This is a genomic window from Rhizobium etli CFN 42 (genome assembly GCF_000092045.1).
GTDB classification, from domain to species: Bacteria; Pseudomonadota; Alphaproteobacteria; order Rhizobiales; family Rhizobiaceae; genus Rhizobium; species Rhizobium etli.
This window is the reverse complement of the sequence record NC_007761.1, coordinates 3,343,587-3,401,257: the sequence shown is the minus strand read 5'-3', so window position 1 is coordinate 3,401,257 and position 57,671 is coordinate 3,343,587. Positions and strand designations below refer to the sequence as shown.

The window sequence follows — 57,671 nt, the reverse complement described above, 5'->3', positions numbered from 1 at the left end:
GAAATTCCGCTCGGTTATGGCGATGTCGTCGAGGTTGCGATTTTCGAAGCTCAGTCCGGCGGTCTCTTCATTCCCTCCGACGCCGGTAGCCGGCCCGGCAATTATATCTCTCTGCCGGCGCAGACCATCGATAGAAACGGAACGATCACGATCCCCTATGCGGGTCGCGTTCCGGCTGCCGGTCGTCTGAAGGAGACCGTTGAGCAGGATGTCGAGGATCGTCTGGCCAGTCGCGCAATCGAGCCGCAGGTGGTTATCACCACGACGACCAACCGCTCCAGTCAGGTGGCAGTGCTGGGTGACGTCAACAATCCTCAGCGCGTTCAGATCAGTCCGGCCGGTGAGCGCATTCTCGACGTTATTTCTGCCGCGGGCGGTTTGACGACCAATAACATCGAAACGAATGTGACGCTGCAGCGCCGCGGCAGAACGGCGACCGTCGCCTACAATACGCTGTTGAAAAATCCGGCGGAGAACATCTATGTCGCGCCGGATGATACGATCTCGGTCGATCATGAGCGCCGCACCTTCCTGGCGCTCGGCGCCGCCGGCGTCAGCGGCCGGTTCGATTTCGAAGAGTCGGATCTGACTCTCGGAGAGGCCATCGCGAAGGCGGGCGGCTTGCGCGACGACCGTGCGGATCCAGCCCAGGTCCTGCTCTATCGCCTTGTCCCGAGGAAGACTCTTGCGGCGATGCATGTAGATACGACGCGGTTTGCGGGCGATACGGTTCCGGTGATTATCCGCGCCAATCTCCGTGATCCGGCAACCCTGTTTGCCGCTCAGCAATTCAAGATGGAAGACAAGGATATTATCTATATTTCCAATTCGGACTCTATCGAATTGGTCAAGTTCCTTGACATCGTAAACTCGGTATCGTCCACTGTTGCCGGCGTGACGGACGACGCACGCGATACCCGTAGTGCGGTGCGAGAGCTCGGGCGCTGATTGGGGAAATAGCCGGCGCCGATCGCAAACGATCGGTGCCGGTGGCCTGTTTCCGATAGAGGATTTGATGAAGGAAGCCACCTTTATGGCACGGTTTAGTGTGCATCGTAAACTTGCATATAGCGGAATTCTCGCGGCAATTTTTGTCGGCATGACTTCGAACGCCTTTGCGGCTGCTTGCCTGGGTCCCGCAAGCCTGACTTCCGTTGATGTCAGCGGGTTTACGGCCAATCCCGCCCTTCTGCTCGATATGTCCGATCCCTTGGTTCTGTCGTCGCGTGTTCGTGCGCTGGTCGGAAGCAGCAATGACGCGCTGTCGCCGGTGATCGAGCAGGCCAAGAAGGCGAATGCCGCACAGATGGCGGCTATCGGCTCCGGTCTCGCGCGGGCGGCAAACAGCTGCCAGGTGTCAGATCCGCAATTCAAGCTGATTATCGAAAAGGCTGTCGCCGAGGCGGCGAGCGCCGATCCGAACCTCGGGCCGCTGCTCGCTGCCTTTGCAAAGGTCCTGGCCGAAGGCGGTACCGCGGCGCTCGGCCCCGGCGCAAGTGCTGCCGCCGCAGCACCCGGCATCGGCAATGATGGGCAGGTTGGACAAACCGGCCCGGGATCAGACGATGGCACGCCTTTCGACGGCGCTGCGACGACTGCCGGTACGCTGACAGTCTCGAACGCAGATTCCGACTCGTCTTCGAGCACCACTAGTACCACCACTACGTTTGTCAGCACGAATGGGGGAGGACAGTCGTCCACTGACACGACGGAGTCGACAAGTCAGAGTGTCCCGGTCACACAATAGCTGGAATTGCCTGTAGATCTTGGCGCTTGACGCCTTTGTTGGAGATCGAAATTGCTGTCGCCAGATAAACTTACGCCGCGTATCGACGCTTCCCGCGATACAGGAAACGAAGCTGATTTCATCGATTTCGACAAGCTGATCGCAATCGTTCGCCGGCAATGGCGGATCGTCGCGGTGTGCGCTTTCGCCTTCGCCATTCTTGGTGTCGTCTATGTCCTGACTGCGGTGCCGGTCTACACGGCCGAGACCAAAGTGCTGATCGACCGCAGCGACAATCAGATGATTAATCAACTGGCGGCTTTCGGCCAGCTGGACGATGACGAGGGCACGGTCCTCAGTCAGGTCGAGCTGTTGAAGTCCGACACGATCGCCTATGCGGTCGTAGACAAGCTGAAACTTGTCGACGATCCTGTGTTCACGGCGCAAAAGAACTCGCTTTTTTCTGTCGCAACGCTGAAATCCCTGGTCAATTTTCGCTCCTGGTTTGCCGATGACGGGGCCGTTGCTCCCGATGCGGAAATGAAGCGGCGATGGGCTGCGGAAACCGTCGCCGGAAATATCGATGTCGAGCGTGTCGGCAAATCCTACGTCCTCGACGTCAGCTATACCTCGCAGTCGCCGGATCTGGCGCGAGAAATTGCCGCCGCCATCGCCGATGTTTATCTGGTTGATAAGCTCAATTCGAAATATGAGGCGACCCGCCGGGCCGGCGAGTGGCTGCAGGAGCGTATCGAAGAACTCCGGCAACAGGCGCTGGACACCGACCTCGCAGTGCAGAAGTTCCGCAGCGAGCATGGACTTGTCGAGGCAGGATCGGGCACTTTGCTCAGCGAGCAGCAGCTTTCCGAGCTGAACAGCCAGTTGATCAAGGCTCAGGCCGAAACGGCGCAGGCCGAGGCGAAATATACCCGCATCAAGTCGATCATCGAAGCCAAGCAGACCGATGCGATCGTGACCGATGTGCTTGACAGCTCGATTTCAAACGACCTTCGCAAGAAATATCTGGAAGCTTCGAAGCTCGAGGCTGAGATCGAGGCGCGGCTTGGTCCCGACCACGTCCAGGCGGTTCGGCTCCGTGCTGAGATGGCCGAATATGAGCGGCTCATGTTTGACGAGCTGAATCGCATCGCCGAGAGCTACCAGAGCGAACTTACGGTTGCGCAATCCCGCGAAAAATCGCTGCGTGACAGCGTCGATAAGGCAACGGGTGTGGCCGCAACGGCCGGCGAGACGCAGGTACAGCTCCGCGAGCTCGAGCGGACGCGGGATACTTATAAGAACCTCTATCAGAGCTTCCTGGCGCGCTATCAAGAAGCGATCCAGCAGCAGAGCTTCCCGATTACCGCCGCACGTATCATCACGACTGCGGAGACGCCGACAAAGCCGAGCGCGCCGAAAAGAAGCCTCGTCATCGCTTTCGCCATGTTCCTGGGTTGCGCGTTCGGTAGCGGCATTGGAGCTTTCCGTGAATTCCGCGATCGCTTCTTCCGCACCGGTGACGATGTGAAGGACATGCTCGACGTCGAATCTCTTGGCGTCATGCCGTTGATCGAGAACAACGTCGAGGATCCGACGCTCGTCGATCCCGGGAATCCCCGAAGCATCGCCAGGGGCGGCAAGACCACGACTTATGTCGAGGAGCATCCGCTGTCGGCTTTCGCCGAGACGCTTCGAAGCGCGAAAATCGCGATCGATATCAGTGCGTCCGACCAGCGCTGCAAAGTCATCGGTGTGGTGTCGAGCTTGCCCGGTGAAGGTAAGTCGACAACAGCCATCAATTTTGCCAAGCTTTTGGCCATGCAAGGTGCACGGTGCCTGCTTATCGACGGCGATATGCGAAATCCGGGAGCGACGCGGGCCATCGGCCGCCACGCGGAAGCCGGCTTGCTTGAAGCAATCGTCGATAATCGTCCGCTGAAGGATCTCATTCTCCTCGACCCCAGAACAAAGCTCGCATTCCTGCCGACCGTGGCACGGTATCGCGTTCCGCATTCGTCGGAGCTGCTTGCGTCGCGCGGCATGGATCAGCTTCTCGAGCTTGCGCGTCAAAGTTTCGATTACATTATCGTCGACTTGCCTCCTCTGGCTCCGGTGGTGGATGCACGCGCCATTAACCCGAAGCTCGACGCGGTCGTGTTCGTGATCGAGTGGGGCAAGACTTCGCGGAAGGTGGTTCAGTCGACACTGTTGTCGGAGCCGGATCTCTATTCGAAGTGCGTCGGCGCCATATTGACCAAGGTCGATCCAGCGCAGATGAAGCTCTACCGGACATTCGGTTCCAGTGAGTATTATTATAAGCGCTATTCGCGGTACTATACCGAAAGCTGATGCTCGGCATTCGGTATGTTTCGCCCACGAGAATCGTTTTCCTCATCGCCGCCGTTGTCTTTACGGTGCTGGCTGGCCGACAGCTCTATGCTTCGATAAGGACGGCCAGCATTTCGCTCGTTGCCGAGAGGATAGAACGTGGCGAAACTGTCCCGAACGATATCACCGGCAGATATGCGGCGCGCGCTGTCGAGGTGATCGAAGGGCACTATTGCCGATCTGACATCGTCGCCGCCGGCGTCACGCTCGTACTGACGCAGCTCGATCGACAAAACGTCAATGGCAACTACGACGCTTGGGCCGCTGCCGCGTCAAATGCGCGTCAATATTTGCGCCATGCCCTCTCGTGCATGCCGACGAATAGCAACTTTTGGCTTCGACTTGCCGCTGTGCAGTCGAAAATCGCAGAAGAGCCGGTCTCGATTGCGGAAATGATGGAGCGTTCGGTCGTGCTCGCGCCCCACGATCAAGGAATGATTCTGTCGCGGTTTTATTTCTGGAACAATTTTACCAGCGTGACGCTTTCCGCGGCAAACACTGCGCTTGATAGCGATCTCACCACAATGCTGAAACTTGGCGATCGCTGCATGGTCAATGCCGCGATAAAGAAGATCAACCCGCAGCTCCGCCCGATCTTCGATCGAACTTGGGCGAGCGTGGGAGAGGGAGCGACAGCGCGGTTTCGGCAGCGCTGCGGCTGATAATCGTTCTCCGCCATTCCTGAAGAGCTGCAAGCTTAAGCTGTCTAAACCCGCATCTGAGATGAAATATTGCCAGAGCGGAAAAGGCACGTCGTGATAACAACATGCGAGAAATAAAGAGTTGGCGTGTCAGCCCGAAAATCGGAATTCGATTTTCGGAAAGCGCGACACCAGAAATGCGAACGTAACAGCGTCCTTTGCGCGTCCTGTAAGACGCCCGTTACTCAGTGATGCCATCGGCTAAATTTCGTGACGGTACTGGTTGATAGCCGACAACGTCCGCCGCGCAAGCAGCGGGCGTTGCATCATCGACGGTTTATCGATGATCAGACGGTGGCGCCGGAGACGACGTCCGTGCCCGTAATGTTGAGCGTGAGAACGCCGACATCCGTATGGCCCTGACCATCGGAGATCTTGTAGTACTGGATGGTTTCGGTGATATGGTCTCCCGGAGCGATGTCCGAGGCTAGGTCATAGGTAAACGAGCCGTCCGCCTTGACGTGGAAGGTCCCATAAGTACCGGCAATGTTCGTTGTTGCGGTCGGGTCGCCGTTTACGCTGGTGTTGCCGAACTGACGCAGGAAAAGGTGGCCATTGTCGCCAGGAATGTCGTTAGTCAGCAGATTGCCGCCGATGGCGTCGCCCTCGTTGAAGCTGAGATGGTCGTCAATAGCAATCGGCTTTACCTGAGTGACACCCTGGATATTCAGCGTGAATAGGCCGAAATCGGTATGGCCCGCGCCATCGGAGATTTTGTAGGAAACCTTTTCGTGGAGCGTCTCACCGGCTGTGAAGCCGACCTTTGCAGCATCGCTCAATACGTAAGTATAGCTTCCGTCCGGCTTGACGTAGAACGTGCCGTAGTCGCCTGCGATTGCGGTAATCTGATTGTTGCCCTGCTTAGCACCAACGCTCTGCTGGTCGAAGGCGCGTAGGAAAAGGTTGCCATCGGATGTGTCGTTGCTGAGCAGGTTCCCGGAAATGACGTCGGTTTCCAGAAATGTTGCAGTATCGTCGGTTGCGTGAATAGCCATCTGTGTCTCTCCTTGAATTTGATCTTCGCCGGTCACTTTTGACTTCAGCGAGCCGCATGATTAATGGTATCTTAATACATGGAGTCAAGCGTGTAGTTAACAACAGATAAGCACTTGAGAGTGTATTGATCGATAGCGATACGCGTACAACATACATAAGTCGATGAAAGTCTTAAATATTATAGTTTTAACAATTAGTGATCGTCTAAGCCGTTGCCGTCGTGTTGGATCGGTCTTGGGGTTAGTGAAATCATTATTCAATGGCAAATGTAGTAAGGTTGCCCGGTGGTGTATAACCACGAAGTGTTATTCTGTGTCACGACGGATATTCAGCAGATCTGCGATATCGCAGGACCATCTCCCCCTTCGAGTTGTCGCATATCGCGGAAATAAATTCCCGGTAACTGCATATGGGTTTGGGTTGGGGAACGTTGTGCTGCGCTGGAGCGGGTATATGCCGGCTTCAGCTTGCTCCGGATCATAGTGCGGCAGACGTGCCGAATCCAGGTAGAACGGGCGATTTGTAGAGCTCTACAACTTTATCGTGATACAATAATTTGCGTACACTAGAATAACCATGCTCAGAACGTAAGAATATTCCGAGATATCACGCATTTTAGTGTTTCATTTTAGCAGCCGGAGAGATGTCCGCAGTTAGAAGGTCTTCCATAACCTCGGGAGATCGCAGCATGACCGTCTATTACGTGAATTCAGTGACGGGATCCGACTATAACAGCGGAACCGGTGAGAGTTCAGCCTTTGCGACGTTGTCCGCTGTTGAAGCCTTAAAACTAAATCCTGGCGACAGCGTGCTGCTTGCTGCCGGAAGCGTATTTAACGAGCAGTTCGACCTGAAATATTCCGGCACTGTCAGCGCTCCGATCACCATCGGCAGCTATGGCATCGGTGATGCGCCGGTCATTCACAGCAGCAATAACGGGATACACGGTTCCAAGGCTTCGAACATCATTGTCGAGAACATCAAGATCGCCGATACTGGCGCCAACGCGATCTATGCCGGGAGTGTATCGAACTGGATCATCCGCAACGTCGAGGTCTCGAATACCGGTCTGTCCGGAAAGGCCGGCTCGCTCAGCTTCCAAAGTAGCCAGAACATCACGATCGAGAATAGCATCCTGACTGGTGTGCATGGCGATGGCATTTGGATGGATAACGTCAAGGGCGTCACCCTCGTCAACAATACCGTTACCAACAGTCAGGGGAGCGTGGCTGACGCCATTCAGCTCAACAACAGCAGCAATATCCTGATCAAGGACAATCATCTCGAGCAGACAGAAACCAATAGCGCGAAGGGCGTCCTGGTGCTGATCCGGGCACAAGATGCCGTGGTTGAGGGCAATACGCTTGTCGGCGGCGGTTTCGGGCTGAGCGCTCAGGCGGGCACGAACATCGCCATCCATGACAATGACATCTCAGGATATGGCGGCTACAGCTGGTCGTACGGCATCGGCCTTGGCGACTCCGGCGATGCGAAAAACTACGACATTAGCGGAAATTATCTGCATGACGGCGTCTACGGCGTCCTGGTCAGCGCTGTCGGCAATCCCGCCTATCTCCGCGAGAACATCATTGTCCACGACAATGTCTTCGACGACCTGACAGCGTCGGCACTGAAGGTCGACAGGTCTGCATCGGGCTCCTTCTACGACAATGTCATCGATAGTTCGGTGTCGACGCTGACGATGCCCGCCGCAATCGCTGCGCAGAACACGTTCTCCATCGGTGAAAACAAGACGCTCGAACAAGCGCAGGCTGAGCTTGACAGCCCAGCAGCGAGCGCGAGCGGCGACACGTCGTCGAGCAATGAGCAGACTCCTGTGGCACCGGTTTCCGAACATGTGGAGGTACCGGTGCCTCAGGTAAGTTCTCCGGCGCCGAGCGTGGAAACGCCGGCCGCGACCGTGCCTGCAGTGGTCGTTCCGAAAATTGTTGCGGTCCACGATAGCTTGAAGATCGCGGAGGATACCGGCAGTGCCTATCACGGAAATCTGCTTGATAACGACAATGCGAGTAACGGCACGATACTGCTTCGCCGCTTCGGTGACAGCGCGGTGGACAAGCACGGCCTGACGCTGACCGGAAAATACGGCGTCATCCACGTCGAAAGCGACGGCGACTATAGTTATACGGTCGATGCCACCAAACTCGCAGGCCTCAGCGGCAACGTCAGTGAGTTCTTCCAATACAAAATCTCCGATGGCGCTTCCCATATCGATACCGACGGCTTGAGCGTGTCGATCAACATCGACGCATTCCATAGCAGTCACGCCTCGCACGTCCTGGCGTGAGGCTGGACCGGATTCTGGCGCATTCCCGCGAGCCCGCGCGCGGCTTCAATTTGCGAGGCAGCCAAGTTTTCGCTAGGGGGCGATGTGAAACATACCCCCTTGATCCAAAAAATTCGCGTCTGCCATGGCTAGAACAAACTAAAGATTGTATTTATAGTTTAATTCTTCAGTAAAGGCCTGCTTTAAGCGTGCCACACGCTCGCCGCTTTTAACCCTTATTGGCGGTTTTTGCGATATTCACTTGCTTCGGCTGGTTTGCTTATCGTAGAGTTAAAGTTAGACCCGCAGAAATTGCTCGTGATAAGTTTGTATTTTCGGTCATTTTTCAGTGGGGTTTATGTTCTAGGGTATGGCTCGCAAGCGGGATCAGCAACGGTGCCGGGATCCGAAGGCAGCCATGTCAATGATCGGTTTGATGGCCCGTAACTGCACTGTGGACTAGCATTTTGTTGGTGCGCGATGCGGTAGAAGAGGATTGCTTCGTGTTTCAAAGTTCAGCAGCTGACGTCAATGAACCGTCCAAAGCCTTGCGGAAATGCAAAGGGGGACTGATCTTCATTGGTATAGCTAGCGCGCTTATCAATATACTTTATCTGACAAGTTCATTTTTTATGCTTGAGGTGTATGACCGGGTCATTCCGAGCAAAAGCATACCGACGCTGACCGCCTTGGCAATACTTGCGTTGACTCTTTATGCTTTCCAGGGCGCGTTCGAGGTTCTCAGGAGCAGAATGCTCGTTCGCGTTGCCGGTGCCCTTGACGAGATGGTGAATGGGCGGGTGTTTCGGGCGTTGATCAAAGCGCCGCTGAAGGTCAAGATCGGCGGCGACGGGCTTCAGCCCCTGCGGGATTTCGATCAAATAAGAACGTTCCTGTCCGGCATGGGCCCGACGGCAATGTTCGATCTGCCCTGGCTCCCTTTCTATCTCGTTATCTGCTTCTTATTCCATCCGGCAATTGGATATATCGCGATCGGCGGATCGCTCGTTCTCGCCATTTTGACGTTCCTGACCAATCAGGGCACGCGTACGCTCTCCAAGCGGCAATCAGAAGCCGCCAACATGCGCAACGGATTTGCGCAGAGCTCGATCCGCAACTCTGAGGTCATTCATGCCATGGGCATGGCAGGCACCATGGCTGAGATATGGGATCGCAAAAATGGCGAATACCGGAACATCACCCGACAGGCATCGGATGTCGGCAACGGTTATGCGACGCTGTCGAAGATTTTCCGTATCGCCCTGCAATCGGGAACGCTGGCAACAGGTGCGATCCTGGTCATTCAAGGTCAAGCGTCTTCGGGTATTATCATCGCCGGTTCCATCCTGACGTCCCGCGCTCTGGCGCCTGTAGAGGCGGCGATCGGAAATTGGCGCGGTTTCGTTTCCGCCCAGCAGAGCTGGGCGCGGCTTGCGAACCTCCTGAAGACAATTCCGGAGATCCCAGCCCCTCTCGCGCTGGCCGCACCGTGCAAGCAGGTCACGGTTGACGGCGTCGCCAGCGGACCGCCGGCCGGCCAGCGGCTGGTCATCTCCGATGTCAGCTTCGGCCTGAGAGCAGGGAGCGCGCTCGGGGTCATCGGCTACAGCGCCTCGGGCAAGTCGTCGCTGGCGCGGGCGATGATGGGCATCTGGCCGACGGTCAGAGGATCCATTCGTCTGGATGGTGCGGCGCTCGACCAATGGGACGGCGACGCACTTGGCCGGCATATCGGTTATCTTCCGCAGGATGTGGAGCTTTTCTCAGGCACCGTCGCGCAGAATATCTGCCGCTTCGCCAAAGAGATGTCGCCGGAAGCGGTGGTCACCGCGGCGAGGGCGGCGCGCGTTCACGATCTCATTCTGCGTCTGCCGAACGGTTACGAGACCGAAATCGGCGAAGGCGGTGCTGCGCTTTCAGCCGGGCAGAGACAGCGTATCGCGCTTGCGAGAGCGCTCTACGGGGAACCATTCCTCGTCGTGCTCGATGAACCGAATTCCAATCTCGATGAGGAAGGCGAGCGGGCGCTGAGTGCTGCGATCATGAGCGTGCGTGCACGTGGCGGCATCGTCGTTGTCATCGCGCATCGCTCCGGCGTTCTAGCTGTGTGCGACTTCGTGCTGATGATGCAGGAGGGCAGGATGATCGCATTCGGTCCTAAGGAAGAAGTTCTGGCGCGGGTCAGCCGGACCGAGGCAGCGCGCACCCCGATTGCCGAGCGCGTGGCTCAGCTTAAGGTCGTCGTTGACGGCAATGCGGCGGAATAGGCCGGAAGGAAGATCGTGAGCAAAGTTATTAGTGAATCCAAACGCTCTCTCAATCGCCATGTGGCGGTTGTCGGCGCGCTGTCCATTGCGTTGGTGTGCGGCATCGGCGGTTGGGCGGCGACGACGGAACTTTCGAGCGCCGTCATCGGCGAAGGCGTCGTTGTCGTCGACGGTGACGTCAAGAAGATCCAGCATCTGACGGGTGGCATCGTCTCGGAACTTCTGGTCTCCGAAAACCAGCATGTGTCGGCCGGACAGGTTTTGATACGGCTTGATGGAACGGCGACAAGAGCACAGCTGTCGATTGTCGAGAGCACGCTTGCGCAGCTTTATGCGCGCCGCGCCCGCCTGAAGGCGGAGCGGATCGGCGCCGAGTCGTTCGAAGTCGAAGAAAACCTCAGCGACCTGACATCCAGCACCGCGGCGCAGCAGCTGCTCGACGGCGAACGGAAGTTGTTCGACAGCCGCAGGTCAGCGCTGATCGGAATGAAGAGTCAGCTGGCGTCGCGCAAGGATCAATTGGGTGAGCAGATCAAAGGCTTGGTCGTTCAGATCAACGCCACCGGCGATTCCCTCGGCTTGATCGAACAGGAGCTCGAAGCCGTCGATGTTCTCTACAAGAAGGGTCTGGTCACGCTTCAGCGTTTGAATACGCTCAAGCGAGCCCGCGCCGATCTCCAGGGTAACAGCGGTCAGGAAATCGCTGCAAAGGCGGAGGCCGAGGGCAAGGCGATCGAAATTGACCGACAGTCGATTCAGCTGGATGAGGATCGTCGTTCGGAGATCGCAAAGGACCTGACGGATGTCGAAGCTCAGATCGCCGAAAATGAGGAGCGCCGCGGCACTGCGCTCGATCAACTCCGCCGTCTCGACATCACCGCGCCGCTCAGCGGCCGCGTTCACGAATTGTCGGTGCACACCGTTAATGGCGTAATCGAAGCCGGTCAGACGCTGGGGCTCGTCGTTCCCGAAAACGACGATCTTACCGTCCAGGCGAAGGTCGCCACCCGCGATATCGACCAGGTCCATGTCGGCCAATCTGTCGATGTACGTTTCAGCGCTTTTGATCAGCGCACGACGCCTGATGTGCAGGCGGTGATCACCTCAATTGCGCCTGATATCGTCAAGGATGAGCGGACAGGGATCAGCTATTATCCGCTACGCGTCAAGCCGGAGGCTCAAAGTATCGCAAAGCTGAAATCGATAAAGCTCTATCCCGGCATGCCGGCCGAAGTCTTTATCAAGATCGGCGACCGGACCGTCATTTCTTATCTCACAAAACCACTGACCGATCAGATGCAGCACGTATTTCGTGAGGAGTGATTGGAGCTCCTCGGCACAGTTGCGGCATGTCGAGGCAGCTGCTATCCCCGGTTGGATGCAAGGCTGATTTGCGCACTGAAGCGGACATGACAATTTGTCCTTCATGATATTGTCTCAAGCCTGCTGCAAGGTTGGCTTCAAGGGCCTGCCTGTCGTTCCACAAGGTTCTCCTGTCGGGTGACGTATAGCTCTCGCCGAGATATGGTTCTGTCATGATATGTTTGCGGCTTTGGCGAGCGGCGCCGACCGAGAGGCGACTGGCATCGGGTTTAGTTCTGCTTTTAGCCTGCCTCGTGATGGTTTTGATGACTGGAAAGAGTGATGCCGAGAACCTTCCACCGCTAAAAATAGTGGCTTTCGGAACATCGCTGACAGCGCGCGGGGGATGGCAACCCGGCCTCCAGACAAGGCTTGCTGCCTGCCTGCAAAGATCCGTGAAAGTCGAGAGCGTCGCAAAGAGCGGCGAGACGTCGACATGGGCTTTGACCCAACTGGATCGCGTCGTTGCCGAGCAGCCGGATATTATTCTGATCGAGCTCTACGCCAATGACGCGACATTGCATCGGTTCGTGTCGCTGGCGCAAAGCCGAAGGAATATTGCCGACATTCTCGATCAGCTTCATCAACGCCTGCCGCGGGCGCGGATTATCCTCATGGCGATGAATCCGTTTTCAGGACTGCGGGGGCTGATCCGTCCTTTTGTCGGTAGCTATATTTCGGCTCATCAGGCGGAGGCGCTGAAACGGGGCCTGGAGTTCATCGATTACCGGCCGGACTGGGAGCGCCTGACCCCGGACGATCTGGCCGCCGCAATTCCTGATGGCGCACATCCGCGACCCGAGGTCGCTTCTAAAATCATCGTGCCCCAACTGACCCGGCACATAGCCGGCCGCGATTGCGGCGAATGAATCTTCTTCGTCTCAAGGGCATCTGCGGCTGTTGGGGGTTCAACCCGTCGCGAGATAGCCCTTCAAATAGCTGACCAGCGAGGCCCGGCCGGCATCGGACGCGTCTTCATGAGAAGGGCTGTCCAGGTCCTGAAGGAGATAATCTTTGAGTTCGTCATCGCTCTGGGCGACATAGATGCCTGGCCGGCCGACAAGCTGGCTGACCGTGGCAAGCTGGTGATCGTTTCGGTGCTCGCCAAGAGACGCCTTCCGTGGAACAAGAATGATCGGTTTGCCGAAACGCTTCGCCGTGAGGACCGTGCCGATTCCCGCGTGAGAGACGATGACAGTCGCGTCGCGAAAGACCCTATCGAAGTCCGCAGGCTCGATATTCTTGATCCACTTCATGTTCTGCGGCGTGTAAGTGCCTTTGCCGATCTGAGCCAGAACCGGTTTGGTCAATTCTTCTGCGAAGCTGTCGACAGCCTTGATGAGGCGGTCAAAGGGCAGCTGCGTTCCAACGGTGACAAGGATCAAAGGACAGCTCCTGCGTAATGCGGGCCATCCGGCCGCGAAAGATGTTGCCATTGCGTCAGCCAGAGAGTCGCAATATGGCCAGCCAGTTTTCCAGAGAGGGACAGTTTCTCCACATTGGCGACGCTATCGATCCAGATCGTCCGCTTGCCCGTCAACTTGCCGGCAAGCAGGCAGAAAAGCCCAGGCGCTGCACCTGTGGAAATGACAACGTCCGGTTTGTGCCTGATGACAATGGAGAAGGCGCTGAAAAAGCAGCGAATCGACATTGTGATCGAGTCGCGGCTGCAATCGGGAAGCACCAGGCCATCCTTGATGCCGTATTTGGCGAGCAGTCCCGGGATGGTCGTTGCAAAGACGATATCGCAGCCTTCGAATGCGCCGCGCATGGCCATCAGTTGCTCCCAATGGCCGCCGCCGGAGGAGGCGGCGAGGACCTTCAACTTTTTCTCAGCCATAGACATACCTCGTATTGAGAATTGCGCTAAAATGATCCGCATTGAAACGGACTGCTGTGTATTGTTTCGATACTCTACATTTCTGGTCGGATACCAGATTTCAATATGAACTCATACTGCCGGTCTTCGACCAGAATTCGGCATAACCGGCTTTCGTGGCTTGCGCCTGAAGGAACTTGGCGAAGCATCCTTTGGCAGGCACACGACCATAAGCGGCCAAAGCACGACCGGCGCCAACATCAAACCAGCCTCCATCATCGCGCCGATCATGATCATGAGTATGACCGCGACTTCCTTCGCCTGAACTTCGTTCAGCGCAGCGCCCGACGATACCGTCGTTATCCGTTCTCCAAGCCGCTTGAACAAGAATGCTACCCAAGCGATTGTCCCGGGCACGCCAATATTCAGCGCGAGTTCCAGATAGGTGTTGTGCGTCGATCTCGCATCAAACGTTACACGAACGAACTGTTCCATGATCTCGGGTTGTCGAAACAGAGCGAAACCATATCCGAAAATCGGTTGATCGTAGACAAGCGGAATCAGTTGCTCCCAGATGTTGGTTCGTCCGGAGAATGTCAAATCCTTGCCGAAGGCATCCGCGATCAGTTGCGCAGCGCCGAGATAGGCCGAGGCGCCGACAAAGCCGAGGATAAGACAGAGAAAGAACAGAAAGAATGATCGTACTCCGGAATTGCCGATCTTGAACATCATTTTAAGCCCCGCGAGCGTCGCAAGGCCCATCGCCAGCATAACGACGGCGGTCGACGATCGCGAGACGGCAATCAACGCAAGCATCAGCAACAAAGCGGCCCAGCGCAGCAACGTCCGATACCGAAGCCTGGAGGATGGCAAGCCAATGGAAACCACGACGATGAACGCGACGGCAAAAAACTGACCCATCGTGTTCTTGTGGTAAAACAGCCCCTTGACCATCCCAGCATAAGAACCACCCATGATTGCGAAATGCGGAAAGGCGGCGGTATACAGGACGTTGGCAAAGGCTGCGAAAACCGCGAAGTTTTCAAGCAGCCTGAATGTCTCGACGCTGCCGTAGCGACGTCGGTAGAGCAGCGGCGCGATTGTCAATACCGTCACGGCAGCGATGCCGCGCGCGGATGCGCCAAAGCTGATCGATAGAGCGAGGGATATGAGCGAAAAGCCAGCGACGACGATGACGAGAACCGGAATCCTTCGAAAATAGGACAGAAACCGGTTTGGCTCCAGGATGAAATAGACGCCCATCATCGGAATCAGCGAATAGAGCATCAGCTTCTGCGGAAGTGGATCCACAGATATCCCGTCATCGAAGTTCGAGGGATAACCGTACCACATTCCGGTTGCACGCAAGAGCGTGACATAGAGCATCACCGTGAGGAGCCAACGAACCAAGGTTTCTTTCTTGATGCCATGCCGTGGTCGCGATCGCGCCGCTTGCCGCGTCAAGCTGATGTTCCCGTTCGGAACATAAGAGGGGCCGTAACTCATCCGAGATCGCTCCCGTTAACAACACTAATGGGCGACATTGGGTCTGTATTCCTGGTAGGCATGTCCAAGGATCCCGTTGACCATGCCTGCGCCACGCAAAACATGGGTGAGGGCCCGCATGCCCCAATAGGGTGAAATGAGGATCGCCGGCAGCATGGCCAGCCCAAGGATCACTCTCGTGGCGCCATAGGCCGCCCGATAGAGCCGGCGCTTGAGGTCGCCGTGCAGGACCTCGCTGACGGCGAAAGTGTTGCCGAGCCGGTATTGTCGCTGCAGCACCCACTTCCAGGTCATGCGGCTGGCGGGAACGATATCATAGACGAGTGCCTTGTCAGCCCAGAAAACCTGCATACCGCGGCGAATTGCCTGGTTGAAAAAGAGATAGTCAGTGCCCCCGGTGAAGCGCATTTTCTCCTCAAAGCGCAGATTCCATGAGCGGATGAGGGGATAATCGAACATGACATTGTTCGAAGCCGCATAGGAAATGCGCTGACCGTCCTTGTTCATCTTGCGCTCGAAAACCCTCGCTTTGATGAAATATTCAGGTGGATTCTCGGGATAGACCGGCTGGACAGGACCGTAGACGCAATCGGCGCGGTTTTTCTCCCGGGTCTCCAGCATTGCATCGAGCCAGCCATCGACGGGCCATTCGTCATCGTCGAGAAAGCAGAAGAGATCGGTGCCGGCAGGGGCCGAATCGAGCGCGCGATTGCGCGCAAAGGGGATGCCCTGGTTGGGTTCGACGACATAGATCAGATCGTAGGCGCCCGTTTGGCCGAAAGCCTCGACCGTGGCTCTTGCGCTGCCTGCGGCATCATTGTCGACGATCACCATCGTCAGATGATAGGGGCGAGCCGGATGCCTGGTCTGGCGTGTCATTACGTCGAGCAGCTTGGCGATCCCGTCCAGCCGCCGATAGGTCAGCACGCCGACGGCGATGTTCAACGGCGACGCGCCTGACGGATCAGTTCCGGCTGATGAATGCGGAAAGGTGCCCTGCTGGTTCATGACTGTCCTCTCCGCAGCATATTGCCCAAACGCTTGCGCGCGGCCATCAGGGCCACTTCGTTGACGGCATCATCGCCGAACGGACCGCCGGCCACGGTGTTGCGAGCTTCGCTCCTCAGGTTCAAGAGCGATGTGGTTTCAGCAATGCCTCCGGCCACCAGGCTCTTGCCCAGCGCATGCAGCCCATCATAGCGGCGCGCCAGTTCCAATCCTGTGGCGATCATGATCCGAGGGCGCAGTGTTTTTGCCCTGCTCGTGCCCGTATAGCGGTTCGAGGCATGAATGCGCTGAAAGGTCAGCGGCGTTTCGACGATGGCGCCGGGACCGAGATAGGCGGCTGCAAACTTGATGTAATTGTCGCTGAGCACGACGTCTTTCGCGACGGACATCGGCAGGATCTGGGACAGCAGGTCGCGGCGGAAGCTCAAGCCGGAGGTCGGCACCGGAAGCGAGGGAAAGCCGCCCCTGCGCAACGTGTCCCGTTTGTCGAACAGCGTCACCTGCAACTGCGCGGCAGGCTGGTCGCCTTCGTTGGTCGTCACACGGTCGAAGCACCAGTCGATCTCGTTTCGGTCATAGATCTCGGCGATGCGCCCGAGTTTGCCAGCCAGAAACGCATCATCGGCATCGAGGAGAAAGAGGATGTCGCCGCTTGCGGCTGCAAAACCGGCATTGAAGCTTGAGGCCTGGCCGCCATTCTCTTTCAATACGGTCAGGATCCGCTCGCCGTATGAAGCAAGGATTTCTCGGGAATCATCGGTGGAACCATCGTCGACGACGATCACTTCGAAATCCGGATAGGCCTGCGACAGAACGCTGTCGATGCAGGGACGCAGATACTGGCCGTAATTGAAATTGTTGATGAGCACCGATAATTTCACCGCACGACCTCCTGCACCAGTCGACCAGAATGATTTCCTGCCGGTGCGTATCGGCGCAGCCCCGCGCGGTAGCCACGCATGTAGTAGTACTTCCAGATGGCCCAGAACCGCTTCTTTGATCGCGGCAAAGGATAAAGAAGCGCCGCCCGAACCGCCCAGTTGGCACTTTCGATCCAGGTTCGCAAGGGCACCCCCCCGATCCTTACACCTTTGGGAATGGTCTCGGCGAAGAGCGCCGGCATTCCATAGCCAAGACGTTCCCCGCGTTTCTGAACCCAAGCCTCTGTCACGCTCGAGGCGGGAATCCAATGATGAACGATGGCCTCAGCGCACCGATATGTCTTCACGCCGTTTCGGGATAGGCGGGTGACAATTTCCGTATCCTCTCCCATCGCGAAAAGACCTCCCGGCAGCGGCCCGATGTCCTCGCGGAACCGTACAGTGCTGCCAAGCAGTTCACGACGCACGGTCGTGTTCGGACCCCAAATTTTTGTCGGGTCGCACGGGCCACTGGATTCCTGGTCGGCTATGGCGAAGGTTGATCCCATGGGAATCCAGTCCAACAGCGGATCTCCATGGGGATAATGCTCCCAATTCGGGAGGATGCGACCGCCGACAACGCCGTAATCCGGATTCACCTCTGCGCACTCCGCAATGGAACTCAACCAATTCGCATCGGCCTCGATATCGTCGTCCGTAAAAACGATCAACGCTCCTCGAGCTATCGCCAAAGCGGCGTTCATAGCTCCTGATTTTCCTGGCCGGGCATGATTGACAACAACCATTGGAAGCTTCTCCGTATATTGGTCGAGAAGCTGTTGTGTTTCGTCTTCACTGTTGTTGTTGACGGCAATCAGTTCCCATTGGTCAGCCGGAAGGTTTTGGCCCAGCATCGAATCCAACATCTGTTGAAGCCGTCTGCTAGCGCCATTAAAGGACGAAAAGATGACACTAATTTTTAGATCCGCCGTCAAACCGAGTCGCCTCCCGAAGTGCGAAAATCCTGCCCTCTGCCTCCGTAGATGGAGCACTTCCTGTCGATGCCGTGGTTTGGGACTGTCATCACTTGGCACCAAGCTGAGAATGGATCGTTTTCATCGCAGATCGCTGCTTCAGAAATTGGCGCAGGATTCCCTGTCTCACCGACTGCGCCCAGAGCAATTTGAAGCGAAGGCCGCTTAGGGGGAATCTCTTGACGACGACGCTGGCCGGCGCCATCAGAAGCCATCTCAGGGCGCTAACAACCGGCAGACCGGCGATTTTCGTTTTGCTCTTGAACAGGTCCGGCCGAACGATAACCAAACCCATGCCATAGCGCTCGCCGCGTCGCAAAACCCAGCCTTCCTTCACATAGCCCTTCCTTACAATGTGCCGAACCCGGGGATGCCGCGAATGAAACGCCTTGGCTCCATTCTTCTCCAACCTCAGAGCGAAAGCAGTATCCTCACCCATGGGGAATTGAGTGACAGTGGCATCCGGGCCGAGGTCGTCGTGTACGATATAGTCAGGCCCTAAAATGGAACGGCGGAAGGCCGAATTCGGCCCTGATATTAACGCCGCCGAAATCGGGCCCTCGGGAAGATCGCCATTGAGAGCATAAAGAATTCCCAAGTGCCCATACTTGATCAACCACGGTGCCGGCTTTTCCTCCCATTCGGGCGTGATCAAGCCCCCGAATATGGCAAACTGAGGTTGCTCCTCCGCCAAGATCAGAAACTGCTCGATCCAATCCGGCTCGGGGATGACGTCGTCATCGGTTAAAATGACGAGTTCCCCCTCTAGATGGCGGAATCCCAAAGTCAATGCATGTTGCTTGCCTTGTTTTGGCTCGAAATAAACTTCCAGCGGAAGCCGCTCCTTATAGGAATTCAGGACTGCTGCAGTGTTGTCGCTGCTGTTGTTATCGACGGCGACGATTTTCCATTCCTTTTTCGGTAGGGTGGCAGCGCAGAGTGCGTCAAGCATCGTTGGCAGGGTCTTCTCTCCATTGTAAGTCGAGAAAAGTATTGTTACTTTGACTTTGCTCATTTGCTGCTCCGGACCCCATTTCGGTCGGATCGCCTCACAGTACGGCTTCAGCTCACGCCTTGCCGGTGACTTGGGTCTCCGATAGAACGCTGTCGATGCGTGGACGCAAATACTGCCAAGAATGACTGATAGGCACCGATAGTCTCAAATTACTGCCTCCTGGGCAATCGATCACTGTACCACCGTTTGAGACACGTACCGGCGAATTCCGGCGCGATAGCCACGCATGTAGTAATATTTCCAGATTGCCCAGAAACGTTTCTTCGATTGCGGCAGGAGATAGAGCATTGCTGCCCGGAAAGCCCATCGCGCGCTTTCGATCCAGGTCGGAAGCGGAACTCCACTTAACCTCAGCCCTCCAGGCACCTCGTCGGGAAAGAGCGCCGGCATCCCGTAGCCAAGCCGCTCACCTCTTTTCTGTACCCAATCCTCCGTCACGCTCGACGCCGGAATCCAGTGATGGACCACAGCCTCCGCGCATCGATAGGATTTGGCTCCATTGGCCGCCAGGCGAATGACGATCTCGGCATCTTCACCCATGGCGAAAATCTTTCCGGGAAGAGGACCGATATCTTCGCGGTAGCGCACGCTTGTTCCGAGCAGTTCTCGTCTGACGATTGTATTCGGGCCCCAGACTTTTGTCGGGTCACACGGCCCGCTTTGGGTTTCGTCGACGATTGCAAAGGTGGATCCCATCGGAATCCACTGGATAAACCGATCTTTTGGCTCTTTCTCCCAATCAGGAACGATTCTGCCGCCGAAGATGCCATAACTCGGATGGGCTGCGGCGCAGTCGATGATCGCTTTCAGCCAGTTCGGTTCGGCGCGAACATCGTCATCGGTAAAGACGATGAGATCCCCCTTCACCCGATCCAGGGCCATATTCAACGCGCCCGACTTTCCCGGCTTGTACTGCTGCAGGACGGTGATCGGAAGCTTGTCGCTATAGGATTTCAAAAGGTCAAACGTGCCGTCATTGCTATTGTTGTCGACGGCAACCAATTCCCACAGATCATGGGGGAGCTCCTGGCTTACCAGGGAATCCAAAGTATGGCGCAGCCGGCGGCTGGCGCCATTGTAAGATGAAAAGAGCACGCTGACGAGAAGATCCGCCATCACTAACCCACCCTTTTGGTGAAATCGAACGAGAAAAGTCTCATAATTTAATTGCCTTCGCAGTGCGGATCGGAATCCTATGCGGGATTCGACCGTGCCCCGCCGAAGAATTCGCGGCGATAAGCATGGCCGAGAACCCTCAGCTTGCGGAAATTGCGAAATAACCGTCGCGGCTTCAGAAGCACGCCGCGATTAAGGAAATACTGCCGCATCAAGCTCGGCGCCTGGCTATGCGACCCGCCGTGGGCGACCCGGTAGACCGCTCCCCGAAAGGGGAGTTTGGCTAGCGGCGCACCACGTCGGGCAAGAATATCCGCAATCCGGACGTGGCTGCCGAGCATCGACTTGATCCAGTCGAGCGAAGCCTCCTCGAACCGTTTCGGTAATTCATAAAGATCGGCACGAATGATCAGCGACGTTCCGCAGAGATGGCTGAAGTCATCATGACCAAGCAGGAAGTTACCGCCGTCGTCCCAGATGTAACCGTGGTCAATCGTCCAGCCGTTGGCGTTCCGATTTTCCGAAACATGCTGGACGATCCGGGAACTGACGAAATCATCATCGTCGACAATCATGAAGAAGCGGCTGTCGGCGGCGGCCAGCATGCCACTCAGGACGCGCCGGCCCTTGTCGGCGCGGAACGCATCGAGGAAGTCTTCCTTGCTGCCCTTGCCGAGTTCGTGCAAGTCGTTCGGCGGAAAGCTCACGCGCACCGCGGAGAATTTCTCCGGAAGATCAGGCAGATCGGCCCCTTCATTGGCCACTATAATGCCGCGCCAATCTCCATTGGTCTGGTTGGAGATGGAGGCCACGGTCTGGCTGAGGTTTGCCTTCAGCTTGCTCCAGTCGCGGGCATTGTCCTGATGTCGGACCGGGATGATGAACGTGACAAGTGGCATCGAATTCCCCCTTAAGCCCGCAGGCCCACAGCTTCTTTCTCAGCGACGCGCCCCTGGGCAGCCTGGTGACACGCCCACTCGATCCCGTCTTCGAGCGATGTCGCCTTATAGGAAAGGTCGGTTCCGCCGGAGAATGCATTCATGAAGCGGCGGATCTTTCCGTAGCTGTTGTCCAGCACCGCATGCGGACGGCCGAGCAGAAGCGAGCAGATATGGACGTGCAGGCGATCGGTCACGATCGCGCGGGCACGCGAGATCTGGCTGATGCCGCGCTCGAAGCGGTTATGAGCCGCAGCGTCCAGTCGGCGCAAGGCAACTTCGCTCGGTTTCAATGCGAGATAAGCGGAAGCTACGCCCAGTTTCTTGGCGATGTCTACCTTGCGCTTCGATTCGGTGATCCAGTCTTCCACAGGAATATCGGAAGGAATCTTGCGATCACCGCCGCCAACCCGTTCCGCATCCTCGCGCAACATGGCGAGCACGGGGATCTGCGTTGCCCTTTCCGGCAGCGGACCGATGGCGAAAGCCATGTCCGGGCAAAGCCGCACGGTGCAGTCAAAGTGCTTCTCGGAAAACTCCTTCGATTCTTCGTCGCGCACCAGCAGCACGAAATTCTTGTGGCGCCCGATGGCCCGCTTGGACTGCTCGATTCGCTCAGCCGAACTGTAGTGGATCGACTGCGGGAACTGGATGACCTGCCGATCCGGGAAACGTTCCATGATCATCTCGCGGAAATCCTGGTGGGCGACCCAGATATCGCCGAAATTGCCGCCGCCGTGAATGAAGATCGGGCCTGTGGGAACCCGCCGTTTCAGTTCTTCGACGGAGAAGTCGTGAAGCCTGGAAACATAGTCCGGGCGCTTGCCGAAGCGATCTCTGAGATAGGCCATCTCTCCCAGCCAGATCGCCGAGTCGCCGCAATTGCGAATGTCAGGAAAATCGAGAATCGCAAGCGGTTCATCGCGCGAGACATAGTCCTTCAGGCAATCATGAATCATGCCGTTGAGTTTTGCGATCAGCTCCGATCTGGATTGGCTGGTCATTCTGCCTCTCTTGTTGGTGTTCGTTTAGCTTCAGGCCGATTTAGGTACGGCAATACGTTTTGCTTTTGACAGGAACTTGACAATGATGCGGTGAACTTCGGTTTCAGGGCCGTCCGGCTTCTTCATCGCAACCCAAAGAACGAAGCTCGATCCGACATAGATGACGCCGCCGGCGATGACCAGGACAGCCAAATGAAGGGCCAGATGCGGCTTGTCGGTGGGCATGCTGAGAATATGTGACAATCCCCAGACGCCGGCGGCCATCAAGGCGACGCTGGCAAGCGCGCGGAAGTTGGCCGCGAGTTGCTGGAAGAACGGCAGATTGATCAAGCGCTTGACGAGAAGCATATTGACCACGGTGGAAATCAGGCCCGTCAACACCCGCGCATAAACGACGCCCGGAAGCCCGGCCATCATGAGGCCGGCGATGATGATGGGGATGCGGACCACCAGCATCTGCGTGTCGCGGATGAACAACATCTTGGTATAGCCCTTCGCCATGCCGAGCGGCTGGACGAGCGAGCCGAGGGTCTGCAGGGCAAAGACCGATGCGAGCGCCTGGACGATGAAGATGGCGGGAATCCACTTTTCTCCCAAGGCCAGCCGCATCATTGGTTCCGCCACCACGGCCATGCCGATGCCGGCTGGAAGCGCAACGGCTGCCAGCAGCGCCTGCGCACGCTGATAAGCTGCGATCAGCCGGATCGGATCGTTGCGAACCTTGGAGAAGCCAGGATAGATCGTCTGGTTCAACGGCGCCGTTGCCTCGCGCGTCGGCAGCGTCGAAAGGGTATTGCCGACGGTGTAGTGGCCGAGTTGCGTGGCGCCGAGCAACTTTCCGATCAGCAGATATTCGATCCGCCAGTTCAGCGTGTTGACGATCTGTCCGGCCGTCAGCCACACCGAGAACGAAAACAATTCGCGTGCGTGCCGAAAGGTGATGCGCGGCCAGAACGGCAGGACGGTATAGGAAACGATGATATTGGTCACCTGATAGGCGAGGGTGCCGATCACGAGCGCCCAATAGCTGTGGTAGATGGCCGCAATTCCCACGGTGACGACAAACCCGACCAGCTTTTGCGAGACGTTGAGGACGAATTCCTGCCAGAAAATCAGGTCGCGCTGGAGCATCACACGGCGCGGATTGGCGAGACCGCTCAAGAGCAGGCTGAAACTCAAGGCAAGCATGACGCTCGTCAGCCGCGGCTCATCATAAAATTCGGCGATCGGATAGGATGCGGCGGCAAACAGCAGCGCCAATATCGCGCTTCTCGTCACGCTCAAGGTCCAGACCGCGCTGAAATGCGTTTCGCTTGGCGACTCGTGGCGGATAAGCGCCTGATTGAGGGAGAGTTCGGTGACCGAACTCAGAATGACCTGGATCGTGGTTGCAATGGCGACAAGACCGAAATCGGCTGGCACCAGGTACCAGGCAAGCACGAAGGTGCTGAGCGCCGAGAGCCCGTTGACGATGGCGCGGGACAAACTCAGCCACATGCTGCCCTGAATCAGCCGGTCGGTAACACTGCTCATGGGCGAACGGCTCCTGAGGTAGATGACATTGACCATTTCAGCAGGTCGGTATTGGCGGAATTAGAAAGCATCATGCCTTATTTGCCTCGTCACGGGATCATCAAAGGGCGCTGGCCGTCTTGTTGGAAAAATCCTGTTTCAGCCGGTCCAGCTGGACCAGCATTTTTTCGTGCGCCCTTACGATAGCCTCGTCGGAGCTGAGCTGTCCTGGCTTCTCAGCCACCCGCTGCAGCGTCTTGACGGTCGAGCCGAAGACATAGTTGCCGGTCAGCTGCCGGATGCGGCGGTGTCGGAACGTTATGTTCTTCAACAGATACGTGTTTTTCCGCACCAAAGATGCACCTGCTTCGACGAGGTTGGACGGGCCGATCGGATCGAAATCGATCCCCAGATCCAGCGCACTCGCCCAATCATACCACTTGGCGCGATTGCCTGGCGCAATCGGCCGGATCGCGCGCCACGGAACGCGCAGCGCATCGGAGATGATGCAGCCATGCATTGCCTCGGAGACGACCTTGTGCGATGCGCTGAGCTCGGTCAGAACCTTTTCCACCGACCAGCGGGGATCGATATAATGGATGCCGGCGAGCTCGCAGACCTTATCCCAGCTGCCGTACATGGCGCTTTCGTAGTGCGGCATGAAAGAGACGGGATAGCGCTTCTCAACGCTCTTCGCATCCCAGCAGCTGCGCGTGAGGATGCCTGAATCGCCGATGGCGTAGCTCGGGTCGATGCCGAGGACCTCGGCGGTCTTCTTTCCGCGCACGAAGTAGAAGGTCCAATTGCCGTCGACCTTCGGCGCGTTGGTGTAGCCGCCATAGCCGGAGCCGAAGACGATCTTCTGTATGTTCGGGTCGAAATTATCGTAGAGGATCGAACCGATGCCGAGAAAGAGCTGGCTTTCATCGTCGTCGAAGAAGCCGGGCAGCAGACGTTCCCAGAGCCAATGGTTCAGCTCGTCGCCAAAATTTTCATGTTTCCCGCGATAGGCAAACATCTTCATCGTGCTTCTCCAGTCGGCAAGTGCGTCACGAGCTGCGTGACGGTTTCGTCCTCGCGGGCCATGCGTCCGTAACGCGAAATGATCTTGATGTCGCTGCGGATTATCTTTGCCGGGTTGCCGGCCACCAGCGAGCGCGGCGGCACGCTCTTGGTCACCACCGAGCCGGAGCCGATGACGCATTCGTCGCCGATCTCCACGCCGGGCAGAATGATGCTGCGGGCGCCGATGAAGCAGCGTTTGCCGATCCTCGTGTGAAGGTAGAGCCCGCGCGTCAAGTCGTGGGTCAGGATCGCCGCTTCAAAGGCGACATAGGTTTCGGCGCCTATATGCAGCCCCTTCGGATTGGTCTTGTCAAAGCGCACGCTGAGCGAAAAGCTGGCAGTCGGATCGATGTCCATACCCCAGAATTTCGTGTAATAGAGCCACTTGGCCTTAACGATCCCGTTCCGCAGCGGCCGAAATACGTTCAGTCCCCATTTCGGCTTCTTTCCTGTCTGCACCATCAAGTCCGACCTCGGCTGGAAAATTCGTCTAGAACGGAACTGTAATAGTCCTCTAGCATCCCCGTTTGACGACGTATGTCGAAGCGCTCGGCCACCAGAAGCGGTGCCCGCGCGCTGAAGGCTGTCCACAGAGCCTGGTCGTTGAGCAGCCGTCCGACCGCTTCCGCCATGCCCGCGACATCCCGCTCCTCCACGAGATAACCAGTTTTTCCCTCTTCGATCGCTTCGCCCACGCCTCCCGAGCGGAATGCGACGACCGGAGTACCGACGGCTTCGGCCTCCAGATTGGCGAGGCCGAAGGCTTCCGCGTGACCATTGTCGAGCGTCACGCTGCCATGAAGATAGAGCTCCGCACTGGCGAGCAGATCCCTTATCTCTGTCTGCGACAGATTTTCATGGATCGTGACGCTTGGCAAGGAACGGCGCGCCAAGGCTTCGATTTCCTCCTTCAACGGTCCCTGTCCGACCATGACGAATTCAACCGGGGTGCCGGCGGCCGCCACGCGTGAAAGCGCGTCGATCATGAAGCGGTGGCCCTTATAGTCGACGAAACGGGCAATGGAAACCACCAACCCCTTTTTTCGTGGACGGGGCTCCATTTTGAAGAGATCGAGATCAATGCCGATGTGATGGCGAAAGACGCGATCGGCGCGGAAGCCGAGTGCCAGCAACCGCTCTCGGATGAAATCGGAAACGGCGATGTTCCAGCTGTTCCAGCCTGCCATCTCGGTTCGGCCCTTGGCAAAGAAACGCACCTGATTGTAGCCGCCCGGTTTTTTCGGATCGCCGCGATAGGTAGCGTCGAAGCCGTGAAACGTCGTGACGAGCGGCTTGCCGGCGGCCCGCGCCAGGGGACCGATGACATAGCCGTTTTTGCCGAAATGGGCGTGGACAAGATCGGCTTGGCTGATGGCTGGAAAGAGAAAAGGCAGGCCGACCTGTGGGATTTTCAGAAGCAGTTCACCGGCCCGAGCGACGGGAGACCGACGAATGTCATGAATGGGGATGGTCGATTTTTTCGTATGGGCGGAAGGGATTCGCGAGCCGGTAAGAATTTCAGCTTCGAAGGAACGAAATGCCACGGCCTGATTGAGAACAAATGCCTGGCTGGCAGGCAAAAATTTTTCCACGTAAATAACGGCTTTTCTCATGAATCTGTTCGCGTCTCCGCTGTCTTTGGCGATCACATTGCCTCTATTGCCCGCTTGATGCCGTCAATCGAACTTCTCGGATCGTTGTTTTCGTCGTAAAGATTAACGCGCTTCGTGCATGCCGCGCCGGGATTGGTGTCCTTCTCGTCAAGCTCGCCATATTTCTCCGACATGCCCCAAACGGTGGCGCCTTTCAAGTCACCACGCTCGGCTGCGATGGTGATCACGTCACCGAAAACCTCGGCATAGGAGACCGGCGTGGGGACCTTGCCGCGGTCGAGGAAGTGACAGGACGCATCGAGTTCCGTGATAAAAACCCCGACACCCATATCCTTCAGCGCCGCACAGAATCGGCCCATTCCCTCCGGATCGATCCGATCGAGACCGGGGCGGAAATGCGATTGCAGCCCGACGGCGCCGATCGGCGTCTTTCTGGCGACGAGATCCTCGACAATCTTCAGGATGCGCACACGCTTCTGTTCGAACACGTCGGATTTTTTCTCCAAGTGCGTCTCGTTGAGAACCAGCATCGCATCGGGATTGGCCTCGTGTGCCATGTCGAAGCTCATGCGGATATAGTCGTCGCCAAGAAGGCGTCGGAAAACGCAGTCCCGCAGATCCGGCACATCATATTCCAACGGCTCGTTCACCACATCCCACGCATCGATCGACCCCTTATACCGACCGACAACTTGTTTTATATGACGGTTCATCGCCGCCCGAATGGTCTCAGCGTCGTTGATGGCGGACACCCAGTCGGGCGTGCGATACCAGACAAGCGTGTGTCCATAAACCCTCATGTTATTTCTGCGTGCAAACCCAACGACTTGATCGGCGGGGCCGAAGGAAAAGACGCCTGGCATCTTTTCCGTTGCATTCCACTTCAGCTGGTTTCGCGGCGTTATCGAATTGACGTTGTCGATGTACATTTGCGACGCAATCGAATTGCCGACATCCTCCGGATCGATCGCCGAACCGAATCGAAACGATTTTCTGTCGGCAAGGGCGCGCAGCCCCGCGGACGGCGGCACCTGGGCCAAAGCCTGACCCGCGCCGGCACATAACAGGGCGAGCGGAATGGAGGCGAGGAAACGTCTTCTATTCATTCTTTCTCTCACTGTTGGCTGTGTTTAACGTCTCGGGCGGAATCGACGGGGCCAAGCATGCGGACCACGATCCATCGGCGCTTCGATCTTAATTAATACATCTGTGCAACTTCCGATTTATTTCCACGGCGTGGATAACGACGGTAATTTCCAGATTTTTCTGCATAACCCAAAATATTAAGCCGGTGGGGAGGACGCTCGTTATGGAGGATTGGTTTAACTATCTGACGAGCTATTTTTATATGGCATTTCAGAATGCGGCTTTTTTTATGGCGACTGTTCGCAGCGGCGTATCCCTCCTTGATGATCGGCAGTTCGCGACCTTTGTTCTCGGCGCTGTCGGCATCATTCTCATCCTGTTCGGCAGAACCTCGTTGCAATTGCGTCGATCGGCATGCGTCGTCTGCTCGCTCAACGACGAACTTGAGCAGGCTACTCAGGAGCTCAATGTAGAGCGTCTGGCGTCTGGCGGGCGGTGACGAGGCCGAACGGTCAGGTCCAGACAGCTTGGCGGAGCTTTACAGGATCCTGTCCCGGCATCTCGGTGACGCAAGTCGCATCACCTGAAATGCGCCGCATGCGGCTCTAATCGCGATTTTCTGCCGGCGGCTCTTGGCGGGGAAGTTCCGGCTGCGTGCGGTTGGCCGCGATTGCGGGCTCCGGCGCGGGAAGCCATGTTCTGCCGGAAAAGTAATTCCTCGCCCTTTTCTGGGGGCCCGAGGTTGCATCCAGCGAGAGGGTAAAATTGTAACGGTCTGGATTGAGCACTTCGTGGGTGAAGGCGATGCTGGCTCCGAAGCCGTCTTCCTTGACATCCTTCAGGTTTTTTATCGCATTCAGGGTCTCATGAAAATCGAGCCATTGCGGTTGCCGCAGCATGGTTTCGAAAATGCGCAGGATAGCCGGATCGAGCTGGCCATTCTGATCCGTTCCGGGATCGACGACCTTCACGCGCATGCTGCTGATCGTGCCGGCGGCATCGCCACGAACGATGACGAAGATGGAATTCGCGAGCTGATCCTTTCCGCGTTTGGCGCTGTGCTCGTAAAAGCACTCGAACGTGTCGGCATTGAAGCTGGCCGCCGCCCATTCGCTGGTCTGAACGCCCGCTTGGCGTAGCGCTGCGCACATTGCAGGCCCGGATATGCGCCACGTGCGAAGAAAGGCCGATGCGGTCTCTGCCATGGGCGCTTCGGTGGCATGTAGCGGAAGCTTGTAGATCGCCGGCGGCGCCGGTCGGGGAAGGGCTTCGGGCGGTTGCGGCTTAACCTCAGGTGGAAAAAGGTCGAAACCGAAATAATGGCCGACCGCCCTCAGGTGTTTCATGTCGTTGGACAGAAGCACCGTTCCGATGACCAGCGAGAGGGAGATCGTCAGCAGCAACCAGAAGATCACGGGAATCCGCGGTTTTCCTGCCGGCTGTTTCGCATATGCGGGCGACGAATTATCGGGCAAGCTTGTCTTCTCCGGCACGCGAGAAGGGTTTCGTTGGTCTGTCTGGATCCCAGCAGTATACATGATCCGGTTAAATATCTTTTGGCTTCGTGTCTGCAACCGAGCGCCCATTCATCCGCGCCCTCATGAAAAGCGCGCGATCGGTTTGCCGAGCGCGCGTCAACAGCATTTCAGCCGAGAATTACCATTACAGCGTTCGGCAATTCGGCGAGGGGTAGCCGCTGATTTTGCCGCTTCTGTGATCGCATAAGAGGCGTCCTTGAAATGTATTGAAATAAATTCGGGTTTTCTGAAAAGATTGTTGAATTGACATGAGTATTCTCGCCTATAGGTCGAGAATGTGAAGGCATCTGATACCTATATCGGGTAAATGAACTAAAATTCGGCCCATATTCTCGCGCAAAACGTTTAAATTTGTGTGAAGAATTTCAAATTATGCTGAACATATATTTATTGGATGATGACTTTCGGCGGATTCGATCAAATTTTCGACGTATTAAGCGATAGGGATTGCGGTGCAACAGCAGAAAGGAGAGACCATGTCCATCGAGCTAGATGCTACAACCTATATTCACGCCAAACCGACAACCGCACATTCCTACATCTTGCCCAAGATCTTCGATGTGCTGGGGGATCATTTCGATGGTTCTGCGGAAAATGACGTCTTCGATCTCGGATGCGGCACCGGCGGGGCTGCCGCGGCTCTTACGAAAGCAGGATATGATGTCGTCGGCGTCGATCCTTCCAGCGACGGGATCGGCAAGGCCAATATCCGTCATCCCGGACTAGCGCTGAGCGTCGGCTCGGCCTATGACGACCTATCCCGGGAATATGGCAGCTTCAGTGCCGTGATCAGCCTGGAGGTCGTCGAGCATGTCTACGATCCGAAGACCTTCACCTCGACGATGTTTGATCTCGTCAAGCCGGGCGGCATCGCGGTGATATCGACGCCCTATCACGGCTATCTGAAGAATCTTGCACTGGCTGCGACGGGAAAAATGGACGATCACTTCATGCCGCTGAAGGATCACGGGCATATCAAGTTCTGGTCGAAAAACACATTGCGCACACTGTTACTGGAGACCGGCTTCGCTAACGTCCGTTTCGAATATGTTGGAAGAATTCCTGCCTTTGCCAAATCAATGATCGCCGTCGCCGACAAGCCGTTTAGCCAGTCGGCGCGACATGGCGCCGTTCGCCGCAGTAGTCCAGAGGTTGTTTCTACTGCATGCCGTCAAAAAAAACCGTGACAAAATATTTACTTTTAGTTGCATTCTTGCTTAAACTCTCCATTATACAGCGGGCGTATTGATGAAGCGGGAGACTTAAGCAAATGAAGGCCAAATCGCCGAATTCCATCGATGTCTATGTTGGCAACCGCGTGAGAGTTCGGCGAAAGACGCTCGGCATGACCCAGCATGGTTTGGCCGAACTTCTTGGCATCACCTTCCAACAGATTCAAAAATACGAAAAAGGAACGAACCGGATCGGTGCCAGCCGCCTTCAGCGCATTTCCGAGATCCTTCGCGTGCCGGTCGGCTTCTTCTTCGAGAACGGGGGTTCCGGGCCGATCGAAGGCGAGACGAGCGAATTGAACAAGTTTTTGTCCTCGAAGGAAGGGCTCGCGCTCAATAAAGCGTTCATCGCCATCGAGGATCCCAACGTCAGGCAGAAGCTGGTGGCCCTCGCCAAGACCCTGGCGACGGCGGGATTGTCTGAGGTCGATACTGACCTGCAGGATCCAGTTATGCACAATTGAGGACGGGCCGTGCTTCATCTGCAGACATTCGGCGATCTGCGGCTGACCGAGTCGGATGGCGAGCCGGTTCGCTATCCGATCAAGGGTCTGTTGATGTTGGCCCACATCTATGCGGGTGCGAGCAATGAACTCAGCCGGTATGAACTGGCCCAGTTTCTATGGAGCGAGGTCGAGCCCGAATTGGCGCGGCTCAATTTGCGCAAGTTGCTGTCCCGCATTCGCGAGATGGACGGCGGACGCACCGAAATAGCTTTCGATTTCACTGCCACGACGGTGTGCCTCAACAGGCAGGCGGTTTGCAGCGATCTGGATGTCTTTCGGGCCGGCGGCCCGCCGCTGGATCGATTACAGGCGATCGCCGAATCGACGCAGCGCGGTTTCATCGGAAATATCAAGCCGGCGACAAAGCAGATAGATTCTTGGATCAGGGCGCAGCGGGACGCCCATGCGCTGCAATTGCGTCAAGCATTGCTGGAGGCGTTGCCCGATGTGCAAAAGCCGGGCGCGGCGCGCATCATTTCCAGCGCCGCCCTGCAGATCCTCGAGCGGGATCCGAATGACGAACAGGTCAGGGCATTGTTGCATCGGCTATCTGGCGGCGCATCGTTTGGCGAGAGATTGCCGGAAGGCGGCGGCCAAGCAAGGGTGGAGGTGAAGCGTCCTGAGCCCGGCAGCCAGTCGCCCGATATTGAACGCATATCGCCGATCCCACGGATCCTTCCCCGTCTGGTGTTGCTTCCCCCGACGGCGAAGCACGCCGATGCCGGACTTGCGCTTGCCAACGCCCTGATCGAAGACGTCACAATCGAACTCTGTGCGCTTAGGCATATTTCCATCGTCGCTCCGCATACGGCCGGACAGATCCGCCGCGACTCCGAAAAAGCGGCGGTGGTCGCCAGGCACTCGATCGCCTATCTTCTCGATACCCGACTTTCCGAAGAGGGATTGTTCGCCCAGCTGATCTATTTCCCCACGGATGAGATCGTCTGGGCCAATCGCTTTAAGATGACCCCCGATATATTGCCGCGTCAAAGGCGCGTTATCGCCCAGCAGTTGACCGAGTCGGTGGCGCGCGAGCTTGCTGAAAACGAGGAGGAACGGCTACGTTTCGAAGCCAATCCTGAGGCGTATCACGCCTATCTCGTCGGCTCCAGCCTGATGAGCAAGCTGACGCTGCCGCACATCCGCCGGGCAAGGAAGGCATTCAAGCAGTCGCTGTCGCATAGGTCGGATTTCTCCCCATCATTTACCGGGCTGGCAAGAACTTTCACCAGCGAGTGGCTCGTGACGGCGCAGGGAAACAATGAACTGCTGCACCTGGCGGAGCAGCATGCGCTTCGCGCAATCGAGCGAGATCCGGGATCGGCGGCGGGCCACCGCGAGCTCGGGGTCACCAGACTTTATCTTGGTGATGTGGATGCGAGCGTCGCAGCCCTTCATCTGGCGGAAGAGCTCAGTCCGCATTTTGCCGATGTCATCTACAGTCATGCCGACACGCTCGTGCATGCATCCCGCCCCGGCGACGCGCTCGCCAAGATCAGAAAGGCAATTTCGCTCAATCCGATCGCTCCTGACGCCTATCTCTGGTGTGCCGCGGGAGCAAGTTTCTTCCTGGAACAGTATGAGGAGGCCATCGCCTATGTCGAGGCGATGAAAGACAAAGCGCCGGCCCATCGTATCGCCGCGGCCAGTTGCGCAATGATCGGCGATCGAAAACGGGCACTGTTCCATCGGCAGCGCGCCGAAAACATCAACCCGGTGTTCGACGTCGAGAAGTGGCTCGCCATCGTTCCCTTCAAGGAGCACTGGCAAAAAGAGCTATATCGGGAGGGCCTGTTAAAGGCTGGTTTTTAACAATGACTGAGGGGCGTTACATGGCGAAAGCTGTCATTATTGGAATACCGGGCGAGGAAGGGCTTTGGCTCGCCGATCTCGACGCAGGCACGGTCAAACCGCTCAATTCGACGGGGGAATTGGCGACTGCGAGCAGCCTGCGCAAAGCCGGTGGCATATTCGTGAAGGGCGTCGATTTGGCCGTCGCCGTTTCGTCGGCGCAGGTCGCGCTTTCCGGTCACGTCGACGGCTGAGCCGGCATTCTGACGGACCGGTCCATATATTCCGACAGGATCATATCGCCGCGGGACACTCTTTCCCGCGTCGAGCCTCTTTTAGCTCGGTTCGGCATTACCAGGGTTGCACGACATACCGGGCTTGATGACGTCGGAATTCCCGTCTGGTGCGCCTATACTCCGAATTCGCGCTCAATCGTGGTTGCCCAGGGAAAGGGTCTGACCGATGTCGACGCCGAAGTATCCACCGTCATGGAAGCCGTGGAACGGGCAGTTGCCGGCGAACCTTTCGTCGATCCTGTCCGCAGCACCTCGTTCGCTCTGCAGGCTATGGGGCACAAGATCGATACGCTGAGCTGCCTGATCGCCATGCATAAACCCGATCTCGGGCCGGACGAGGAGACGGAATGGGTGGCCGGCATCAATATCCTCACCGGCGAGGCGGTCTATATCCCTTTTGAGGCGGTGCTGCTCGACCGCACGCGCGACGCGCGATACTGGATGTCATCTGACGGCTTGGCATCTGGAAACAATATAGAGGAGGCGGTTTTCCACGGCGTGCTCGAGCGGATCGAGCGGGATGCGCATGTGCTGTGGCAGGTTGGCGGGGAAAGGGATCGTTATGCCGGCTGCGTCGACCCCCGCGGCTTCAAGGATGAAGCACTGACCGGGTTGATCGACAAGATCGAAAAATCAGGATTGGTCCTCAGGCTCTTCGATATCACAAGCGATATCGCCATTCCCTGTTTCGCCGCCATTCTGGGGCCTGCGGATTCCATTCTAGGCCAGCGGGCTCGCCACGGCGGCAGGGACATTCGCCTTGTCGAGGTGACCGGCGGTGCGGGAGCCCATCCATACCCCGTGCGCGCGGCGATCCGGGCGGTAACGGAAGCCGCGCAATCGAGGCTCACTTATATCAGCGGAGCCAGGGACGATATTTCTTCCGCCACGTTCTCGCGATCCTTGCCGCCGCTGATGCGGCGAGCCTTCGACGCAGTTCCCGCCTCCCCGGCTGCCGGTTCTGTTCGCCACCGAACGCCGGGACCTGGGGATCTGGCGTATTTGCTGCAGCATGTGCTGGAGGCTTTGCGAAACAAAGGGATCAGTTCGGTCATTGCCGTACGCCTCACCGACGACACGCTTCCTTTTGACGTCGTCAAAGTCGTTATCTCCGAACTCGAAAATCCGGAGGGGTCGCGTGCTCGCCGGTTCGGAACAAGGGCGCTCGCTAGAGCGATAGGTTTTTGAAGGTCATTTTCGCGGGTCCCAGTCTTCCCGACGCAGCCTCACTTGCCGGCGAGGGGATACGCGTCCTGCCGCCCGCCACGCAGGGCGATGTTCTGGCCGTGGTGGAGCAGGGTGCCAATGTCATCGGCCTGATCGATGGCGGTTTCGAATACGCCGCGCCGGTCTGGCATAAGGAAATTCTCCGTGCTCTTTCGCTTGGCGTGACGGTCTTCGGGGCGGCAAGCATGGGCGCGCTACGGGCTGCGGAATGTCATTCGTTCGGGATGATCGGGATCGGCCGCATTTTCGAAGACTACCGCACGGGCCGGCTGGTTGACGATGCCGCCGTCGCGCTCGTGCACGCGCCGAGCGGACTGGGCGGCAAGCCGCTGACGATACCGCTCGTCAATGTCAGCGCCACGCTCGATGCCATGGAAAGGAATGAGTTGCTCTCAGATCAGCTGCGCCAAATCATCGAGGACGCCGCGAGCGCAATATTCTTCAAGAGGCGGACGTGGCGGGCAATCGTTGAGCAATGCGCTGGCGTAGCCGAGCCGGATCGCCCGCACCTCCTGGCCGCTCTTGTGTCGCATTCCATTGATCAAAAGCGCATCGATGCACTGGAATTGCTGGGGGTAGTGCAGTCGACCGCGGATATTCGCGTAAACGCCGATTTGTCCTGGAAACTGCGCGAGACCTCGTTCTCCACACGGCCTGCATTGTGAAGCGAAGACGACGACCGTCACCGAGAGTTGTGTCACGCTTTTTTCACGGGCTCGACCGCGTCAGCCCGCGTATCATTCCTTCTATTCGTTGGAGAAATGGGCATGGGCGTGACATCGGGTGTTAAGATAAATGGAGATCTAGGGGCGAACGACGCTCTGGACGAACTGGTCGCATTGGCACGGATGATCGCCTATGCGCGACAGGTCGCTCAGGACGTCAAACTGCAATTCGCAACGAATTGCCTCGACCTTGCTCTTGAGGCGGTGAAGCAGGAAGTGGGGGAGGGATTGACCAGAGAGTTGGCCGAATTGAGCTCTCCGGTTCCCCTGCTGAGCATAAAAAGTCATTAGGCTGTGGTGACAAGTTAACTATTCAAGCAAAAGCAGATGCCTGGGCCAACTTGATGAAGCCGACGAAATTGGCGGCGAGCTTGTCATAGCCGGTGGCGAGGCGTCGCCATTGTTTGAGTTTGGACAAGAAACTCTCAATGCCTCAGCGCTGCTTGTAGGCATGCGGTTTCGGGCCGATGTGCCGGGCGGCGCCTTGCTGCTCCCGAACTTTGGATCACCGTGAAAATTAACGCGGGCTTCGAGGTTATGGCCGCCCGTGCACCGGTGATGGTCGCGAATAGTAGGGCCTCGATCAATTTAAGAAACGGATGCTGCCGGCGGAAATACGAGCTGCCGTGCAGGCCCAGTGTATTGGCAATCCATCTAATTATTGGCTTCGGAGCGGCCCCGCATCTCGTGGGCTGCTGGATGACTGCCTGCTTAGTCAGAATTTATGCGATGCCCGGCAGATAGATAGGCTCAAATGAATGGTACGCGGTTTCATTGACGTTGTCTCCGGGCAGGGAGACGGCGGCGATGCTCGTTTCAGCGGTCGTCTGGCGACCGGCCGGTCTGGCCGATCCCTGATCTCAATGGGTCAAATTGCGCTTCTGTGCCAGCAGCAAAATGTAATCGTCGGCAATGTCGGCGATAGCCATAGCGACTTCCGCCGGATCGCACCCTTCGACCTTCGTGTTTGCAATGAACTGATAAACCGCCTTCTCAATCTGTTTCCGGCAGATCATCACGCGTTCATCATAACCAAATTCCGGAATCTGCGATGCCATATCACTCATCAGATCGGCTCCTCACTACTTGCAGTGACCATGACACAAATTATAAGTTGAGCAAGCAAATGCTTTATGAACGGTTAATTCGATGGAGAGGTGCGACCATTTCGACACAGATTGGTGCGGGAGCGGACATTCAGGGCGTTGACGCGGGCGAGGCGTTTGGTGCTCCGCAGTCATCGTTCCATGCGGGGGGCCGCTCGAACCAGGGGGCTCTCTTAGGCTGCGGCTTGTCTTCCGGAGGGTCTCAAATCATCAGGCGAACTTGTCATGACCGGTCGAAGGCTGCCCTTATACCGGTCTGGCCGGTAGCGTGATGAACGGTGGTAATCCTTTGATTTCTCCGCATATTAAAGCTTCGTTCGTCTCCAGATCATCAACTCTTGTGAATTACGTCGTCAGGTTTTCGTTGATGGCCGGTTCGGAGACTGTCCGGCCATCGGCCATGGCCGCCGCGTTTAGAATGCCGGTTGGTCAGGGCGCTGCCGGCAAGGAAAAGCCGGAAGTAACCTCAGCAGTTTTATTCTTTCGGAAAGAATTGATGCCCGTTGAGGCCGGCGAAATATAACAACTCAGAGTGATCGAAACTTTAATAAAATTTTATCAAAAGGTAAAAATATACATTTCAGATGAAAGTTGTATTTAAATATCTATCATAAGATGAATTAGATTCCACTAATGATATCTAGGGGACGTTGTGAGTAAAATGGTAGAGACAGCATAATGATGTATAATCGATAATAAAATCATTTGTGTGACGACCTCTTGCTGTGCGCTGTTACAGCTGAGCGGAAGCATTCCGCGTCAATTGCGATGTGGACCAACACGATGCGCCGTAAAGACTTTGGTCTTAATTGTCGCTGTCGCGGATTTCTGGTCGTTCGACGCAAGATCCATCACCGTTGGCTCTGCGCCCGCCCTCGCAAAGTTGAGGACCCGCCGGGGTGGTGGCGGATCCTCTTAGATTGCCTGCACAGTACGAAGATATGATTGCTGTTAAAGTCGATGCTGTCACGGATTATTATTGAGATAAGTATGCTTTCCCACAATTATTGTCATGTCGGATGCCAGTATTCATGGTTTTTGAATTTCTACTTCAAAAGATGGGATAGTTACCAATGGAGCGGAAGCGCCAGCCTCCGAAGCATTTTCATTTTCTCTCGACGGGCGGAGATGCTCTATCGTCGCGGGGCCGCAGCGAACTCTCCGCCGCACCGTTCGATCTTCGACAAGCGACGGAACAAGGCCTTCGTTCGGAAACGTGACCACCCGCCGACCAGGGGGATAAGGGGGTCTAATTCCTCGAATTTCTTGAAATATTTCTGCTTTGATCGGCCGACCGGCCGGACCTTGGCCAACGCCTTGTTTGCGGCTCTGATGGCTTTTGAAAAGATCAGTTTGACTATGACGGCCGCAGCAAGCAGAGGGCTGTGATGATAGATGTGCCTAAGTGAGGTGGCGGCGCTGTGCCAATCTTTCAAAGCTGCAAATTTTGAGAATGCATAGAGGTGAGCCGAGGTGTGGGCGCAGCTGACGACGAAAGCGGGAAGCTCCGGATTGCGGGCGACACATTGCTCGGTCACCGCCAAAAGCGATCGGGCCATTCGGGATCTGTCGGCAGACATGGCGGTGGAATGAACGCGATAGCCCACCAGACCGAGTGGCACCGCCTCGATCTTGAAATGTTCGGCAGTGCGGAGTTCGAAATCGAAGTCTTCGCATCCTCCAATTCCCCGATCGGCATAGCTCGGCTCGTAGCCGCCGATTTTGTCAATGACGGCGCGGCGCACCATGAAGCCGCTGCCATTGCCGACAAAGCGGAAGACGAGGTGGCGAATGAGAATGGATCCGCGCGCGTTGAGCGACGAGCCGGACTTCGTGCAATATCCCTCGGAATCGACCAAACGGTGAAGGGCGTATACTGCTCCCCACCCGTCTGGCAGGGGATGGAGCGCTGTCAGCATTTTTTCAACGTAAGTGGGATGCCACAGGTCATCCGCATCCAGGAAGGCGATATAATCGGCCTTCGATGCTTCAATCCCGGCATTGCGCGCTGCGGCGACGCCACGGTTTTCCGTCGACAGAAGCTGGATCCTCGCGTCGACAGCGGCGAAGCGGCGGCAGATGGACGCCGTTTCGTCCGTCGAGCCATCGTTGACGACAATGATCTCCAGCGCCTCGTGGGTTTGATCGATGACAGACTGAAGCGTCTGGGCAATATAGTCACTGGCGTTATAGGCGGGGATCACGACCGCTACCAGAATTCCTGAGACCGGTGACATCTCCATCGCCGTCACCCGAGCTTGGATGTGGATGTCAGTATTGGTGCGCGAAGATCGATCTGGTACTTCATCAGCCTGGCGACAGCGGGGCGGTGGCTGACGACGATCAGTGTTCTGTCGGCATCTTCCTTTATCGCCGAAAACACCCGCATCTCGGTCGTCTCATCAAGCGCGCTCGTGGCTTCGTCCAACAGCAGAATTTGCGGTCTTCCGGCCAGTGCGCGCGCTAGGCCGATGCGTTGCCGTTGTCCGCCCGAAAGCCGCACCGCCTCATCGCCCAGCCACTCATCGAAGCCTTCGGGTAAATTTTCGATAAATTCCGTGGCGCAGGCGACATCGGCGGCCCAACGGACGTCCTGCTCGGAAATATCGCGACGGAAGCGGATGTTGTCGAACACCGTGCCCTCCATTAGCTCCACATCCTGGCCAGAGACCGAGAGAAGTTGCAGCCAACTGGGTCGGTTAAGGGTTGCTAGATCCCGACCATCAATCGTGATCATGCCACGCGTTGGACGATTGAGGTCGAGGATCATGTTCAGAATTGTCGTTTTGCCGGAGCCGCTCGGTCCCGTGAGAGCCGTCGATTCACCTGCTTTGATCGAAAAATTGAGGTTGTGAACGGCCGGGGCGGTCGCGTGCTCATAGGTGAACGAAACATCGTGGAAGACGATGGCTTCCGCCAGACGATCGACAGGCGCTCCTTGCGAGGCCTGCTTGGCGTCATCCTTTTCAGAAAGCAGCGACAATACGTTCTGCAAGGACGCTTCCATTTCGTAAAGACGCAGGATCTGGGAATCGAATCCCTTTATGTGCGGCTGAAGCCGGTAAAGAAGGATGGTGGCCGAGAGCGCTGCCTTGAAATCCACCGGCAGGAATTCCGAGGACAGAATGATCGTCAGGATGACCCCGAAGGTCAGGATTTCACTCAACAGCGAGGTCGCAGCGCCCATCCAGTCCGAGTGGCGCCAGGTCCGGCCGACTTCCGTGGAAAGTGCCTCGAAGAGCTGTTGATGGCGCTTCTCGAGACCGAAGCTTTTGACTGCCTTCAACGTCTGCAGCGTTGTCCAACTCAGCTGCGTTAATGCTTCGACGGCCGTCAGCGCCGCAGCGCCGAGACGACGGTAGGCGCCGGCAAAGAAACCCAAAGCGAAGTTATGAATGAAGCCGAACACAATGCCGAGCAAGGCGATCGGCCAAGCCATGACCAGCATGCCGATGCCGAAGATGAGGATCGTACCGAAATTGACACCTAAACGCACCAGGCTCGCGTGCGCCGAGGACACCGCATAGGCTTCGGTGGCGATCACATTGATCAGATCGCTGCGCTCATAGGCCTGAAAGCGCTGGAATGGGATTGTCAAGACCTTGGCGTAGAGGCGGTCACGCATGCGATCGCTGATCCGGTGGTTGATCGCACTTGCGATCAGCGAATTGGCGAATCCCAAAAGAATGCGCAGAAGTATGGAGGCGATGAGGATGCCGATCAGCGTCGGTTTCGAAAGACTGAGGTCGATGCCCCCCAAAAAAGCCGGGAGGCCGGCAATGGCAGAGCCGGAAGCCGGGGCCTGCTGTCCGAGGAGAAAGACGAGGCTTACCAGAAAGGTGATGCCGACCATCTCCGAAAATCCGGTGAGAATACCGAGGATGATCATCACCGTCATCTTCAGCCGCAGCGCCGGCACGAGCTGCAAAAGCTCGCGGAAGCGCGCCGCAATAACCATGTTATAGGCGCCGGCTGGCCGGGAGGAAGCGGGTTTCCGAAATCTATTCATTGTCGGCCATCCGCGGAGACGTCGGGCTGAGCACTCTGCCGACCGTGATAAAACGATCGCTGAACGCTGTGCCGGGTTGCGGAAGGGCCGCCGCCGCAAGACGGGCATCCGGCCGAGCGAAAGACTTTCCGAGGAGGCGTTTTGCAATGCGGATGCCATGGCGTTTCGCTTGGCGAAAGCGCAGCCGCATGCCATGGACGACTAGCTGCGGGGAATATTGCCGCGCCATCATTGGCGCCAGCTTCTTGAGCTGGGCATAGTCGCGGTCCGCAATCGCCCTGTTGAAATACCAGCGCGCTGTATTGAATTTGGCTGTCTCAATATCGCGCGTCAGATGCGGATAGCGTTGGATGATCGGCGCCATCACCAGGGCGTGGGATTTCAGCATTCGATAGGCGTTGCTCGACATGTTTCCCCTGGTGAAGCGATAACCGGTGAGAAAATCTGGAACCAGCGCGAAGGGCAGGCGCTCGGCCAAAGCCAGATAGAGCTTCAGGTCCTCGCAGCCCTCGGCGCCACTGTCGCGCAGGCCGGCATCGTAGCCGCCGCAGCGGAGAACCTCCGCCCGCGGCATCAGCGGCGTGCTGCCATTGCCGATGAAGTTCTCCCTCAGCAAAGGTTCGAAGATGTTGCCTTCGTGCATGACCGGGCGTGAATGGCCAAAAATAACGCCGTTTTCGTCGATCGCCGCATACCAGTTGTAGGCGACGCCATGTCCATCGGGAAATTTTCTAAGCGCCTGAAGCTGGCGTTCGATTTTCTCAGGATGCCACACGTCGTCGGCATCGATAGGCGCCACAAAGGCGCCCAGCGCCTCCCTGATGCCGTGGTTGCGGGCGCGTGCCACGCCGCCGTTGGGCTGCCGGAGAACGCGGACGCGGTGATCGGTGAGGCCATAGTCGCTCGCAAGCGCGAAGGTGCCGTCCAGCGATCCGTCATCGACCACAAGGATCTCGAGCTTGTCGTAGGTTTGGTTCGAGATGCTTTGCAACGTTTCGAGAAGCGTCTTTTCGGCGTTGTAGGCCGGGATGACGACGGTGATCATAGGGGTCGCTGCGGTGCTGATGATTGTCATCCGATTAAGGCTCCGGGCAGGCCCATCAGTGCGGGGAAGGCCTCGAGCGGCCGGTCGCCGCGAACTTCGAGCCGCGGCAGGCCATAGACATTGTCGGAAACGGCGGCGGTCGCGGCGCGTGTGGTGAAGCCGATCGTGTAGCCGGCAAGGGAAAGAATGCCCGGCACCCTGAAGTCGGTGGCGCCGTAGGGCAGCGCGACCGAAACCACGGGGCTGCCCAGCCGGGTTTCCAGCGCACGGCGCGACCGCAAGGCCTCGGCGAGCAAGGCATCGTTTTCCATCGCGCTCGCCGGCGTGTGGGAGGCGAGATGGGAGCCGAAGCTGATACCTTTCTGCTGCAATTCCTGCATATCCGGCCAGGCCATCAGCGCCGCCGGCTCGCCATAGGCGCGATCCCAGTCCGAGCGGCCGCCGACCTTGTCGGTGACGACGAAGACGTCGGCGCTGAAATCGTTCTCGGCCAGGATCGGGAAGGCGTTGGTGCGGAAATCGAGATAGGCGTCGTCGAAGGTCAGCATAACGGGCCGGCCCTGGATCGGCTTGCCGCTGCGCAAAAGATTAGTGAGCGTCGGCGCGGTCACGGCGTAATAGCCGTGCCGGCGCAGGAATTGCATCTGCTTGCGGAACACGTCCGGCGGCGTGCGGAAGCGCCGCAGCGCGGCGGGGCCGTCCTCGGCGATCCGGTGATACATCAGGATGGGAATGGAGGTCGTTACCTCGGTTGCCCATGCCGCCTCGCGCGCGATGCCCGCCGGTCCTGAGATGATGTGCTTTGCCACATCGACGTCCATCGGCGTTCCATGCGTCTCGAACCGCAGGACGGGATCGGCCACAGTGGCTTTGCGGAAGCGATGGATGGCATAAAGCGCGGTGTCAATCGTCTCTTCGAGGGCAAGGCCCGCCTGTTCGGCCAGAACCCGTCTGATCGTCTCGACACCGAAAGGATGGCCCCAATCGAAACCGGTTCGCCCGGGCTCGTCCTGTCGCAGATGCGCATGCGCAGTAATCAGAGAGCCTCCCGGCTTCAGCGCCGCCGCCATCTTGCGGCAGACATCTGCAAGCATCTTCTCATCCTTCATGTAATAGAGCACTTCCGAGCAGAGGATGAGATCCTGATCTGGGGGGAGCTGTTGTCTGACGAAGTCGAGAACCCGGAGTTCGACGTTGGAGAGATCGCGGCAGCGCTTGGCCGCCCTGTCGATCGCCCGCTGCGAAATATCGGTGGCCGTCACCCGGTCGACCGCGCGCGCCAGCTTCTCGGTGAAGATCCCCTCGGCGCAGGCAAGTTCTAGGGCCGTTTCGGTCCCCTGCGGGATCAGGTTCAATGTCTGGTCATATTTGACCTGCTCGTAAACCGAGAGGTAATTCCAGGGATCCGGCTGCTCGAAAACCTGCTCCCAATAGTCTTCTACCGACTGCGCCTGCCGAGCCGGCTTTTCCTTCTGCGGTCTCGAGACGGCCGGACGCCGCACCGGTGGCAGGCGGCGTTCGAGATCGCGCAGGATGTCGGACAGGCGGGCGTCGTTATCCTGCATGTCGCCCGGCGCTCGGGCCAGGACGGCATTGCGGCCGGTCCGCACCAGAAGCTTTTCGAGGCGAGCCCGCCGCCGGCCGCTGCGAAGGATGAGCCCGCCGAAGGTGCGGTAGCCGCGCAGCGCCTCCCTTGTCCAGGCAGCCGCATAAGCGAGGGTGGGCTGCCGCTCGAGATGTTCTCCCGCCTGCATCTCCTGCAGGATCAGCCGGATCTGCGCTCGGATCGACAGGTCGCCCCAGAGCGGCCCAACGAAGGTGCCGACATGATCGTCGCCGGAAAAGCCGTGCATGATCAGAGTATCGGCCTGTTCTGCCCTAATGACCTTGGAAAGCGCGCCGAGCTCGACGCTCACCACCTGGATCGTGCCGAACGTGAAGGATCGCCGAAGGTTGCCGGCGGATAGCTGCCAGGCGGCGGCTTCGAGGATCTTGCGGCCGGTGCCGGGCAGGGAATGCCGCTGGATCAGCTGGACGAGCAGACGGAAAGTCGGCCACCATTGCTCGGGCGCATCGATGAGATCTTCGGCCCGGTCGGGGAGGAGGCCGGTCTGCAGGCCGTGCAGGATCACGCCGGCAAAAAAACTCTCATAGCCTGCGGCATCCGGGATGTCCGGCAGCAGGGCGGCGAGGGTCGCTACGTCCAGGCTCGGATCGTGCTTGGCCGCGATGACCCAGACGAGCATGCGCAATCGGCTGACGGCGGGTGTGATCCAGCCGGTCTCCGGACCCTCGGGGGGCAAGCCGTGCTGTCTGCACAGCGCTTCGGCCTTCGTCGTCACGCAAATGGCGTCACGCACCAGTTTCGTCGGATCGCCGGAAAGCGAGCCCGGCTTCATGCGGTAGAAGGCCAGGCAGGCGTCGACACGGTGAAATTCTGCGTTTGCAAAGGCCATGCGCAGCCAGAGATCCCACTCCTCGCAGGTCTGCAGGCTCTCATCCATGCCACCGACCCGCTCGAAAAGGCTTTTCGGAAAGACCACCGTATGAATGGCGAGCGCGCAGAAGGACGAGAATTCGCGCTTGGCGGCATCGTCGGCAAGCACCGGCGCCTGTTCCACCGGCATCACCCGGCCGTCCGGGGCGACCCGACGGTAGGAGCAATAGGCGATGGCGGGCGGCGATCGATCCTCCGCGATCGGCAGCATGGTTTCGATGAAGGTCGGATCCAGCCAGTCGTCGGCGTCTAGCATGGAAAGCAGGGGGGCGGCCGCCAGGCGCGCGGCTTGGTTTCGCGCTGCCGCCGCACCAGCGTTCGACTGGCGGACTGGGAGAATGCGGGCGTCCGTCGCGGCGATGCCTTGAAGAACCTCCCAGGTGCGGTCGCTCGAACCGTCGTCGACCACCACCGCCTGCCAGTTCGTCCGCGTCTGCCGCTGCAGGCTGATGAGACATTCGGCAAGCGTATCCTCTGCATTATAGGCAGGAATGAGGAAGGATATATCCGGCGTCGCGGCGCTCACCATGCGGGCATCTTCCATCGTCGCAGAACGTAGAGCGCGCCATTGACGCTTCCGAGCATCTCCTGCCTCAGGAAGAAGTCGTTCGACGTGGCACCCTTGCGAAGCCGTCGGCGCAGCCTTCCGGCATAATATTTCGGAAAGGAAATGAAGATGCGCCGCAGATTGGCGCTGTTGCCGGTGTTCTGATACTGCACCAGCAAGGCTGCGACATGGCCGCTCATATATTGGTAGATTTGCTTGGCGAGCCCCTTCATATCCTTGCGGTGAAAATGCCAGGAAACAGCGGTCGGCTCGTAGCGGCAGACATGACCGTGATGGAGGAGCCGATTCCAATATTCGGAATCGCCCGAACAGCCGGCGGCGCCCATGTCCAAGCGGACGTCGAACAGGCCGATTTCGTCGAATACCTTGCGGCGGAAGGCCTGGCTTGCGCCGGCGCCGATCGTCCACACCGGCGCGCCGTAGCGCCTGTGGCTGTCGTAGAAATCCCGACCGAAATCCTGCCTGATGTAACCGCGGCCGAAACCCCAGTGCTTTTCGAAGATGAACTGCGCCGGCGTTGCCAGTTCTCCGGGCAGGATCAGGCCGGTGACGCAGCCGATCTCCGGCCGGTCGAACGCCTTCATCAGGTTCTCCAGCCATCGCTGGTGGAGAACGACGTCGTCATCGGTAAAGGCGACGAATTCGGTTTTCGCCGCGCGGATGGCAGCATTGCGGGCAAAATCCAGCCCGACCCGGTCTTCGCGGACATAGGTGGCGCCTGCGTCCTCGACCACACGGCGGGTCGCATCGCCTGAAGACGCATTGTCGACCACGATAATCTCGGCCGGCTCCAGCGATTGTTCGGGGATCGAAGCGAGGCATCGGCGCAGCTCTTCCGGCCGGTCCTTGGTGCAGATCAGAATGCTGACATCGCGTTTTTGAAGAGGTTGCTGGGCGACCTCACGCGCATGCGCAAGCGTATCCGGCCGCACGGCACGTCCGGCAAGCTCGGCCGCAGCTTCGGGCCGGTCGACATAGGCCTGTCCGACGGGGAGGCCGTCGGCGAGAAAGACCACCAGCCCGGCCGATATCGGCGCAGTGACGGCATCCGGCTGATGCGATGCGAGATCGAGATAGTGAATCGGTACGGGAAAATTGACAGTCGCCAGATCGGACGGAATGATTTCCTGCATCGTTACTCTCTCAACGCGCCACTAGCACAGGCTGGCACCAGGCCCTGCCCGGAATGCGGGAAGGGCCTTAAAGCCCCGGCGGTTATCAGGCCGCCCCCACCTTTATCTTTTCTCTGAACCAGTCGAGCGTCATCGCCACACCCTGTTCGTAGCTGACCTTGCACGACCACTCGGGCATGACGGCGTAGGCGCGCGTCAGGTCCGGCCGCCTGTTGGTCGGATCCTGCGGCGGCGATGGCTCGAAGACGATCGGCACGCCGCCGACCAGCTTGGAAACATATTTTGCGACTTCGAGAACGGTGATCTCGCGGTCGTTGCCGATATTCAAAGGCCCCTTGTAGTCGGTCTCGTTGATCCAGAAATAGCGCGCGAAACCATCGACGATGTCGTCGACATAGCCCCAGCTGCGCGACTGCTTGCCGTCGCCGAATACGGTGATCGGGCGGCCCGAAAGCGCCTGGGTGACGAAGTTGGAGACGGCGCGGCCGTCGTCGGGTCGGGTGCGCGGACCGTAAATATTGAAGGGGCGGATAACCTTGACGTTCAGCCCCTTGGTGCGCTGCATCTCGAACAGCAGCGCTTCGGTGCATCTCTTGCTCTCGTCGTAGGACGAGCGCGGGCCGGTACAGTCGACCTGCCCCTTGTAGGATTCCGGCTGCGGCGACACCAGAGGATCGCCGTAGATTTCGGAGGAGGAGGTGTAACCGAAGCGCCCGCCCTTCTTCAACAGATCGAGAAGCCGGAACGCGCCGAGGAGGTTCGCCGAAATCGTCCGCTTCGGTTCCTTCATGTACCAGGGCGGCGATGCCGGGGAGGCGAGATGGTAGATCTCGTCGAATTTTTCCGAAGTCTGCAAGGTCTCGACGTCCGATTTCACGAAGTGAAAGCGGGGATCCCTGATGTGCGAAATATTCTCGAATAGTCCCGTCCAGAGATTATCAACAACGACGAGCTTCTGAACGTCATTCCTAAGCAAAAGCCGATCGCAAAGATGCGAGCCGATAAACCCTGCTCCACCAGATATCAATACGCTTTTCACTGGATTGCGCCTCTTGACTTGAAGAAAGGTGATTATCCATTAGCATCACCTGTAAGAACTGGCAATTACCTCGAACAATTCTAGAAAATACTCGCTTATTAATCTTAATTATTAATCCATGTTACCCTGAGTAGTATTTCCCTCTTTGCAGGGCAGCGAAGATGGGCGTGTACATGCCGCCGTGCCGCTCGATTTTCGTAGTGTATTTCGCAAGATTGTGGCCCTGTTGCGTCGCAGCATTTCCTCAAGGCAATTTCTCTATCACACGGGCGAAGGCGCGCATCGGGCTAAAGTCCGACTCTCAAGGACAGCGCATCGGTTCGGATCGAGGCAGGCCGCGACAGGCAGTCGGCCCCGCATCCGTGGCGCTGTTTTCGATCAATCGGCCGCGAGCGCGGTCAATACCCGATAGGCCGCGGCAACCCGGTCCTCATTGGGGTAATTTTTATTGGCGAGGATGACGATGCCGACGCGCTTGCTGGGAATGAAGGCGACATAGGCGCCGAAGCCATTGGTCGAACCGGTCTTGTTGATCCAGACATCGCCGCGCGGCGCCATCGGCGGCTGCAGCGCGGCGACCGTGGTGGTCTTCAGCATCGCCGGCGAATTGCCGTCAAGCAGGCTCTGCAGGGGGACGGGAAAAGAATATTGCTCCCAGATCAGGTCCTGGACCATTGCCCCGACGCTGTAATAACCGGTGTGGGTCTTGTCGATCGCCTGCTGCAGTTTTCCGTCGAGCTTTGCCGTGCCCATATTGACGCCGACGAAGCGGATCATGTCGCCGGCAGTGGACCTTACGCCATAGGCCTCGGCGGAAAGCAGGGCCGGCGTCAGCCTTGCCGGCTCGCCGCTGCGCTTATAACCCTGGGCGTAATCGCCCTGCCGCGACTTCGGCACGTTGAGATAGGTGCTGTTCAAGCCGAGCGCGGAAAACAGCCTGCCTTCCATCAGATCCGCGAAATCGCCGCACATGGCTTTCGCCGTGATGAAGCCGAGCATGCCGATGCTCGGATTGGCATAGCTGCGCCGGGTTCCGGCCGCGTAGGAGGGGCGCCAGGCCGCAAGATATGCCATTAGCTGACCTTCGCTTTTGAGGTCGTCGGGCACCTGCAGCGGAAAACCGCCGGCCGTATGGGTGCCGAGATTAATCAGCGGGACATCACCGAACGGTCTTCCCTTCATCGCCAGAAGAGCCACCGGGTCGGACAAAGAGAGCTCTCCCGTCGCCTCGGCATAGGAGGCGAGCGCCGCGGTGAAGGTCTTGCTGATCGAGCCAAGTTCGAAGAGCGTGGTCGGCGCCACCGGTCTGCCCGTCTCCTTTGATTCGACGCCGTAGGTGAAGATATGATCGTGGCCGTCGACGGTGATGCCGACGGCCACCCCGGGAATGGCGTATTTTTCCATGATCGGTTTGATCGCCGCATCCGCGATCGATCGCACCTCCGCCTCATCGGCGGCAAAGCCGCTTGCTGCAGCGCATGCCGAGATCAAAGCTGCTGACAAAAATTTTATGCCAAGGTTTCTCACAATCATCCTCCACATCGCCAGGGCGGTCGCCACGAGCGCAAAATGCGCCCTGGGAGGCGTTTAGCGGCCCTGTTTTCCAGGGGCAAACGATGATATCTCGCAGCAGCTGCAAGAAATTCTAGGGCTTCGATGGTTCGCCAATTCCTCCCCTTGAACGGCCTCAGAGCCTTCGAAGCCTCGGCACGGCATCTGAGCTTTACCCGCGCCGCAATCGAGCTCTGCGTCACCCAGGCGGCCGTCAGCCAGCAGGTCAAGGGGCTGGAAAAGCGGCTCGGCGTCGCGCTGTTCCAGCGTCTGCCGCGCGGGCTGAAAATCACCGCGGAAGGCGAAGCGCTGCTGCCGACGGTCACCGCCTCCTTCGACCAGATGGCGACGACGCTGGACAGGATCGAGGCCGGGCAGGTGCGCGAGCTCATGTTCCTCGGCGTCGTCGGAACCTTCGCCGTCGGTTGGCTCCTGCCGCGGCTTGCGGATTTCCAGCAGCGGCATCCCTTCATCGATCTGCGCATTTCCACCAACAACAACCGCGTCGATCCGGCGGCGGAAGGGCTCGATTTCGCCATCCGCTTCGGCAGCGGCTCTTGGCACCGCACCGATGCGCAGCGCCTGTTCGAAGCGCCACTTTCGCCGCTCTGCATCCCGAAACTGGCCGACGATCTCCGATCGCCGGCAGACCTCGCCGGAGTGACGCTGCTTCGCAGCTACCGCACGGATGAGTGGAGCACCTGGTTTGCCGCCGCCGGGGTGCCGGCGGCTCCCCAGGTCAATGCCGGCATTGTCTTCGATTCCTCCGTCGGCATGATGGACGCCGCCCTGCAGGGGTTCGGCGTGGCGCTCGCCCCGCCCTCGATGTTTTCAAGGCATCTCTGTTCGGGCGCGATCGTGCAGCCCTTCGCCACCGCCATCTCCCTCGGAAGCTATTGGCTGACGCGCCTGCAGTCGCGGCCGGTCACGCCGGCCATGCGCGCTTTTTCCGACTGGATCTTTTCGGAAGTCGAAAGGAGCGCCCAGCTGAGTGGGCGCTCCGATTGAGGCATCACTTCTGGATGCAGGTGTCGACTGTGTCCTTGGTGCACTCGTCCAGGCCGGTAAAGACCGGATCATCGACCTTCTTGCCTGAGATCAGGTCCATCATCACGGTCGGCGCCTTGTAGCCCATTTCGAACGGCCGCTGGCCGACGAGCGCCGTCACCAGGCCCTCCTTGGCGATCGCCACTTCGTCGCCGATCGTGTCGGCGGCGCCGATGACGAACTCGTTCTTGCCGATCTTGTCGGCCATCGGCTTGAACAGGTCGCGATAGGGCTGCGGGGCGCCGAACAGCGGCCAGCCGCCCATGATGCCGAAGGCGTCGAGGTCGGGATTGGCGGCGAGGATGTCGGTCATCGCCTGAACGCCCTTGGCGCCGTCGTCATTGGTAAAGACCGGGCAGCCCGCCACCTCGGTCCAGCCGCCTTCGCCCTTCAGGGCGTCGAGCCCCTTCTTGCCGCTCAGCGTGTCACGCATGCCCTGGGCGCGGCGCAGGATATTGTCGGCGCCGGGATTGCCCTCGATGGTGCAGATTTTGCCGCCCTTCGGCTTGGCCTTCTTGATATATTCGCCGATCCGCGCCCCCATCAGGTAGTTGTCGGTGCCGAGATAGGTCTTGCGCAGAGCCGAATCTTCCGCCGCCAGATCGGCATCGAGCGTCATCACAGGCACGCTCGGATTGGCCGTTTTCAGCGTCTGGGCGATCAGCTTGGCGTTTGACGGCGAGATGGCGATTGCCGCCGTATCCGCCTTGCCGAGCATATCCTGGACGATCTGCGCTTCGCCGGCCTCGTCTGAGGTCGATGCCGGGCCGGTATAGAAGCATTCGTATTCGGCCGAGGCGTTTTCCTTGTTCCACTTCTGGCAACCCTGGTTGATCGCCTCGAAGAACGGATTGTCGAGGCCCTTGACGACGATGACGAGCTGCTTCTTGGCGGCCATGGCCTCACCGGCCGTGAACGCCAGGACTGCAGCAGCAGCCAGCAATAATGCCTTCCTCATAGCTTCCTCCCTTTTTGAAAAGGCGGACGCCTTCGCCCGCCCTGTTATCAACCGGGATACCAGACGATACGAGGCTCCTCCCCTGAACGCTGGTATTCCCAGGCTGAATCGATGAGTTTTTCCAGATCGTAGACGGGGCGCCAGTCCAAGAGGAACTTCGCCTTGCTGTTGTCCATCCAGTTCGAGTGATATTCGCTCGAGATGTCGACGGAGCCGAGCCCGCGCGTGCGGGCGAGATACGCGGCGACCTCGCCGTAATCGACCGGCCGATCCATCGCGATGTTGAAGAGCTGGCCCACGGCGCGCGGGTTGTCGATCGCCGCCAGGACCGCCGAGACGAGGTCGTCGACATGGACGAAATTGCGCTTCAGCGGCCGCCCGTCGGCATCTCGCAGCAGCGGCACCGTGCCGTCGCGCGCGTAACGCGCCGCATCGGCCGGCGGCACCAGGCTCTTCCAGTCCGGCCCGCCGAACACATCGTCGCCAAAAGAGAGGGTAAACTTGAAATCGTCCTTCTCCATGATCCAGGGCGCCCGCAGGCAGCAGCTGTTGATGCCGTATTGAATGGCGAACTGCTCCAGCATCACCTCTTCCAGCACCTTGGAGAGCGCGTAGCAGCCGGGATAGGCGCGATGCGGCGTCTTTTCGGTCACCGGTCCATCGTGACGATAGAAGAAATGGCCGATGCCGGCATCGCCGCCGATGAGGATGAACTGCCGCGCCGTCGGGCTTAGGCGAAAGGCCTCGAGCAGCCAGAATAGCCCCTTGACGGTAACGTCCATCACATCGTCAGGCGTTTCCTTGCAGGTGGCAAGATGCAGCACATGGGTGACGCCTTCCATCGCCGCCGCTACGACGGCGCTGTCGGCGATCGAACCCTTGGCCACCTCGATGCGGTCGGACTCTTCGATCATGCGGTTGTGACAAAGCGCGCGAATGCGTGCATTGGAAAACTTCGGCTCGTCAAGCAGCCCAGTTATGAAGCGCCGCCCGACCTTGCCCGTAGCCCCGGTGACAAGGATCAGCATGGTCTCTCTCCCAGCAACAGCTAATATCCCAGCGTTTCCGGCGTCAATCTGTATTTTCGCGGTGAAGTAGATTTTTGCCTTCGCAGGCTGTTTGCGCGGACAATTGATTGACGATTCTTCAGGCTTTTGCGTAAATGAAAATAATCGCTTTTCCGGGAGGAGCTTGGCAAAGCGAGATCGCAGGCGCCTGGCGGCCAGCGGGCCGCGACTGCAGGTCTGCGACATCAGGGGAGGAAGGTCGGCTGGCAGCGGTTCTCGAACTCAGCAATATTTCTAAGCATTTCGGCGCCATCCAGGCAGTGAACGACGTTTCGTTCACCCTCGAAGCCGGCCAAGTCGTCGGCCTGATGGGTGATAACGGCGCCGGCAAGAGCACGCTGGTCAAGATGATCGCCGGCAATTTCCGCCCGAGCGAGGGCACGATGCGGCTCGACGGCAAGGAAATCGTCATGCACCGGCCGGTCGAGGCGCGCCAGCACGGCATCGAAATCGTCCATCAGGATCTGGCGCTCTGCAACAATCTGACGGCCGCCGCCAACGTCTTCCTCGGCCGCGAACTGCGCCGCGGCGTCGGCCCGTTGCGCATCCTCGATTACAAGACGATGTACCGGCGCGCCGGCGAGATCTTCAAGGAGCTGAAATCGGAAACCCGCCCGCGCGATCTCGTCAAGCAGATGTCGGGCGGCCAGCGGCAGGCGGTGGCGATCGCCCGCACCATGCTGTCGGAGGCGAAGATCGTGCTGATGGACGAGCCGACGGCGGCGATATCGGTTCGCCAGGTGGCGGAGGTGCTCAATCTCATCCGCGAGCTGCGCGATCGCGGCATCGCGGTCGTGCTGATCAGCCACCGCATGCCCGACGTCTTCACCGTCGCCGACCGGGTCATCGTCATGCGCCGCGGCCGGAAAGTCGCCGACAAACCGATCGCGGCGAGCTCGCCGGAGGAAGTGACGGGTCTCATAACAGGCGCCATCGAACAGGTTTGAGCAGCGCGGCACTGGGCAGAAAAGAAGGTCAGCAATGGCAGTTACCCTCGATCAGACGATTGCGCAGAGAGAGCGAAGCCGGCTTTCGGAGTTCATCGGCAGCCAGACCTTCTGGGTGCTGATCGCCGTCATTCTCGCCTGCCTCTTCCTGTCTTTCGCCACCGATTCCTTCGCCACGGCGAAGAACCTCTACAATATCACCCGCAACGTCACCTTTGTCGCCATCATCGCGCTCGGCATGACGCTCGTCATCATCACCGGCGGCATCGACCTCTCCGTGGGCTCGGTGCTCTGCCTCTGCAGCATGGTGCTGGCGGTGACCATGCATGCCGGCTACGGCATTGAAATCGGCATAGCCGCCGCAATCGGCACGGCGCTCGTCGTCGGCGCCTTCAACGGCGTGATGATCGCTTATCTCGACTTCCCGCCCTTCGTGGTCACCCTGGGCATGCTGTCGGTGGCGCGCAGCCTGGCGATGGTCGCTTCCAACAACACCGTCGTCTTCCAGTTCGGTCCCGATCACGACAAGCTCCTGGCACTCGGCGGCGGCGCCTGGTTCCTCGGCATCGCCAATCCGGTCCTCTACATGATCATCCTGGCGCTTCTGACCGGCTTCGTGCTGCGCTGGACGCGCTTCGGTCGCTATGTCTTCGCCATCGGCGGCAATGAACACGCCGCAACGCTGACCGGCGTTCCCGTGCGTCGTATCAAGATCGCCGTCTACATGATCTCGGCGCTGTCGGCCGGCATTGCCGGCATTGTCCAGACCGGCTGGCTCGGCGCCGTCACCACCAATATCGGCGCCGGCATGGAGCTCCAGGTCATCGCCGCCGCCGTCATCGGCGGCGCCAATCTCGCCGGCGGCGTCGGCACCGCCTTCGGCGCCCTGGTCGGCGCGGCGCTGATCGAAGTGATCCGCAACAGCCTCGGCCTGCTCGGCATCAACGCCTTCTGGCAGGGGACCTTTATCGGCGGGGCGATCGTGCTGGCGGTGCTGTTTGATCGGATCCGGAATCTCAGGCAGAGCGAGTAGCCGCTTTCCGGGATTTCAGCAGGTTTGACCGTCGGTTGGTTCTATTGGCGGCGGCGTCGATTCTGAGTTTCCCGGCGAGCATACCACCTACGCCGACAATCCGGAGATGTGCCTGCGGATCAGCCGCACGAACCACCAGCATCCGGATCGTGAAACCGAAGTCCGGCCGCCGACCGACATCTAGCCGGGAACCTTCTGTTGCCCCTTGGATAAAAGATTTGAGTGTGATCGACGCGGAAATCCGGCCGCAAGATCGTACTTCAATTAAAACCTCCCGCTTGTTACAATGACCAAAGGCACGGCTGCCCACACAGATGCAAGACGCGCCGCAGACTGGCCAAACCGGGGCTGCCAAGTCAAAGGCGGCGAAAAATGGAACAAAAGCTACTCAGGCATCGACTGGCCAGCCATAGTGATCTGGCCGACCTCAAATTGTTGATGGATGCGGCCATCTCAGAAAATCAGAAACCTTTTCTGACGCCCGAACAGATTTCGTCGAGCCGAGCCTTCATGGGACTCGATAGCCAGTTGATCGAGGACGGCACCTATTTTGTTGTCGAGATCGGCGGCGTCTTGGCGGGCTGTGGCGGGTGGAGCCGACGAGCGACGCTGTACGGCGGAGATCGCACTCCCGGCCGCGATGCCGCTTTGCTCGATCCTGCCAAAGACGCGGCGCGCATAAGGGCGATGTACACGCACCCGAACTTTACTCGGCGTGGCGTGGGGCGGCGGATCATGGCTCTCTGCGAGGAGGCGGCGCGCAATGAAGGCTTTCGCGATATCGAATTGATGGCTACGCTATCGGGTGAACCGCTCTATCTTGTTTGCGGTTATCAAGCCATCGAGCGAGTGGAAGACGGCCGCGGCGGTGCAAATGTGCCTCTCATAAGAATGAGAAAGCCGCTCCATGGATAGGATTGCCCCAGCTCCCAAGCCTTGAGCCTGCGCTGGATGCTGTTCGGCCGCCGCGATCATGCCAGTGACATGATCGCGGTGTTCGCGGCGGGATTGTCGCCATCGTCTCGGGCCTTGGTCAGCGGCGCCGACAACCGTTCATTCCTGCGTGGGAAAGCGGCTCAGCATCCGATCGTGGACATTCTCCCAGCCGACGATCATCGCTGCGATCGAGATCGCTTTTTCGCGGTCTTCGGCCTTGGTTATGAAGCCTTCGAGCAGCACCACGGGCCCGAGCATCCTGATCTCGATGGCAGAGCTGTCGATATCAGGATCGGCGGAAAGCGCGGCTTCGATTGTTGCGATGGTTGATGCCGAACTGTGGCCTTCCGAGCAGCGCTCTTCGTGATTGGCGGGACCGAATTTCATGACTTCCTCCTGTTCCGCCCTCCTCCCGCGGATATTCACATTGCCTCACATAAATATGAGAGCTGCTCCCGAGGACGACCAGTCCGACTTAGGTCCCGCTTTCCCTCGCGGGCATCTGAGTTAAATTCTGCCCGTCCTTGTTGGAAGGGCATCAGGGAGGATTTCCTCGTTGTTGCTGAGCTCCGCTCAGACCCTTCCCGATAAGCGCCCGAGCTGTTGATCCATCTCGGGCGGTGGAGGGGCGTGGCAATCGAGAAGTCTTCTGGGAGGCAAGGAGAGTATTTGCAATGCAAACGGCTGGTATCGTGGATTGGCATCGAAGCGAAGACTTCGTTCCTCTGATGCTTGTGAGGGGGGGGACGGGAAAAACACAGACTGGTTCGGTCGCTCAGCGACGTCGCGGACGCTCTCATTGGCGCCTGGCCGTCGGACGATGGCGAGCAATATATCGCGGCGGTGAAAACATGCCTGGAGGCCATTCAGGGCAATGTCCCGTCCAAGATAGCCCGTGCCGCACTCATTCGCGCTGCGGAGGAAGCTGGAATTTCGGTGATTTCAGTTGTTCACTGAGATTTCCCCAGGCCTGCCCGGGCAGCTACAGAACGCTTTCGCGAAATCAGCAAGTGGCGTGCCCTGTCTCTTGGCGAGCACGCCACGGCAGCGTGCAGTGATCGATCGGTTCCCGGCGGTGTGGTCTTCCTCACAGGCCGGGTCGATGAACTCTCGCCATCTCGTACCGCGGCCTACGCTCCCGGCGGGCGATACCGGATCGACTTCGCCTTTTCCAAGGCTCGGATCGTATCCTCGACGTCGATCAGGACAGTGGTCTCAATCGAGCTGAGCGCACCTCCCGCGCCGATCGCAAGAGTGACAGCCGCCATCGACACATTGTCGGGCGCCTCCCACAAATTCCATCCGTCATGCTCGCCGAACGCATACCAGAACCCGTGGAGCTTTCCGCCGACGGATTCAATGTAGCTGCGCGCCGCCTCCCGGCGATCCTCGGGGTTTTCGATCATGCGCGCCCAGGTCTCGGGCGTGTAGCTGAAGCGCGTGAGATACATGGCCATGGTTTGCCTCCTCCGCCGGATTGATCCAGTAAACGCTCAAGCCGAAGGGAACACCAGTCATTCGATCGGAGTATAGGGCCTTGCCCTTGGAATGATCAGCCAAGCGCCACGGGCGGCAATCGGGACAAGGGCGTGAATCAAATTTGATGCGACCCGCTTTACAGCGGCGGCGCCGGTGCATCAAACCGGTATTGAAGATCAACCTGAGATAGCTATGTTGCGACGTACAGTCACGACGAATTAAGGCCTATCGAATGTTGCGCAGTGTCATTTCACTCGTCTCAATGCTTGTGCTCTCAATTGCCTCCATTCCCGCCGAATCCGCGCTGGCCAAAGACAATCCAAACATCCAGAAGATTGCGCCAGGCGATCCGGCCATGGCGAAAGCGCATGAGAAATCCATAAGAGAGTTGGGCGGCTTCCTCCAGAAACTGCACAATCCACCGGCCGGAACCGAAAATTACAGCATCAAGCTGGGTTTCACGGACAAGGGCAAGGGCGTGGTCCTGACCACGGATCAAACGGCGCCTGATGTGGAATTCATGTGGGTCTACCAGATCGAGGCGTCGGGTGACGATTTCACCGCTCTTCTTGGCGATAGGCCGGAGTACATCCACAACATCAAACAAGGGGATCGCGTCGAGTTCAAGAGGTCGGATATCTTTGACTGGCTCTATGTCGAGAATGGCAAAATAAAGGGAAACTACACCGCTTGCCCGCTGCTGTTGGCAGGCCCGAAAGAACAGTTGGAACAATATCGCGAAGTCTACGGCATTGTCTGCGACTAACCGCAAGCACAGCTGCGCCCAGGCCGACGGCCGACCCGAATGCCGGGCCCAACTCGGGTGTGGGCGGGATTCCGCGGTAAACCAGGTGTCGTTGAGCAACTGAGGCGGGCCGTTTCGTTTGATCGGCTCGCCTTGCTGATTGTGTGGGGAAGGGCTGGGTTGGCAAACGGCACCCGGCTATATCGGCATCGCCACACAGTTCTCCGCGAGGTCATGTCAGACGGAGCCCGCCGGCTTATTGTGGCGGAGTAGGCGGTCCGGACGCTATGTCTTCGCGATCGGCGGCAACGAGCACGCAGCGAACGTTCACCGGCGTTCCCGTGCGCCGCATCGAGGCCGCCGTATCATGATCTCAACGAGCGCTCAGGCGCAGCGCGCAGGCTGACGATCAAGGTCAACCCTCCGGGAGCGCCGAAAACCGGCTGGTGTCGAACGGACCTGTGGCGGCGACCGGAACGGCATTCTCGTCTGCAGCCGCGCCATTCGCCTCACGGTGAACCGTGCGGGGAGAGACACGCGGCGCACTTAAGCCAATCGTCTCGCCCGGTGAATGCAGAGCCCATTGCATCAGCGCCGCTTCGGACGTCGATCCAAGGAAATCTGCTTCTTCCCAGGAAGCGGTCATCGGCAGGGAGGCGATCATGTCAGCGCCGTGCCTGGAGGTCTGCTGTGCGGCAACGACGGGATGAAAGCGCGCGTGAGCCGGCAATGCGGGCGGCCGTCTCTCTGGAAGTGCAGCAATCGGGCCGATCGACGCAGTCACCAGTTTGTCGTTCGCGCTGGCGTGCGCCAGGGCGACCGGGCGCATCGCTGGTATCGGGATCGGCAAAGATGGAATATCCCCAGCGGAGCCTTTGTCGTCTCCGACCGCGCCGGTCTGCTGCGCGAGCGCATTCAAGGCCCGGCTTTTCGGCGCCGGCAGCAACGCCGTCACCAGCGTGCTGTCTTTGGTGTCGCCGCTCGGCGTGCTCGAGGCCGCCACGTCTTCGTCTTCTCCAGCGGTGCTGGCGATCTCGATCGAGGTGGAGCTGACGCGTTTCCTGTAGTTCGCAACCGCCTGACTGTACCCCGGCAGCGGCCGGCCATCGGCCGGGAGATGCATCGTCTTCCCGTTCGGGAATATTCGCGCGAGTTCCTGCCGCGACATCCGCGGCCAGGCCCTGACATTGCCGACGTCGAGATGCACGAAGGGTGATCCCGAGGTCGGATAATAGCCGACACCGCCGACCTGCATCTGCATGGCAATCGCCCGCAGCGTCGCAAGCTTCACGCCGGGAACGTAGAAATCCATCGCCTTGCCAAGCATGTGCTGGCTCTTCTTGGCGACGCCGGTGCTGCGCGAGCGGTTGCGCAGCATGTTGTTGGTCGCGGGCGAGCGATAGGCGGAAACGACGTGGATATAATCCTTGCCGCCGCTGCGCTGATACACCTCCCAGACCAGGTCAAGCAGCCGCGGATCCATCCGTGTCGGCTCGTTCCTCCGCCAGTCGCGCAGAAACCGGTTGATCTGGGCAAGGCCCCTTGAATCGAACTTTCCATCCCGCTTGTAGGTAATCGTGGCCCTTTCGCCCGTATGGGTAAAGAACAGCTTCAGCGCCCGGTCTTCGGCTGAGGCGAGGGATGCAGATCCGACAAGTGCCGGCAGGGCAAACAGCGCCGGCAGAATGGTCTGCGCTGCCAAGCGTTTTGCCCGTGAGAGCAGAGTGGCAATTCCGCGCAAGGCTCCGCCTGACAAACCTTGCAGTGAATACTTCAACACGAACAAACCCGTCCTATACCAAACACTCGACGACGGGCGGGAACGCCGCATCCATCCCGATCAGTAAAGGCAGCTTATGGTCAACAAATTGCTAACAAGCGGATGTAGACGGT

Annotated in this window: 51 protein-coding genes and 2 pseudogenes (1 of these 53 only partly in view); 23 read left to right on the top strand and 30 right to left on the bottom strand. The window is 58.4% G+C overall.

Annotated features, from left to right (window positions below; translation table 11 throughout):
* The 4 genes from RHE_RS16550 to RHE_RS16535 form a co-directional block, all read left to right on the top strand.
* On the top strand, positions 1 to 948 hold the 3' portion of the coding sequence (locus RHE_RS16550) for a polysaccharide biosynthesis/export family protein (protein ID WP_011426469.1). The gene continues 264 nt to the left of window position 1, outside the view; the window shows 948 of its 1,212 coding nt (coding positions 265-1,212); its start codon lies off the left edge, out of view; it ends in the stop codon at positions 946 to 948.
* An 85-nt stretch (positions 949 to 1,033) separates the two neighbouring features.
* Positions 1,034 to 1,747 (top strand): hypothetical protein, encoded by a 714-nt coding sequence (locus RHE_RS16545; protein WP_011426468.1) that lies wholly within the window; start codon positions 1,034 to 1,036, stop codon positions 1,745 to 1,747.
* Between the two features lie 51 nt (positions 1,748 to 1,798).
* Positions 1,799 to 4,075 carry a polysaccharide biosynthesis tyrosine autokinase gene (locus RHE_RS16540; protein ID WP_011426467.1) on the top strand — a complete coding sequence of 759 codons (2,277 nt, stop codon included), beginning with the start codon at positions 1,799 to 1,801 and terminating at the stop codon, positions 4,073 to 4,075.
* On the top strand, positions 4,075 to 4,776 hold the full coding sequence (locus tag RHE_RS16535) for a hypothetical protein (RefSeq protein WP_011426466.1): 702 nt from the start codon (positions 4,075 to 4,077) through the stop codon (positions 4,774 to 4,776). The genes RHE_RS16540 and RHE_RS16535 overlap by 1 nt, the downstream gene beginning before the upstream one ends.
* A gap of 326 nt (positions 4,777 to 5,102) precedes the next feature.
* Here the strand turns inward: RHE_RS16535 and RHE_RS16530 are convergent, their stop codons facing one another.
* A complete protein-coding gene (locus tag RHE_RS16530) occupies positions 5,103 to 5,810 on the bottom strand; it encodes an Ig-like domain-containing protein (protein WP_011426465.1) in 708 nt (235 codons plus the stop codon).
* Between the two features lie 689 nt (positions 5,811 to 6,499).
* Here RHE_RS16530 and RHE_RS16525 point away from each other — a divergent pair.
* From RHE_RS16525 to RHE_RS16510, 4 genes are all read left to right on the top strand, one after another.
* Positions 6,500 to 8,119, top strand: coding sequence for a right-handed parallel beta-helix repeat-containing protein (locus RHE_RS16525; RefSeq protein ID WP_011426464.1), 1,620 nt, complete (start codon positions 6,500 to 6,502; stop codon positions 8,117 to 8,119).
* A gap of 482 nt (positions 8,120 to 8,601) precedes the next feature.
* Complete coding sequence (locus RHE_RS16520) at positions 8,602 to 10,365, top strand: type I secretion system permease/ATPase (protein ID WP_020922041.1); 1,764 nt, start codon at positions 8,602 to 8,604, stop codon at positions 10,363 to 10,365.
* A gap of 15 nt (positions 10,366 to 10,380) precedes the next feature.
* Positions 10,381 to 11,688 (top strand): HlyD family type I secretion periplasmic adaptor subunit, encoded by a 1,308-nt coding sequence (locus RHE_RS16515; protein ID WP_011426462.1) that lies wholly within the window; start codon positions 10,381 to 10,383, stop codon positions 11,686 to 11,688.
* A gap of 212 nt (positions 11,689 to 11,900) precedes the next feature.
* The gene (locus RHE_RS16510; RefSeq protein WP_020922040.1) at positions 11,901 to 12,596 is read left to right on the top strand and encodes an SGNH/GDSL hydrolase family protein; all 696 of its coding nucleotides are present in this window, start codon (positions 11,901 to 11,903) and stop codon (positions 12,594 to 12,596) included.
* A gap of 39 nt (positions 12,597 to 12,635) precedes the next feature.
* Here RHE_RS16510 and RHE_RS16505 read toward each other — a convergent pair whose 3' ends face one another.
* From RHE_RS16505 to RHE_RS16435, 15 genes are all read right to left on the bottom strand, one after another.
* Entirely contained in the window at positions 12,636 to 13,112 is a 477-nt protein-coding gene (locus tag RHE_RS16505; RefSeq protein ID WP_011426460.1) for a glycosyltransferase, read from the bottom strand.
* Entirely contained in the window at positions 13,109 to 13,567 is a 459-nt protein-coding gene (locus RHE_RS16500; protein WP_011426459.1) for a glycosyltransferase family protein, read from the bottom strand. The genes RHE_RS16505 and RHE_RS16500 overlap by 4 nt, the downstream gene beginning before the upstream one ends.
* Before the next feature lie 111 nt (positions 13,568 to 13,678).
* Positions 13,679 to 15,052 (bottom strand): O-antigen ligase family protein, encoded by a 1,374-nt coding sequence (locus RHE_RS16495; RefSeq protein ID WP_011426458.1) that lies wholly within the window; start codon positions 15,050 to 15,052, stop codon positions 13,679 to 13,681.
* A 24-nt stretch (positions 15,053 to 15,076) separates the two neighbouring features.
* Positions 15,077 to 16,060, bottom strand: a complete 984-nt coding sequence (locus RHE_RS16490) for a glycosyltransferase family A protein (RefSeq protein ID WP_011426457.1) — start codon at positions 16,058 to 16,060, stop codon at positions 15,077 to 15,079.
* Positions 16,057 to 16,941, bottom strand: coding sequence for a glycosyltransferase family 2 protein (locus tag RHE_RS16485; RefSeq protein ID WP_011426456.1), 885 nt, complete (start codon positions 16,939 to 16,941; stop codon positions 16,057 to 16,059). Before RHE_RS16485 ends, RHE_RS16490 begins: the two co-directional genes overlap by 4 nt.
* The gene (locus RHE_RS16480) at positions 16,938 to 17,915 is read right to left on the bottom strand and encodes a glycosyltransferase (protein WP_041678734.1); all 978 of its coding nucleotides are present in this window, start codon (positions 17,913 to 17,915) and stop codon (positions 16,938 to 16,940) included. Before RHE_RS16480 ends, RHE_RS16485 begins: the two co-directional genes overlap by 4 nt.
* An 88-nt stretch (positions 17,916 to 18,003) precedes the next feature.
* Positions 18,004 to 18,969, bottom strand: coding sequence for a glycosyltransferase (locus RHE_RS16475; RefSeq protein ID WP_011426454.1), 966 nt, complete (start codon positions 18,967 to 18,969; stop codon positions 18,004 to 18,006).
* 171 nt (positions 18,970 to 19,140) lie between these two features.
* Positions 19,141 to 20,085 carry a glycosyltransferase gene (locus RHE_RS16470; RefSeq protein WP_011426453.1) on the bottom strand — a complete coding sequence of 315 codons (945 nt, stop codon included), beginning with the start codon at positions 20,083 to 20,085 and terminating at the stop codon, positions 19,141 to 19,143.
* Positions 20,086 to 20,162: 77 nt separating this feature from the next.
* Entirely contained in the window at positions 20,163 to 20,984 is an 822-nt protein-coding gene (locus RHE_RS16465) for a hypothetical protein (RefSeq protein WP_011426452.1), read from the bottom strand.
* A gap of 11 nt (positions 20,985 to 20,995) precedes the next feature.
* Entirely contained in the window at positions 20,996 to 22,027 is a 1,032-nt protein-coding gene (locus tag RHE_RS16460; RefSeq protein WP_011426451.1) for a polysaccharide pyruvyl transferase family protein, read from the bottom strand.
* 30 nt (positions 22,028 to 22,057) lie between these two features.
* Positions 22,058 to 23,560, bottom strand: a complete 1,503-nt coding sequence (locus RHE_RS16455; protein WP_011426450.1) for a lipopolysaccharide biosynthesis protein — start codon at positions 23,558 to 23,560, stop codon at positions 22,058 to 22,060.
* Between the two features lie 100 nt (positions 23,561 to 23,660).
* Positions 23,661 to 24,563, bottom strand: a complete 903-nt coding sequence (gene pssM, locus RHE_RS16450; protein WP_011426449.1) for an exopolysaccharide glucosyl ketal-pyruvate-transferase — start codon at positions 24,561 to 24,563, stop codon at positions 23,661 to 23,663.
* Complete coding sequence (locus tag RHE_RS16445; RefSeq protein WP_020922035.1) at positions 24,560 to 25,066, bottom strand: acyltransferase; 507 nt, start codon at positions 25,064 to 25,066, stop codon at positions 24,560 to 24,562. Before RHE_RS16445 ends, pssM begins: the two co-directional genes overlap by 4 nt.
* Positions 25,066 to 26,217 carry a glycosyltransferase gene (locus RHE_RS16440; RefSeq protein WP_011426447.1) on the bottom strand — a complete coding sequence of 384 codons (1,152 nt, stop codon included), beginning with the start codon at positions 26,215 to 26,217 and terminating at the stop codon, positions 25,066 to 25,068. The genes RHE_RS16445 and RHE_RS16440 overlap by 1 nt, the downstream gene beginning before the upstream one ends.
* A 32-nt stretch (positions 26,218 to 26,249) precedes the next feature.
* Positions 26,250 to 27,323 carry an endo-1,4-beta-xylanase gene (locus RHE_RS16435; protein ID WP_011426446.1) on the bottom strand — a complete coding sequence of 358 codons (1,074 nt, stop codon included), beginning with the start codon at positions 27,321 to 27,323 and terminating at the stop codon, positions 26,250 to 26,252.
* A gap of 203 nt (positions 27,324 to 27,526) precedes the next feature.
* On the opposite strand from RHE_RS16435, the pseudogene RHE_RS16430 reads away from it, so the two are divergent.
* Positions 27,527 to 27,890: pseudogene (locus RHE_RS16430) on the top strand (hypothetical protein).
* Between the two features lie 18 nt (positions 27,891 to 27,908).
* Here the strand turns inward: RHE_RS16430 and RHE_RS16425 are convergent.
* Positions 27,909 to 28,778: a DUF6030 family protein gene (locus RHE_RS16425; RefSeq protein WP_042118928.1), complete on the bottom strand. Its 870-nt coding sequence runs from the start codon at positions 28,776 to 28,778 to the stop codon at positions 27,909 to 27,911.
* Between the two features lie 539 nt (positions 28,779 to 29,317).
* Here RHE_RS16425 and RHE_RS16420 point away from each other — a divergent pair.
* The 7 genes from RHE_RS16420 (at position 29,318) to RHE_RS16390 (ending at position 34,909) form a co-directional block, all read left to right on the top strand.
* Positions 29,318 to 30,028 (top strand): class I SAM-dependent methyltransferase, encoded by a 711-nt coding sequence (locus RHE_RS16420; RefSeq protein ID WP_011426444.1) that lies wholly within the window; start codon positions 29,318 to 29,320, stop codon positions 30,026 to 30,028.
* 83 nt (positions 30,029 to 30,111) lie between these two features.
* Complete coding sequence (locus RHE_RS16415; RefSeq protein WP_011426443.1) at positions 30,112 to 30,537, top strand: helix-turn-helix domain-containing protein; 426 nt, start codon at positions 30,112 to 30,114, stop codon at positions 30,535 to 30,537.
* A 9-nt stretch (positions 30,538 to 30,546) separates the two neighbouring features.
* The gene (locus tag RHE_RS16410; protein ID WP_011426442.1) at positions 30,547 to 32,391 is read left to right on the top strand and encodes a hypothetical protein; all 1,845 of its coding nucleotides are present in this window, start codon (positions 30,547 to 30,549) and stop codon (positions 32,389 to 32,391) included.
* Positions 32,392 to 32,411: 20 nt separating this feature from the next.
* The gene (locus RHE_RS16405; protein ID WP_011426441.1) at positions 32,412 to 32,624 is read left to right on the top strand and encodes a hypothetical protein; all 213 of its coding nucleotides are present in this window, start codon (positions 32,412 to 32,414) and stop codon (positions 32,622 to 32,624) included.
* A gap of 42 nt (positions 32,625 to 32,666) precedes the next feature.
* A complete protein-coding gene (locus tag RHE_RS16400) occupies positions 32,667 to 33,854 on the top strand; it encodes a YcaO-like family protein (protein WP_042118925.1) in 1,188 nt (395 codons plus the stop codon).
* Positions 33,851 to 34,558 carry a TfuA-like protein gene (locus RHE_RS16395; RefSeq protein WP_011426439.1) on the top strand — a complete coding sequence of 236 codons (708 nt, stop codon included), beginning with the start codon at positions 33,851 to 33,853 and terminating at the stop codon, positions 34,556 to 34,558. The genes RHE_RS16400 and RHE_RS16395 overlap by 4 nt, the downstream gene beginning before the upstream one ends.
* A 102-nt stretch (positions 34,559 to 34,660) precedes the next feature.
* The gene (locus RHE_RS16390) at positions 34,661 to 34,909 is read left to right on the top strand and encodes a hypothetical protein (RefSeq protein WP_041678731.1); all 249 of its coding nucleotides are present in this window, start codon (positions 34,661 to 34,663) and stop codon (positions 34,907 to 34,909) included.
* Between the two features lie 569 nt (positions 34,910 to 35,478).
* Here RHE_RS16390 and RHE_RS16380 read toward each other — a convergent pair.
* Positions 35,479 to 35,685: a hypothetical protein gene (locus tag RHE_RS16380; RefSeq protein WP_004676311.1), complete on the bottom strand. Its 207-nt coding sequence runs from the start codon at positions 35,683 to 35,685 to the stop codon at positions 35,479 to 35,481.
* Positions 35,686 to 35,995: 310 nt separating this feature from the next.
* On the opposite strand from RHE_RS16380, the gene RHE_RS33670 reads away from it, so the two are divergent.
* Entirely contained in the window at positions 35,996 to 36,247 is a 252-nt protein-coding gene (locus RHE_RS33670; protein ID WP_011426436.1) for a hypothetical protein, read from the top strand.
* A gap of 610 nt (positions 36,248 to 36,857) precedes the next feature.
* On the opposite strand, the gene RHE_RS16375 is transcribed toward RHE_RS33670, so the two are convergent.
* The 7 genes from RHE_RS16375 to ampC form a co-directional block, all read right to left on the bottom strand.
* On the bottom strand, positions 36,858 to 37,967 hold the full coding sequence (locus tag RHE_RS16375; RefSeq protein ID WP_011426435.1) for a glycosyltransferase family 2 protein: 1,110 nt from the start codon (positions 37,965 to 37,967) through the stop codon (positions 36,858 to 36,860).
* A 5-nt stretch (positions 37,968 to 37,972) separates the two neighbouring features.
* Positions 37,973 to 39,733, bottom strand: a complete 1,761-nt coding sequence (locus RHE_RS16370) for an ABC transporter ATP-binding protein (RefSeq protein ID WP_042118922.1) — start codon at positions 39,731 to 39,733, stop codon at positions 37,973 to 37,975.
* Positions 39,726 to 40,808 carry a glycosyltransferase family 2 protein gene (locus RHE_RS16365; RefSeq protein WP_011426433.1) on the bottom strand — a complete coding sequence of 361 codons (1,083 nt, stop codon included), beginning with the start codon at positions 40,806 to 40,808 and terminating at the stop codon, positions 39,726 to 39,728. Before RHE_RS16365 ends, RHE_RS16370 begins: the two co-directional genes overlap by 8 nt.
* Positions 40,805 to 43,804, bottom strand: a complete 3,000-nt coding sequence (locus RHE_RS16360; protein ID WP_042118919.1) for a trifunctional glycosyltransferase/class I SAM-dependent methyltransferase/polysaccharide deacetylase — start codon at positions 43,802 to 43,804, stop codon at positions 40,805 to 40,807. The genes RHE_RS16365 and RHE_RS16360 overlap by 4 nt, the downstream gene beginning before the upstream one ends.
* Positions 43,798 to 44,976 carry a glycosyltransferase family 2 protein gene (locus RHE_RS16355; protein ID WP_011426431.1) on the bottom strand — a complete coding sequence of 393 codons (1,179 nt, stop codon included), beginning with the start codon at positions 44,974 to 44,976 and terminating at the stop codon, positions 43,798 to 43,800. Before RHE_RS16355 ends, RHE_RS16360 begins: the two co-directional genes overlap by 7 nt.
* An 85-nt stretch (positions 44,977 to 45,061) precedes the next feature.
* Entirely contained in the window at positions 45,062 to 46,015 is a 954-nt protein-coding gene (locus RHE_RS16350; protein ID WP_011426430.1) for an NAD-dependent epimerase/dehydratase family protein, read from the bottom strand.
* Positions 46,016 to 46,393: 378 nt separating this feature from the next.
* On the bottom strand, positions 46,394 to 47,548 hold the full coding sequence (gene ampC, locus RHE_RS16345; protein ID WP_063503087.1) for a class C beta-lactamase: 1,155 nt from the start codon (positions 47,546 to 47,548) through the stop codon (positions 46,394 to 46,396).
* A gap of 123 nt (positions 47,549 to 47,671) precedes the next feature.
* Between ampC and RHE_RS16340 the strand changes: the two genes are divergently transcribed.
* Positions 47,672 to 48,574, top strand: coding sequence for a LysR family transcriptional regulator (locus RHE_RS16340; RefSeq protein WP_011426428.1), 903 nt, complete (start codon positions 47,672 to 47,674; stop codon positions 48,572 to 48,574).
* Between the two features lie 4 nt (positions 48,575 to 48,578).
* Here the strand turns inward: RHE_RS16340 and RHE_RS16335 are convergent, their stop codons facing one another.
* Together RHE_RS16335 and RHE_RS16330 are read right to left on the bottom strand one after the other, a co-directional pair.
* On the bottom strand, positions 48,579 to 49,571 hold the full coding sequence (locus RHE_RS16335; RefSeq protein WP_011426427.1) for a sugar-binding protein: 993 nt from the start codon (positions 49,569 to 49,571) through the stop codon (positions 48,579 to 48,581).
* Between the two features lie 47 nt (positions 49,572 to 49,618).
* Positions 49,619 to 50,599 carry an NAD-dependent epimerase/dehydratase family protein gene (locus tag RHE_RS16330; RefSeq protein WP_011426426.1) on the bottom strand — a complete coding sequence of 327 codons (981 nt, stop codon included), beginning with the start codon at positions 50,597 to 50,599 and terminating at the stop codon, positions 49,619 to 49,621.
* A 134-nt stretch (positions 50,600 to 50,733) separates the two neighbouring features.
* Here RHE_RS16330 and RHE_RS16325 point away from each other — a divergent pair, with 134 nt between their 5' ends.
* From RHE_RS16325 to RHE_RS16315, 3 genes are all read left to right on the top strand, one after another.
* Complete coding sequence (locus RHE_RS16325; RefSeq protein ID WP_011426425.1) at positions 50,734 to 51,585, top strand: ATP-binding cassette domain-containing protein; 852 nt, start codon at positions 50,734 to 50,736, stop codon at positions 51,583 to 51,585.
* A gap of 34 nt (positions 51,586 to 51,619) precedes the next feature.
* Entirely contained in the window at positions 51,620 to 52,618 is a 999-nt protein-coding gene (locus tag RHE_RS16320; RefSeq protein ID WP_011426424.1) for an ABC transporter permease, read from the top strand.
* A 372-nt stretch (positions 52,619 to 52,990) separates the two neighbouring features.
* Positions 52,991 to 53,533, top strand: a complete 543-nt coding sequence (locus RHE_RS16315) for a GNAT family N-acetyltransferase (protein WP_011426423.1) — start codon at positions 52,991 to 52,993, stop codon at positions 53,531 to 53,533.
* A gap of 138 nt (positions 53,534 to 53,671) precedes the next feature.
* On the opposite strand, the gene RHE_RS16310 is transcribed toward RHE_RS16315, so the two are convergent.
* Positions 53,672 to 53,941: a BON domain-containing protein gene (locus RHE_RS16310; RefSeq protein WP_011426422.1), complete on the bottom strand. Its 270-nt coding sequence runs from the start codon at positions 53,939 to 53,941 to the stop codon at positions 53,672 to 53,674.
* A 287-nt stretch (positions 53,942 to 54,228) separates the two neighbouring features.
* Here RHE_RS16310 and RHE_RS31805 point away from each other — a divergent pair.
* Positions 54,229 to 54,511: pseudogene (locus RHE_RS31805) on the top strand (DUF982 domain-containing protein).
* 173 nt (positions 54,512 to 54,684) lie between these two features.
* On the opposite strand, the gene RHE_RS16305 reads toward RHE_RS31805, so the two are convergent.
* Positions 54,685 to 55,011, bottom strand: coding sequence for a GYD domain-containing protein (locus RHE_RS16305; protein ID WP_011426421.1), 327 nt, complete (start codon positions 55,009 to 55,011; stop codon positions 54,685 to 54,687).
* A gap of 254 nt (positions 55,012 to 55,265) precedes the next feature.
* On the opposite strand from RHE_RS16305, the gene RHE_RS16300 reads away from it, so the two are divergent.
* A complete protein-coding gene (locus RHE_RS16300) occupies positions 55,266 to 55,799 on the top strand; it encodes a YegJ family protein (protein WP_073990392.1) in 534 nt (177 codons plus the stop codon).
* A 394-nt stretch (positions 55,800 to 56,193) separates the two neighbouring features.
* Here RHE_RS16300 and RHE_RS16295 read toward each other — a convergent pair whose 3' ends face one another.
* A complete protein-coding gene (locus tag RHE_RS16295; protein WP_042118912.1) occupies positions 56,194 to 57,609 on the bottom strand; it encodes a DUF882 domain-containing protein in 1,416 nt (471 codons plus the stop codon).
* Positions 57,610 to 57,671 lie beyond the last annotated feature (62 nt).

Coding starts and splice junctions, on each gene's coding strand:
- RHE_RS16545 (WP_011426468.1), top strand. CDS start 1,034: ATGGCACGGTTTAGTGTGCATCGTAAACTTGCATATAGCGGAATTCTC.
- RHE_RS16535 (WP_011426466.1), top strand. CDS start 4,075: ATGCTCGGCATTCGGTATGTTTCGCCCACGAGAATCGTTTTCCTCATC.
- RHE_RS16530 (WP_011426465.1), bottom strand. CDS start 5,810: ATGGCTATTCACGCAACCGACGATACTGCAACATTTCTGGAAACCGAC.
- RHE_RS16525 (WP_011426464.1), top strand. CDS start 6,500: ATGACCGTCTATTACGTGAATTCAGTGACGGGATCCGACTATAACAGC.
- RHE_RS16510 (WP_020922040.1), top strand. CDS start 11,901: ATGATATGTTTGCGGCTTTGGCGAGCGGCGCCGACCGAGAGGCGACTG.
- RHE_RS16500 (WP_011426459.1), bottom strand. CDS start 13,567: ATGGCTGAGAAAAAGTTGAAGGTCCTCGCCGCCTCCTCCGGCGGCGGC.
- RHE_RS16495 (WP_011426458.1), bottom strand. CDS start 15,052: ATGAGTTACGGCCCCTCTTATGTTCCGAACGGGAACATCAGCTTGACG.
- RHE_RS16490 (WP_011426457.1), bottom strand. CDS start 16,060: ATGAACCAGCAGGGCACCTTTCCGCATTCATCAGCCGGAACTGATCCG.
- RHE_RS16475 (WP_011426454.1), bottom strand. CDS start 18,969: ATGAGCAAAGTCAAAGTAACAATACTTTTCTCGACTTACAATGGAGAG.
- RHE_RS16470 (WP_011426453.1), bottom strand. CDS start 20,085: ATGGCGGATCTTCTCGTCAGCGTGCTCTTTTCATCTTACAATGGCGCC.
- RHE_RS16465 (WP_011426452.1), bottom strand. CDS start 20,984: ATGCCACTTGTCACGTTCATCATCCCGGTCCGACATCAGGACAATGCC.
- RHE_RS16460 (WP_011426451.1), bottom strand. CDS start 22,027: ATGACCAGCCAATCCAGATCGGAGCTGATCGCAAAACTCAACGGCATG.
- RHE_RS16455 (WP_011426450.1), bottom strand. CDS start 23,560: ATGAGCAGTGTTACCGACCGGCTGATTCAGGGCAGCATGTGGCTGAGT.
- pssM (WP_011426449.1), bottom strand. CDS start 24,563: ATGAAGATGTTTGCCTATCGCGGGAAACATGAAAATTTTGGCGACGAG.
- RHE_RS16445 (WP_020922035.1), bottom strand. CDS start 25,066: ATGGTGCAGACAGGAAAGAAGCCGAAATGGGGACTGAACGTATTTCGG.
- RHE_RS16440 (WP_011426447.1), bottom strand. CDS start 26,217: ATGAGAAAAGCCGTTATTTACGTGGAAAAATTTTTGCCTGCCAGCCAG.
- RHE_RS16435 (WP_011426446.1), bottom strand. CDS start 27,323: ATGAATAGAAGACGTTTCCTCGCCTCCATTCCGCTCGCCCTGTTATGT.
- RHE_RS16420 (WP_011426444.1), top strand. CDS start 29,318: ATGTCCATCGAGCTAGATGCTACAACCTATATTCACGCCAAACCGACA.
- RHE_RS16415 (WP_011426443.1), top strand. CDS start 30,112: ATGAAGGCCAAATCGCCGAATTCCATCGATGTCTATGTTGGCAACCGC.
- RHE_RS16405 (WP_011426441.1), top strand. CDS start 32,412: ATGGCGAAAGCTGTCATTATTGGAATACCGGGCGAGGAAGGGCTTTGG.
- RHE_RS16390 (WP_041678731.1), top strand. CDS start 34,661: ATGGGCGTGACATCGGGTGTTAAGATAAATGGAGATCTAGGGGCGAAC.
- RHE_RS16380 (WP_004676311.1), bottom strand. CDS start 35,685: ATGAGTGATATGGCATCGCAGATTCCGGAATTTGGTTATGATGAACGC.
- RHE_RS33670 (WP_011426436.1), top strand. CDS start 35,996: ATGAACGGTGGTAATCCTTTGATTTCTCCGCATATTAAAGCTTCGTTC.
- RHE_RS16375 (WP_011426435.1), bottom strand. CDS start 37,967: ATGGAGATGTCACCGGTCTCAGGAATTCTGGTAGCGGTCGTGATCCCC.
- RHE_RS16370 (WP_042118922.1), bottom strand. CDS start 39,733: ATGAATAGATTTCGGAAACCCGCTTCCTCCCGGCCAGCCGGCGCCTAT.
- RHE_RS16365 (WP_011426433.1), bottom strand. CDS start 40,808: ATGACAATCATCAGCACCGCAGCGACCCCTATGATCACCGTCGTCATC.
- RHE_RS16360 (WP_042118919.1), bottom strand. CDS start 43,804: ATGGTGAGCGCCGCGACGCCGGATATATCCTTCCTCATTCCTGCCTAT.
- RHE_RS16355 (WP_011426431.1), bottom strand. CDS start 44,976: ATGCAGGAAATCATTCCGTCCGATCTGGCGACTGTCAATTTTCCCGTA.
- ampC (WP_063503087.1), bottom strand. CDS start 47,548: ATGATTGTGAGAAACCTTGGCATAAAATTTTTGTCAGCAGCTTTGATC.
- RHE_RS16340 (WP_011426428.1), top strand. CDS start 47,672: ATGGTTCGCCAATTCCTCCCCTTGAACGGCCTCAGAGCCTTCGAAGCC.
- RHE_RS16335 (WP_011426427.1), bottom strand. CDS start 49,571: ATGAGGAAGGCATTATTGCTGGCTGCTGCTGCAGTCCTGGCGTTCACG.
- RHE_RS16330 (WP_011426426.1), bottom strand. CDS start 50,599: ATGCTGATCCTTGTCACCGGGGCTACGGGCAAGGTCGGGCGGCGCTTC.
- RHE_RS16325 (WP_011426425.1), top strand. CDS start 50,734: ATGAAAATAATCGCTTTTCCGGGAGGAGCTTGGCAAAGCGAGATCGCA.
- RHE_RS16320 (WP_011426424.1), top strand. CDS start 51,620: ATGGCAGTTACCCTCGATCAGACGATTGCGCAGAGAGAGCGAAGCCGG.
- RHE_RS16315 (WP_011426423.1), top strand. CDS start 52,991: ATGGAACAAAAGCTACTCAGGCATCGACTGGCCAGCCATAGTGATCTG.
- RHE_RS16310 (WP_011426422.1), bottom strand. CDS start 53,941: ATGAAATTCGGTCCCGCCAATCACGAAGAGCGCTGCTCGGAAGGCCAC.
- RHE_RS16305 (WP_011426421.1), bottom strand. CDS start 55,011: ATGGCCATGTATCTCACGCGCTTCAGCTACACGCCCGAGACCTGGGCG.
- RHE_RS16300 (WP_073990392.1), top strand. CDS start 55,266: ATGTTGCGCAGTGTCATTTCACTCGTCTCAATGCTTGTGCTCTCAATT.
- RHE_RS16295 (WP_042118912.1), bottom strand. CDS start 57,609: ATGCGGCGTTCCCGCCCGTCGTCGAGTGTTTGGTATAGGACGGGTTTG.